Here is a 57671-nt window from a genome sequence, read left to right on the forward strand (position 1 = left end):
ATTATTAAAGTTTTGTCTATATATCACCTGCCTGCATTGCAATCTCTAACGTAAGATAAATTCTTTCTATTTACTTCTGTACGTTCTCTTAATCCAAAGCCTTTCAGATATATTTGTGTGGTTTTAATAGATTTGTGCCCCAACGATTCACTTATCATTTCAATAGAAACTCCGCGGTATTTGGCAGTAGTGGCCCAAGAATGTCGGAAAGTATATGAAGTGACAGGCGAATTTAAGCGCAACGCTCTCGCCAAATCCTTCAAACAATTATTAAATCTACGAAGAGCAGACTGATATTCCTTATATGCTTTTTCATCTTTTCGCTTCTTATCACTATGTAAAATATCGAATAAATAGTCGGGACAATCAGGAAGAGCAGGTTTATTGCTTCGAAGCTGATTCATCATCTCCTTTGCACTTTCGAGAATTTCCAGGCTCATTGGTGTTTTAGTCTTGATACGATTATATTGAAGCACATTCCGGTCTAAAGCCGACTTCTCTAAATGCGCCAAATCTGCGAATGACATTCCACAAAACTGAAACATTAAAGCGGCAATCGTCTGCGTACGACGCAAACGTTCGGATTTCGGATCCTCATATAGAAGTTTGTGTAACTCGGTCACAGACAATGCTTTCTTTTGCCGGATATCCACGCCTGTATAAACATCATGAAACAACCGGGGAACATAAGGGGCACTTCCCGCTTCTACTCCCCGATTGTAGATACTACGAAGCATACGCATATAAGTAGAAATCGTATTGAGCTTTAATCCGGACTCGTAAAGATGCTGTCCATAGCAACGTAAACATTCTCGCGTGACTTGCCTGAACGATATGTTCAATGTTCCACAAAACTTACTAAAAGAAAAAAGAGCATTCTTATAAACATGAGCGGTAGAATATCGCCCTTCTTTCCGCAAACGCTCAATGTACGCTCCGGCACATTGGCTAAATCCATTTTTATTAATTTTTTGCATCATTAGTTATTTTAGATTATACAATAAATTAAGAGAAAGAACAAAAATAACCTACTTTATGATTGCAGCTATTATAAAAAAGAAAAATAAGAGAAACACCGTCATTCACGTGAAAGTTATTCTTGTACTTCGGTGAGAAAACAAGTGAAACCGATACAAAAACGAGGGTATCCAAAGAGGGCTGTACAAAGCGCTGAAACGCCTGCCAGTAAAGGGGGAAAAGCCAACGAAAACCAGTAGAGTAAAGTAGAGAAGAGAAAAGTATTATTTCTGTTATAAATAATAGCAATAATATAGGGCAGAGAAAATGGCTTTGGTTGCTACCGCTGTCGGTCCGGATCACTTTGTCGGTGCCGTTTCTATTCCCGTGTCCCTCATGAGTTGTTCGTCCGGCAGATGACCGACTCTCGTCCGGCAGGTTGTTGATGCTCGTCCGGTGGGTAACGGATATTCACACGGTAGATAACGTACGTTTGTCCGTTAGGTAAATTCTATATTATTTCTCGGGCTACCGCTTCACTAAAAATAACATTTGGCCCATACATAACCAACATTGGTTAAGTAAGTGACTTACCCTATCAACTGTTGAACTAAATAAATTACTCATTAGTGATCCGAAATGAACTAAATAGGAATTTATTGAAACGCAGATTAACAAGTAAATCATATAAATACTATTCAGGATCACAATCAAACCGTTATTCCATCAATAATAGCCTGTGAAATTATTTAAATGAAGAGATAGAGTTAAGAAGATGAAGGCCTGAATAATGTTTTTCCCTATATTATTCGCTAGAATCAAAGAAAGTGCCTATCTTTACCGCAAGTATTTTTATTATTCACCATTAAATGTAAAGATTATGGCAAGTAGAAGAGAACTCAAAAAGAACGTAAACTATATCGCAGGAGAATTATTCACCGAGTGTTTAATCAACAGTATGTTTATCCCTGGCACAGACAAGGTAAAAGCAGATGAACTGATGGCAGAGGTACTGAAGATGCAGGATGAGTTTGTCACTCGCATCAGCCACACAGAACCGGGCAACGTGAAAGGTTTTTATAAGAAATTCCGTGCTGATTTTAATGCAAAGGTAAACGAGATTATTGAAGCTATAGGGAAATTGAACTAACAACAGAATGAAAAAAGCAATTTATAGCTTTATCTATTACCGCCTGTTAGGATGGAAGACAAACGTTACGGTGCCTAATTATGATAAATGCGTGATATGTGCCGCTCCACACACAACAAACCTTGATTTATTTATTGGAAAACTATTTTATGGTGCTATAGGCCGTAAGACAAGTTTCATGATGAAAAAAGAATGGTTTTTCTTTCCACTTGGAGTTTTTTTCAAAGCAGTTGGCGGAATTCCCGTCGACCGTAGCCGAAAAACTTCGCTAGTAGATCAGATGGTTCATAATTTTGCTAAATATAAAAAGTTTAATTTGGCTATCACTCCCGAAGGAACCCGCAAAGCGAATCCAAACTGGAAAAAAGGTTTTTATTTTATAGCTTTGAAAGCACAGGTTCCTATCGTCCTGATTGGTATTGATTACAGCAAGAAAACGATTTCGGCAACGAAAGCTATCATGCCGTCAGGAGATATTAATAAGGACATGAGAGAAATCAAACTTTATTTCAAGGATTTCAAAGGAAAACATCCGGAGAATTTTGCTCTTGGAGAAATATGATTTAAGTATTAGGTATTAAGTATTAATCGTAGCTTTTGATATACTTATCCGCACGGCTTAATACTTAATACTTATTACTTAATACTTAGTTATCATGGAGTCTATCCGTATTTCTATCATACAAACCGATATTGTTTGGGAAAATAAACAAGAAAATCTCCGTTTGCTCCACGAAAAGCTGCAAAGTCTTCGTGGAATAACGGAGATTGTTGTTTTACCGGAGATGTTTTCCACCGGATTCAGCATGCAGAGTAAAATGCTGGCAGAGCCGAACTCCGGAGCAACCATTACAATACTCAAACAATGGGCTGCCCAATTTCAGCTAGCCATTTGTGGAAGTTATATAGCAACTGAAAACGACCAGTTCTATAATCGGGCCTTCTTCCTGACACCGGAAGGAGAAGAATTCTATTATGACAAACGTCACCTGTTTCGTATGGGAAGGGAAGCCGAACATTTTTCGGTCGGTGACAAACGACTTATCATCCCCTATCGTGGATGGAATATCTGCCTGTTGGTTTGCTATGATCTCCGTTTTCCTGTATGGAGCCGGAACGTAAACAACGAGTACGACCTTTTAATATATGTAGCCAACTGGCCTATCCCCCGCCGTCTGGTTTGGGACACTCTGCTCCGGGCGCGTGCTTTGGAAAATCAATGCTATGTATGCGGTGTCAACAGGGTGGGTATAGACGGATATCAGCTTACATATAATGGAGGAAGTAGAGTTTATTCTGCTTTCGGAGAAGAAATCGGCTCATTTCCAGATGAAAAGGAAGGAATAGCTACTGTGAGTCTTAATCTGAACACTCTCAACCAATTCAGAGAGAAGTTCCCGGTATGGAAAGATGCAGACGAATTCCATCTGTAACATTGGCAAAATAACAAATGTTAAAAACAGATTCTTGCAGCAACAATACCTAGAACTCGGTAGTTAATTATATAGACTTCTTTTGTATCTTTGTCGTGAAAATACAGTCGTAAGGACGCTAATCTTACATAACTTAATTAACAACTTTATGAAAACAAATCTTAGTTCTCAAATCAGTCTCCACCGGGTCTCCCCCAGATACTACAGACCGGAGAATGCATTTGAAAAATCAGTCTTGACAAGACTCGAAAAAATCCCTACGGACATCTACGAATCCGTAGAAGAAGGTGCTAACTATATTGCGCGCGAAATAGCACAAACCATCCGCGAGAAACAAAAGGCAGGACGTTTCTGTGTATTGGCTCTTCCCGGAGGAGATTCACCCAGCCACGTATATACCGAGCTTATCCGTATGCATAAGGAAGAGGGACTTAGCTTCCGCAATGTGATCGTATTTAATATGTATGAGTATTATCCGTTGTCTCCCGATGCAATCAACAGTAACTTCAATGCTTTGAAGAGTATGCTGCTGGATCACATCGACATTGACAAGCAGAATATATTCACTCCCGATGGAAGCATTGCCAAAGATACCATCTTCGAATATTGCCGTCTGTATGAACAACGCATTGAAAGCTTCGGAGGTATTGATATTGCTTTGTTAGGGATTGGTCGTGTAGGTAACATTGCGTTCAACGAACCGGGTTCCCGACTGAATTCTACCACTCGTCTGATTTTGTTAGATAATGCATCACGAAACGAGGCATCCAAGATTTTCGGAACGCTGGATAATACGCCGATCAGCTCCATTACAATGGGAGTAGCTACTATTCTTGGCGCAAAGAAAGTTTATCTGCTTGCATGGGGTGAAAACAAAGCAGCTATGATTAAAGAGTGTGTGGAAGGTCCGATCACTGACACAATTCCTGCTTCTTATCTGCAAACTCACAATAATGCACATGTAGCTCTTGATCTTTCAGCCGCTATGAACCTGACACGTATCCAACGTCCATGGTTAGTCACTTCTTGCGAATGGAATGATAAATTAATCCGCAGTGCAATCGTTTGGTTGTGTCAGTTGACCGGCAAACCGATTTTGAAGTTGACAAATAAAGACTATAACGAAAACGGTTTGAGTGAACTTCTGGCACTTTACGGTTCTGCGTACAATGTAAATATCAAAATCTTCAATGATTTGCAGCACACCATTACCGGATGGCCGGGCGGTAAGCCTAATGCTGATGATACCTATCGTCCGGAACGCGCAAAACCGTATCCGAAACGTGTGGTCATCTTCTCTCCGCATCCGGATGATGATGTTATTTCAATGGGTGGTACGCTTCGCCGTTTGGTAGAACAAAAGCACGAAGTACACGTAGCTTACGAAACTTCCGGTAATATCGCCGTAGGTGACGAAGAAGTAGTTCGTTTCATGCATTTTATCAATGGATTCAATCAGCTCTTCAATAATAGCGAAGATTTGGTTATCAATGAAAAATATATAGAAATACGCAATTTCCTGAAGGAGAAGAAAGACGGTGATATGGACAGTCGTGATATTCTGACTATCAAAGGTCTGATTCGTCGTGGTGAAGCCCGTACAGCTTGTACTTATAATAATATACCGCTGGAACGTTGCCACTTCCTCGATCTGCCATTCTATGAAACAGGTAAGATTCAGAAAAACCCAATCAGTGAAGCAGACGTAGAAATTGTACGCAACTTGCTCCGTGAAATAAAACCTCACCAGATTTTTGTTGCTGGTGATTTAGCCGACCCACATGGAACTCACCGTGTATGTACAGACGCTGTATTTGCTGCTGTCGATCTTGAAAAAGAAGAAGGTGCCAAATGGCTAAAAGACTGTCGTATCTGGATGTACCGTGGTGCGTGGGCTGAATGGGAAATCGAGAATATTGAAATGGCAGTGCCTATCAGTCCGGAAGAACTTCGTGCAAAACGTAACTCTATCCTGAAACATCAGTCGCAAATGGAAAGTGCTCCGTTCCTGGGTAACGACGAACGTTTGTTCTGGCAACGTAGCGAAGATCGTAACCGTGGTACAGCTACTTTGTACGATCAATTGGGATTGGCTTCTTACGAAGCAATGGAAGCATTTGTAGAATATGTTCCATTATAAGAGTAATCATTCTTAATTAAGAGAATATAAAACAATGAAAGAAGAGTGGGAAGTTTCGATACTTCTCGCTCTTTTTTGTTTATTTTTGCGGGGAGAATTAAACGCGGATTAACGCAGATTTTCGCAAAGAAAAATAGAATAAAACAATCTGCGATAATCCGTGATAATCTGCATTTAGCAAAAAAGCAACAAGTATGAAGAAAATAATAGTATTTTTTCTAGGCCTTACATTCTGTGCAACTTTTCTTTTTGCGCAGGATATTGAAAGAAATGTAAAAGAGCGGCTGACGGATTACTTCAACCAATATACCGCAACAGCCAAAATCAGCACTCCTAAACTGAATAGCTTCGATATTAATTACGACCGTAAGACGATTGCAATCTATGCATCGGAGAGTTTCGCCTACCAGCCTTTCCGTCCGGAAACTGTAGAAAACATTTATAATCAAGTTAAAGAATTGCTTCCGGGTCCCGTTCATTATTACCAACTCACCATTTATGCGGATGGGAAACCCATTGAAGATTTGGTACCTAATTTCTACCGGAATAAGAAAAAGGATAAGGAGCGGTTATCCTTAAATGTAGATTATAAAGGAGCTCCCTGGGTGAAAAACACTTCACGTCCTAATGAAATCTCACGCGGACTACAAGACCGCCACATTGCAATCTGGCAAAGCCACGGCAACTATTTCAAAAATGATAAAAACGAATGGGGATGGCAACGTCCCCGATTATTCTGCACCACAGAAGACATGTTCACTCAATCTTTTGTCCTTCCTTATGTAATTCCAATGCTGGAAAATGCAGGAGCGATTGTCTATACTCCCCGCGAACGAGATACACAAAAGAATGAAATCATTGTAGATAATGATACCCCCAATGCTTCCCTTTATTTGGAAATGGGGGGTAAAAAGATTAATTGGGCAAATGCTCCGGTAAAAGGATTTGCTCAGAAGAAAACAATCTATAAAGATGGAGAAAATCCTTTCACTGACGGAACCTGTCGTTTTATTCCGACAGAGAGAAAGAAAAAGAAGAATAAAGACCAGGTATTTGCCGAATGGGTGCCTACTCTGCCGGCAACAGGCAAGTATGCTGTTTATGTTTCCTACCAGACATTACCCAACAGTGTAAGCGACGCCAAATATCTGGTATTTCATAACGGTGGAGTTACCGAATTCAAAGTAAACCAAAAGATAGGTGGAGGCACATGGGTTTATCTCGGCACTTTTGAATTCGACAAAGGGAACAATGACTACGGTATGGTGGTTCTTAGTAACGAGAGCAGCGAACATGGAGTTGTATGTGCCGATGCAGTACGTTTTGGAGGAGGAATGGGTAACATTGCCCGCGGAGGAAGAATCAGTGGGCTACCGCGTTACTTGGAAGGAGCACGCTATTCTGCTCAATGGGCGGGAATGCCATACGAAGTATATGCCGGACGAAAAGGTGAAAACGACTATACAGACGATATTAACACACGCTCTAACGTTATCAATTATTTATCGGGCAGTTCCGTCTATAACCCACAACAGTCGGGTCTGGGCATACCTTTGGAAATGACGATGGCATTACACAGTGACGCCGGATGCAGCAAAACAGACGAACTGATCGGATCACTCGGCATTTACACCACCGATTTCAATAATGGCAAACTGAATGCAGGAACAGACCGGTATGCCTCACGTGATCTGGCAGACATTCTGCTGACACAGATTCAGAAAGATATTTATTCAAGCTACAGCTTGCCGTGGACACGCCGCAGCATGTGGAACCGGAATTATAGCGAAACACGTCTTCCGGCTACACCTTCCACGATTATTGAATTACTCTCCCACCAGAACTTCGCAGATATGCAGTTAGGACATGATCCGAACTTCAAGTTTACAGTGGGGCGTGCCATTTACAAAGGTATTTTGCAGTTCATTACCAACCAGCACGATAAAGAATACATTGTTCAGCCTCTGCCTGTGAGCAATTTCGCCATTCAATTTGGAAAGAAAAAGAATACATTAGAACTTTCATGGAAAGGCGAAGACGATCCGCAAGAACCGACTGCACGACCACGGGAATACATTGTATATACCCGCATCGGTTATGGAGGTTTTGACAATGGCACTTTAGTCAGCAAAACGTCCCACACCGTTAAGATAGAACCGGGACTTGTTTATTCATTCAAAGTAACTGCTGTAAACCGGGGTGGGGAAAGTTTTCCTTCTGAAATCCTTTCTGTCTATAAAGCCAAACGTGAACAGGGAAAAGTAATCATCATCAATGGCTTTGACAGAATCAGCGGTCCGGCGGTCGTTAACACTTCTGATAAAGCTGGATTCGATCTAATGCAAGATCCCGGCGTTCCGTATATATCGAATATTTCATTTTGCGGAGCACAAACCGGCTTCGACCGTACACAAGCCGGTAAAGAAGGAAAAGGAAGTCTGGGACATAGCGGAAACGAATTAGAAGGAATGAAAATTGCAGGAAACACGTTCGACTATCCTTTTATTCACGGAAAAGCAATTCAGGCAGCCGGAAAATATAGTTTCGTATCATGCAGCGACGAAGCAGTAGAGAACGGATTGGTTACATTAGAAGATTATCCAGTAGTAGATTATATTTTGGGACTGGAAAAAGAAGATCCTGCAAGTAAAGCATATTACAAGACATTCTCTTCGGCTATGCAACGGATTATGACCAGTTATTGCCAAGCGGGAGGTAACCTGTTTGTCAGTGGTGCTTATGTAGGAAGTGATATGAGTGGAACACAAGGAAACCGGGAGTTTACGGAGAAAATACTGAAATATGGTTATCAAGGTAGCCTGACGGATAAGAGTTCGAATCAGATTAAAGGATTGGGCCGTACTATTACAATCCCACGTCTGCCTAATGAAAGCAGTTATGCTGTACCTGCTGCCGATTGTATTGTTCCCGTAGATACTGCCTTCCCCGTATTTACGTATGCACCCGGCAATCAGAGTGCAGGTATTGCCTACAAAGGGAACTACCGCACTTTTGTATTGGGCTTTCCTTTTGAAAGCATCCAGTCGGAAGCGGATCGGGCAACCATTATGGCAGGCATCTTGGGATTCTTTACTCAAAAATAAAAAATATCCTTTTTTTAATCCGTTTCTCATTTTAAATTCTATCTTTGCTACTATAATAACCTTTAAAACTAAAAAACAATGTATACTATACAAGCAAATCCCAGCGGTACACGCAGCATAGAAGTATCTAATGAAAACTTGAGAACGATTGAAAAATATGCCCTGTTCCGTCATCTTATCGACAGTACCGGTATTGTAGATGAAGCAGTTCTGGATAAGTTGAAACTAAATATCCGCTCCCTTATCGCCAGTCAGGAGGAAGACAGTAAAGACTTGCTGGACCTTTGTATTGACGTGATTTATCACAATAATATGAAGGCATTCGGCTTGCAACAGCTCATCAAACTTTATCTTACCTGGCTCTCCAGTCCGGAAGCGGAAGAAGAGGAGGAATAATGATTACGGTAGATACCTGCGGAATAACAGCATACAGTCCGCTGATTCCTGCAATAAAAGCGATGTGCACTGCCTCTCCGGGTGAAACAATAGAGATTATCATGAACCATGCTGATGCGTTTCAGGATCTAAAGGAATATCTGTCCGAGCAAGGTATCGGCTTCCGTGAAATCTATGACGGAGAACAAATGACATTACAGTTCACAATCAACGGGAAGTTTTAAGAAAACACTCCAATGATTGGAAGAAAACATCCTGATGATTGAAGTTAAACATCTCAATGAATAAAAAAATCATTGGGATGTTTTTTATTATCCGTATCTTTGCAGCATGAAAGAATATCGATTGACCGACTGGTTACCCACTACCAAAAAAGAAGTTGAACTTCGCGGATGGAATGAATTGGATGTCGTTCTATTCAGTGCTGATGCTTATGTGGATCATCCTTCTTTTGGTGCTGCCGTTATCGGACGCATTCTCGAAGCGGAAGGTTTGAAAATAGCCATCGTTCCCCAACCTAACTGGCGTGACGACCTGCGCGACTTCAAGAAGTTGGGACGTCCACGGCTATTCTTCGGTATCTCCGGCGGATGCATGGACTCAATGGTTAATAAATATACCGCCAACAAACGCCTACGCAGTGAAGATGCTTATACTCCGGACGGCCGACCGGATATGCGCCCGGACTATCCTTCTACAGTTTACAGCCAGATACTAAAGAAACTTTTTCCGGATGTTCCGGTAGTCATTGGAGGAATCGAAGCTAGTTTAAGGCGATTGAGTCATTACGATTATTGGCAGGACAAAGTACAAAAGAGTATTTTGTGCGACAGCGGAGCAGATCTGCTCATCTACGGAATGGGAGAAAAGCCTCTTGCAGACCTGGTGAAAAATATGAAAAGCCTGCTCACCACTGAAGAACCTGTACTGACAAGTAGCAAATTTAGAACAATTATCGGATCTGTGCCCCAGACAGCCTATCTTTGTCGTGCAACAGAATGGACATCTGCCGAAGATGACCTTCAACTTTATTCACACGAAGAATGTTTGGCAGATAAAAAGAAACAGGCTAGTAACTTCCGACATATCGAAGAAGAATCCAACAAATATTCGGCTTCACGAATCACACAAGCAGTAGGGAATAAGATAGTCGTAGTCAATCCTCCCTATCCTCCGATGAGCCAGAAAGACCTCGATCATTCGTTTGATTTACCATATACCCGTCTGCCTCACCCCAAATATAAAGGAAAACGGATTCCGGCATACGATATGATTAAATTTTCCATCAACATTCATCGGGGATGTTTTGGTGGTTGTGCATTCTGTACCATTTCCGCCCATCAGGGAAAGTTTATTGTCAGTCGAAGCAAAGAGTCTATACTGAAAGAGGTAAAAGAGGTTATTCAATTACCCGATTTCAAAGGATATTTAAGTGATTTGGGCGGTCCTTCCGCTAATATGTATCAGATGAAAGGGAAAGATGAAGCTATTTGCAAGAAGTGCAAACGACCGTCATGTATTCACCCGAAAGTTTGCCCGAATCTAAATACAGATCATCGTCCCCTACTGGATATTTACCGTGCAGTAGATGCCTTGTCCGGAATCAAAAAATCGTTTATCGGTAGCGGTGTACGCTATGACCTGTTACTTCATCAAAGCAAAGATGAAACTACCAACCGTAGCACTGCCGAATATACCCGTGAATTGATAGTCAATCATGTGAGTGGCCGGTTAAAAGTGGCTCCGGAGCATACCAGTGACCGGGTATTATCTATAATGCGCAAACCTTCTTTTGAGCAATTTGAAACATTCAAAAAGATATTCGACCGCATTAACCGGGAAGAAAATCTGCGTCAACAACTGATTCCGTATTTTATCTCTTCGCATCCCGGATGCAATGAAGAAGACATGGCGGAACTTGCCGTTATCACCAAACGTCTGGACTTCCACCTGGAACAAGTGCAGGACTTCACTCCTACTCCGATGACAGTGGCTACCGAAGCCTGGTATAGCGGATTCCATCCATACACGCTAGAACCGATATTCAGTGCCAAAACCCAACGGGAGAAACTTGCACAACGCCAATTCTTTTTCTGGTACAAACCGGAAGAACGAAAAAACATCATCAATGAGTTGAGACGTATCGGACGTTCAGATTTGATAGACAAGTTATACGGAAAAAGAAAGGACATGGAAAGAGGGAAAGGAAAAAGATAGAATGAAATAAATTATAAATCAAGCATAAGGCATGATTATGAATCAATTATAACTTGTGATCTTATTGGCTACTTTTAAGTTAGCGCTCTCCAATTGATATGTATTTGATTACCTAGTAAGTTTTCGTTTGACAATAGTCAAACGATAGTTCAACAACTGTCAAACGAAAACTCATTAGTCAATCGAAAAAATAATATAGGTAAGAGAAAGAAATAAAAGCTACATAGTAATGAGTTGTTGCCAATGATAGCATCTTCAACTCATTTATGCTTCCTTTACCGGCAAAGCCACAATCTCCTGCAACACACTGACCGCCGTTTCCACATTAGTAACATCCTTAATCAGCATACTCCGTCTGCCGTTCTGTTCACGCAAATCACAACGACGAGTATATTTCATCATATAGTCTATCACTTTACCAAAAGCCTTACTTTGATAGAACGGACTATCCGGATTGGAAACAAAAAACAAGGTCATCCGCCCACCTTTCAGGAAGATTTTCTCTGCACCCAAACGGGCTGCAAGACGGCGTAGAGGCACAATACGGAGTAGTTCTTCCGTTTCCCGGGGAACCGGTCCGAAGCGGTCTTCCAGACGAGCACGGAAAGCTTCCACATCTTTGTCCAATGTCAGTCCATCCAGTTCGCGATAGAGCAACATACGTTCGCTGCTGCCTGTTACGTAGTTGGCAGGCAACAATAGTTCGAGGTCGCTTTCTACCTGACACTCGTCTACAAACTCTTCTCCACTAATTTGTCCTTCGCCCTTGATTTCATCCGCATACAGTTCTGCAAACTCGTCTGTCTTTAACTCATGGACAGCTTCAGTAAGAATTTTCTGATATGTCTCATATCCCAAATCGGCAACAAATCCGCTTTGTTCGGCTCCAAGCAGATTTCCGGCTCCACGAATATCCAAATCCTGCATGGCGATATGAATGCCACTTCCCAAATCACTAAAGTTTTCAATTGCTTGAAGACGTCGCCTTCCTTCGGCTGTCAAACTACCTAACGGAGGAGCCAGCAGATAACAAAAAGCTTTTTTATTACTACGTCCTACCCGTCCACGCATCTGATGGAGATCACTCAATCCAAAGTTTTGCGCCTGATTGATAATGATAGTGTTGGCATTCGGAATATCAATACCACTTTCGATGATTGTAGTTGCCAAGAGTACATCATAGTCGTAGTTGACAAAATCCAGAATAATCTTCTCCAGCTCTGTCGGTTCCATCTGTCCATGTCCAATCGCTACACGGCAATCCGGGATATGACGTTCGATCATCGCTTTCAATTCCGGCAAGTTCGCAATCCGGTTATTGACAAAGAAGACTTGACCGTTGCGGCTCATCTCAAAATTGATGGCATCCGTTATCACTTCTTCATTAAAAGTATGCACTTCGGTCTGAATCGGATAGCGGTTGGGTGGCGGAGTAGAAATCACACTCAAGTCGCGTGCACCCATCAATGAAAATTGAAGGGTACGGGGAATTGGAGTAGCAGTCATAGTCAGTGTATCCACATTCACTTTCAACTGGCGCAGCTTTTCTTTGACAGAGACACCGAATTTCTGTTCTTCGTCCACAATCAACAATCCCAAGTCTTTAAACTGGACATCTTTTCCCAAGATACGGTGGGTACCTATCAGAATACCGACATCTCCATCTTTCAATCCCTTCAATACAGCTTTGGTCTGTGCGGCAGTACGTGCGCGGCTTAAATATTCCACCCGACACGGCAAGCCTTTCAGACGTTCACGGAAAGTCTGAAAATGCTGGTAAGCAAGTACTGTTGTCGGAACCAGAACGGCTACTTGTTTATTATCGGCAACAGCTTTGAAAGCCGCACGAATCGCAACTTCTGTTTTTCCAAATCCTACATCGCCACAGACTAGACGGTCCATCGGGCGGTCACTTTCCATATCTGCCTTGACATCAATCGTCGCCTTACTCTGATCCGGTGTATCTTCATAAATAAAGGATGCTTCCAGCTCACGCTGCAAGAAACTATCGGGACTGTAAGAGAAACCTTTTTCCTGACGACGCTGCGAATACAATTTTATCAAATCGCGGGCAATGTCCTTGATTTTACTCTTCGTACGTTCTTTCAGTTTCTCCCATGCACCTGTACCTAATTTGTTAAGCCGGGGAGCCTCTCCTTCTTTACCTTTATATTTGGAAACCTTATGCAGGGAATGAATAGAGACGAACACCACATCTTCATTTTGAAACACCAGTTTCAAAACCTCTTGCGTAGTGTCACCATTCGGAATACGTACCAAGCCGGAAAAACGTCCGATACCATGATCCGTATGCACCACATAGTCTCCCGGAGTGAACTGATTCAGTTCTTTCAAGGATAGTGCCACTTTTCCCGAACGGGCTTTATCACTTTTCAGATTATATTTATGAAAACGATCAAACAACTGATGGTCTGTGAAGATACAGAGCCGCAGTGTGTTATCTACAAAACCTTCGTGAATGGTACGTTCTACGGGAGTAAAATTAATCTTATCACCCCGATCTTCAAAAATAGCTTTGATACGATCTGTTTGCTTCATGCTGTCACTGCAGATATAAAGCGAATAGCCTTTTTCCAGATAATCCTTAAAAGAAGAAGCTACCAGATCGAAATTCTTATGAAAGATAGGCTGGGCAGATGTATTGAAAGTAACGCTGGCATTGGGCGTTCCGGTCGGTTTATTACCAAATTCCAACCGGCGGAAATCGAGTGCCCGTACAGTAAACTCGCTGCCGTCTATCAATTTCCCTTCCAATGTAATGCCACCATTCTCTTCGGCCTCCTGAACGGCTATTGCCTGTGGAGTCAGCGCCTCATCGTGTACCACCTGGATTCGCTCGCGCAACCAAAGAAAATCGCGCATCGCCAAGGTAGTCTCTTTCGGGATAAAAATCCAGAAAAGAAGTCGTTACATCTCCTGTCACCGCCAAATCGGGAACGATAGACACTCCATCTTTCTTCTCACGGGATAATTGAGACTCCACTTCAAAGGTACGAACACTTTCCACTTCATCACCAAAGAAATCGATGCGATAAGGATATTCCGAAGCAAAAGAGAAAACGTCGATAATACTACCGCGAACAGCATATTGTCCCGGCTCATATACGTAGTCTACATATTCAAAACCATAACTATGCAACACATCGGTGATGAAAGTGGTATCCACTTTCTCTCCTACATTCAGCTTCAGCGTTTTATTACTCAATTCCTTGCGCGACACCACTTTCTCCGCCAATGCATCCGGGTACGTAACGATACATAATCCCTCTTCCCCCTTTTGCAAGCGGCTAAGTACTTCTGTACGCAAAATCTCATTGGCCGCATCTTTTTGTCCATACTTGATGGAGCGACGGAATGAAGATGGAAAGAACAATACTCTTTCCGTACCCAATATCTGCGTCAAGTCGTGATAGAAATATCCGGCTTCTTCAAGATCACCTAAAATAAATACAAACGGGCAACCACCCTCTTGCACCAGTACAGAAGAAAAAAGAGAAGCGGCGGATGCACACAGTCCTCCGCAAAAAACAGTCTGAACGGAAGTGTCCTTCAACAAGCGCTTCATTACTGCCATATTGGGATGGGCAGCATATTGTTGTTGCAACTCAGTTATTGTCATACCTATAAAATTTCCCCGCAAAATTACAAAAAAGATTGGGAGTATGCACCCAAAGAACAGAAGTATTATAATAAGGTATCTGCCGTCTTATTCCGCATGGGGCATGAAACACGTTAAATTTTCCTTAGTTCAGCTATAACTAAAGGAAAAAGAACTACTTTTGTTTCTAAATTTTATAGTATCTATATGCAGACATCGGATAGCATTGTAATTATCCCCACCTATAATGAACGGGAGAACATAGAAAATATCATCCGTGCCGTTTTCGGCCTTCCCCAAGTATTCCATATTCTGGTCATAGAAGACGGCTCTCCGGACGGAACGGCAGCCATCGTAAGAAAACTGCAACAAGAATTTCCCGAACAGCTTTTCATGATAGAACGTAAAGGAAAACTGGGACTGGGTACTGCCTACATTACTGGATTTAAATGGGCACTGGAACACGCATACGAGTATATTTTTGAAATGGATGCAGACTTCAGTCATAATCCGAATGATTTACCCCGTTTGTATCAGGCTTGTTCGGAACAAGGAGGAGATGTATCCATCGGTTCCCGTTATGTCAGCGGAGTGAATGTAGTGAATTGGCCGATGGGACGGGTATTGATGTCATACTTTGCCTCTAAATATGTGCGGTTTATCACCGGAATACCTGTACATGACACCACTGCCGGATTTGTTTGCTACCGCCGCCAGGTGTTGGAAACAATCGATTTAGATCATATTCGCTTCAAAGGATATGCCTTTCAGATTGAAATGAAATTCACTGCTTACAAGTGTGGTTTCAAAATTATCGAGGTTCCCGTTATCTTCATTAATCGTGAATTAGGGACTTCTAAAATGAATAGCAGCATCTTTGGAGAAGCCATATTTGGTGTGATAAAATTAAAAGTAAATAGTTGGTTCCATAAATTCCCACAAAAGAAATGAAACGTACACTGATTCAAAACGCCGTTGTTGTCAACGAAGGAAGAAAAGTTCTGGGTTCAGTAGTAATCGAGAATGAAAAGATAGCCGAAATATTGGTTGGCGGAGAAAACGCAACTGCCCCCTGCGACGAGATAATAGACGCAACCGGGTGTTATCTTTTGCCGGGTGCCATCGACGAACATGTGCATTTCCGCGATCCCGGACTGACTCATAAGGCAGATATCACCACAGAAAGTCGTGCTGCGGCAGCAGGAGGTGTCACCTCTATCATGGATATGCCCAATACCAATCCGCAAACTACCACATTGGAGGCTTTGGAGGAAAAATTTGTTCTGTTGGGTGAAAAGTCAGCAGTCAACTATTCCTGCTATTTCGGAGCAACGAATAATAACTATACCCAGTTTGCACAACTGGATAAACACCGGGTTTGTGGAGTGAAGTTATTTATGGGTTCAAGCACCGGCAATATGCTGGTAGACCGGATGGCCAGTCTGCGTAATATATTCGGTGGAACCGATCTGCTCATCGCTGCTCATTGCGAAGATCAGGGAATTATCAAAGAAAACACGGATAAATATAAGAAAGAATACGGAGACGACGTACCTTTGGCTCTTCATCCGCTCCTTCGTTCGGAAGAAGCTTGCTATCGTTCATCCGAACTGGCAGTGCAGTTGGCACGTGAGACAAACGCCCGCCTGCACATCATGCATATTTCCACAGCTAAAGAGTTGAGCCTGTTTTCTAATGTACCTTTGGTACAAAAAAAGATCACGGCAGAAGCCTGTGTTTCTCATCTGCTCTTTACGGAAGAGGACTATCAGACACTGGGTGCCCGCATCAAATGCAACCCTGCCATTAAGACAGCGCAAGACCGGAAAGCTTTGCGAGAGGCTGTCAATAGCGGTTTGATTGATGCTATTGCCACAGATCATGCCCCACATTTACTTAGCGAAAAAGAAGGCGGTGCCTTAAAAGCAATGTCCGGAATGCCGATGATTCAGTTCTCACTCGTCAGCATGTTGGAGTTGACAGAAAAAGGAGTGTTTACTATCGAAAAAGTAGTAGAAAAGATGGCTCATGCTCCTGCGCAGATGTATGAGATACAAAACAGAGGATTCATTCGCAAAGGCTATCAGGCTGACCTGGTATTAGTCCGTCCCGGAAGCGAATGGACTGTAACAACCGATTGTATTCTAAGCAAATGTAAATGGAGCCCATTAGAGGGACACACATTCGACTGGAAAGTAGAGAAAACATTTGTAAACGGACATCTGTTATATAACAACGGAGAAATAGACGAGACTTATCGCGGACAGGAATTAAGATTCAGATAAACAGCAGCTCGCCTTCAACAAGCCTATGAGTACCATTTTATCTTATAAAATACATACAGTCACTCCCTACATCAACTGGATTTACTTTTTCCATGCATGGGGGTTCCAGCCACGTTTTGCAGCCATCACCAACATTCACGGATGTGATGCCTGCCGTGCTTCGTGGCTGACAACTTTCCCGGAAGAAGAACGTAATAAAGCTTCCGAAGCAATGCAGCTATTCAAAGAGGCCAACCGGATGCTCGATCTGCTTGACCGGGATTATGAAGTAAAGACCATCTTCAAGCTTTGCAAGGCAAACTCTGACGGGGATAACCTGATTATTGAGAAAGAAAAAGACCGGTTCATCACTTTTCCTTTACTGCGCCAGCAAACGCCGAAAAGAGACGGTAGTCCTTTTCTTTGTCTAAGTGACTTTATCCGCCCGATCTCTTCCGGCATCCCGGATACCATCGGTGCTTTTGCCTCTTCCATTGATGCGGACATGGAAGGATTGTACGAACAGGACCCTTATAAACACCTGCTTGTCCAAACCCTCTCCGACCGTCTGGCAGAAGCAGCAACAGAAAAGATGCATGAATATGTGCGCAAAGAAGCGTGGGGATATGCCAAAGACGAGAATTTAGGCATAGCGGACTTACTGGTCGAAAAGTATCAGGGCATTCGTCCTGCTGTCGGCTACCCGTCTTTACCGGATCAATCTGTCAACTTCCTGCTGGATGAACTGTTGGACATGAAGCAGATAGGCATTTCGCTGACCGAAAACGGAGCTATGTACCCGCACGCTTCTGTTTGCGGGCTTATGTTCTCACACCCGGCTTCCGAATACTTCTCCGTCGGAAAGATTGGAGAAGACCAATTGGAAGATTATGCCCGCCGTCGGGGAAAAAGTATCGAAGAAATGTGTAAGTTTCTGGCAGCTAATCTCCAATAGTCCTTATTCCCCTGTGATTTTTCTCCTTTTCTCACGACTAACTAACCAGAAAAGTAATCATAGATTCCATGAGAGAACAAACAGCAGAGGTTAGCGCCCCTATTGAACAAGAGTTTTTGTCGGTGATCCGCGAATATGAACGGGTGATCTACAAGGTATGCTATCTGTATGCCAATCCCAATGCTCCTCTCAATGATCTGTATCAGGATGTGGTATTGAACCTTTGGAAAGCCTATCCCAAATTCAGAAAAGAATGTAAGGTTTCCACCTGGATTTACCGTATTGCCCTCAACACCTGTATCAGCTTCTATCGTAAAGAAAAGAATGTGCCGGAAATAGTCAGCCTCACCAGAGATACCGACTGGGCCATAGAAGCACACGACCCGATCAACGAAATGTTGAAACAGCTTTATCAGATGATTAACCAACTGGGACAACTCGACAAATCAATTATCCTGCTTTATCTCGAAGACAAAAGTTACGAGGAAATAGCAGAAATCACCGGACTGACGGTTACCAATGTAGCGACCAAACTAAGTCGCATCAAAGACAAACTTAAAAGAATGAAAAAGGAGGAATAAGATATATGGAACTGGAAGAACTTAAAAAATCTTGGAATGCCCTGGATGAACACTTGAAAGACAAAGAGTTCATCAAAGAAGAAGAGCTTGAAAAGCTGATAAGGCATGCGGACAAAGGTATCCATGCCATTGCCAGACTGAACATCAAGCTTATTCTGATTTCTCTGCCGATACTGATCTTATTTTTAGCGGAGGTACTGTTGCACAACAGATTGAACCCGATCTATATCATTATCATTTTCGCATGGATTCCTGCCCTTTGCTGGGATATCGTCACCACCCGTTTCCTCCAACGGACACAAATAGACGAGATGCCTTTGGTAGAAGTAATCAGCCGCGTGAACCGTATCCATCGATGGACCATCAGGGAACGATTGATTGCTATTGCCTTTCTCCTGGTCCTGGCTATACTTTCATTTATCTACTGGCAAGTGTGGCAATATGGAATGGGGATGATCGCTTTCTTCATCCTGTTATGGGGCGGAGGACTGGGATTGATCTTATGGATTTACCGCAAGAAGTTCTTAAATCGTATCCACGAAATCAAAAAGAATTTAAGCGAACTGAACGAATTAATGTAAAAGAATCCAACCTGAATAATTCATACTAAGTAGTAAGGAGTGTGCTTACCCCACCACGGTAAGCACACTTTTTCCATTCACTTTCTTATGTACCTGCACCTGAACAGAAATCCGTTCACTCATCTCCTGCACATGAGAGATTACTCCTATTTTCCGCCCCTGCATCTGTAATTGTTCCAATGCTTCCATCGCTGTACGCAAACTTTCCGCATCCAAAGAGCCGAAACCTTCATCAATAAAAAGAGATTCAACTTTCAGATTATTACTTGACAAGGAAGACAAACCTAAAGCCAGTGCCAAAGAAATCAGGAACGATTCACCTCCTGAAAGAGAGTACACGGTCCGTATTTCATCACACATATCGCAATCTATTACCTGAAGTGCCAACGTATCGGGTACCTGTTGCAGCTTATAGCGTTTAGAGAGATAGGATAAATGTTGATTGGCATGAAGCAGCAACAAATTCAAAGTATAACTTTGAGCAATCACTTTAAATTTCGCTCCATCCGCACTGCCAATCAGTTTATTCAATTTTGCCCAACGTTCGGCAACAGTTTGTTTCTCTGCCAGTTCCTTCGCAATCTGTTCCACAGTCAGTTTATTCTTTGCTTGTTGTAGCAGGCGGGCTTCCATAGTAGAAAGGGCACGTTCTATATTCAGGTTTTCTTCCTGTTGCTTCTTTATTATTTCGGGAAGCAGTTCGGGAGACTCTATCTTTTTATACTGTTCCTGCAACTCTCCTATAGCTAGTGCAATTTGCTTCATCTCTCCTTGCAAACCGGAAAGCCGGTTGTGTACCGCCTCTACTTCTTTACGTGCTTTCTCCAAAGCGAGATTCAGTTCTTTCTCTCTTTTTGCTACGGCAGCTTCCGCTTCATCCGCACTTTTTCCTTTCAATAGCTGCGAACGTTCCTGACGAAGCACATTCAGCGCTTTCTCTATCACTTCAAATCTCTTTAGTTCGGCCGAAGCAGCATTCTGTAAGATTACCAGCTGTTCTTTGGCAGACGATACTTTCTGCATAGCCAAACGACAGAGAGAAACATTCTCACGGAGGGCTTCACAATGTGCACGCATCTTTTTAATTTCTTCATCGCTGCGCTGCCATTCTGCATAAAGATTGCGATATTCCAAAATACGTATTGCCAGTTCCGCCAAACGGTGTTGTATTTGCTCTTCGTTTCCGGCTTCAATCCCTGCTTTATATAATGCTGCCAACTGTTCCGCGATCTGTCCGTCCACCGTTTTTTGATGCGCCAAATCACGTTGCAGAGCAATGCTCCGGTTATTCATCTGCTGATAGTTGGTTGATGCTACATTATACTCCTGCTCTATACTCCGGAAAAGAGTATCTACCACCTCCTGTTCCTGATGATAAGGATGCGCTGTGCTACCGCAAACCGGACAAGCCTCCCCTTCCTGTAATTGCCGGCGCAATGCTTTCACGTCTTTTCCCACTGCCATACGTGCATTTTCGTAAAGACGTTGAGTAACTTTCAATGCGGTTTCTTGCTCCGTCAATTGTTTCAGACAATTGGCCACTTCTTTCTCCAGTCTTTCTATTTCCGTCTTTGCTTTCGTCTGCGTTTCCGTTAATTGCCGGATATTCTGCTGACGAGTCAACTCTTTTTGCAACTTCACCTGTTCTTCGGCCAATAACGGATATCCGAAAGAATTTAAGCGCAACAAACGTTCCTCATTCGTACTGGTAGCGGCAACCAGTTTACTTTCTTCTTGCCGTAGAATCTCTTCCACCTGTTCAAGTTGCAGTGCTTCTTCTATCCCTACATGGCTTAATAAGCGGTTCAGAGAAGAATAAGACACCTGTAATTGTTCCGCAGCCACTCGCATTTTTTGTTCCTGCTCCGCCACCTGCCTGTTAGCCGCTTGTAAAATCTGCTGCGACTGTATATAGCTGCTTTGTTGAGACTGTATCTGTACATCCAATTGACGTGCTTTCTTCAAGTCCGGCTGTATGGCCTCCCATTGTGCCTTAAAATGCACCAATCCTTCCTCTTGGGAAGCCAATGCACCCTGCAGAACTTTCTCCCTAGCCTGTTCCTCCTGTTCTTCCTGCTGCTTTTTCTTACAAAGTTCTTCCTGTATTTTTAATGAACGAACCACATTCAGTTGTTCATTCTGTTCTGCCAGCAGTTTAATCCCTGCCGCACGCTTTTCAGTCGATAGTTCTTTCTCTTTTTGCAGAGCAAGCAGCTCTTCTTCCGGCATCAATTCGATCACATTCATCCGATTCTGAATCAAGGTCACCTCTTCTTGTGCCGCCTTATTCCGGGCATAGACCTCTTGAGAAATCCGGGAATACACACCGGTTCCTGTCAACTTCTCCAGTAATTCTGCTTTTGCCGCCCCTTTTGATTTCAGAAATGTAGCAAAATCATTTTGTGCCAATAATACTGTACGGGTGAACTGTTCATACGTCAGGCCAACCAACTCCACCAACTGAATCAACAACTCTTTCTTGGTACCTTGAAATTCTTTCTCCGTATCCAGTTCTTTCACTTCCAGCGTTTGTGGCTGCAAAGAACCGTTTATCTTGTTTCTTGTCCGCCTCACCGACCAACGAGAACGGTAACGCCGTCCGTCAATACCTAAAAAATCGACTTCCGCATAACCATCACTTGTCCCCCGGCGCAGCAAATTTCTAACATCAGACTGATTAATCTGATTGTCTCCCACATCTGCCAGGTTCACATTTTCCACTGAAGTAGCAAAGCGGGGAGCCTTATCATACAATGCCAGGCATAAGGCATCTAATAAAGTAGACTTACCTGCACCGGTAGGTCCTGAAATGGCAAAGATACCTGCAGAATGTAATGGTTCTGCCATAAAATCCACTTCTACCGTTCCTTCTATCGAGGTCAGATTCTTCAATCGTATAGCTAGTATTTTCATTCTTCTTCCTCCTCTTCTTTACGGGTAGCAGCCAAATAGGCCTCTTCAAACAAACCTGTCAGTTCTACAGGCATTTCCACCTGATAAATCTTCTCAAAGGCAGACTGTGCAATCTGCAAGGGAGACATTTCCTGCAACCCCCTCTTCCAGTTTTCATTTTCTTTCGTCGTATTTCCAGTTTCAGTGCGATAGGTAGAAACAATACGCGCCAACCGATAGTTTTTATCTGCCAGTGCATCTTCAATCTCCTGCCGAAGCATGGGTTCCGGTTCCTCCAACAATACCTTTACTTCCAGATATGGGGCTACGGCTTCTGTCTCGGGTAGTTCCTTCAAGGCTTCCAAGACGGCTTCCGGTGAAACAGGTTCTCCGTTCGGGACACTCAACAAAGGTATTAATTTCGGGCATTCCAACCGTTCAATGTCCACCGCACAACCTCCGTCGAAAGTCACCATCACGACTCCATGATGATAATGTTTCTCGGCAAAAGACATCGGAATGGGACTTCCGGCATACCGCACATTCTCTCTTCCGGACACTCGCTGCGCTTTATGTATATGTCCCAATGCCGTATAAGCTATCTGTTCGGAAAAAGTTTCCGGAGATACGCACTCCAGCCCACCAATCACGGTACGCTCGCTATAATCCTTCTCTGCAATTTCCGATCCTGTAGCCTGCAAATGACCGATGGCAAGAATCGCCTGATTCTCCGTCCTTCGCTTCCATAGCCTTTGCAAAAGTTGTGCATAAAGTTCGCGAACTCCCTCCGCATACGGATTGCCTTCCGTTTGCACGGCCGGATAATCTCCCTGACGCAGAAAAGGAACTGCCATGCAAAGCAATTCCACTTCCCCTTTCCGGTTCTTCAGTTCCACAGTCAAATGGTCATAATCGATTTCTCCGCCTTCGAGCTTGCGAACTACCCCTCTGACTTCCGTCCGCATAGCTTGCAACAGAGGCAAAGGAGCCTCCAGGCGTGCTGCCGAATCATGATTGCCGGCAACAATGACAATCTGCAAATACGGATTCTCTGCTGTCACCCGATAAATAAACTGATAATACATGCTTTGGGATGCTGCGGAAGGGTTGGAAACATCAAAAACATCTCCGGCTATAATCAATGCATCAATCTCTTTCTGACGAATTTCTTCTGCCAGCCAATTCAGGAATACTCCATGTTCTTCCGTGCGATCATAACCAAAAAAGGTTTGTCCCAGATGCCAGTCGGCAGTATGTAATATACGTATCATAATTTTGTAACTATCTCTAATAACAAGAGGCAAAAATAACACAATCAAAAAGATTATATCACATCTGCCTCTCTTTTTTACCAATAATCATGTATATTTGCAGGATAAAAATCCAACCCTATGAAGATACTGTATTATATTTATCAGATTTGCATCGCTTTGCCTATTTTATTAGTGTTGACCATCCTCACGGCAATCGTCACTATTGTAGGTTCTCTCTTGGGAGGAGCCCACATCTGGGGATATTATCCGGGGAAGATTTGGTCACAATTAATTTGTCTGTTTCTATTGATTCCCGTGAAGATTGAGGGACGTGAAAAGTTGCATGACAAGACTTCCTATATTTTCGTACCTAACCATCAGGGTTCATTTGATATTTTCCTTATTTACGGCTTCATCGGAAGAAACTTTAAGTGGATGATGAAAAAAAGCCTGCGCAAACTGCCGTTTGTAGGAAAAGCCTGTGAAAGTGCAGGACATATCTTTGTAGACAGATCTGGTCCTAAAAAAGTATTGGAAACAATCCGGCAGGCAAAAGACTCATTGAAAGACGGGGTTTCTCTCGTAGTCTTTCCTGAAGGAGCGCGTACATTTACAGGACACATGGGATACTTTAAGAAAGGCGCTTTCCAGTTGGCTGATGATTTACAGTTGGCGGTTGTACCCGTCACCATTGACGGCTCATTCGAGATTCTGCCACGCACAGGCAAATGGATACACCGTCATCGCATGATTCTGACTATTCACGAGCCTATTCCTCCCAAAGGGAAAGGAATGGAAAATATCAAGGCAACCATGGCAGAGGCCTACGCTGCGGTTGAAAGCGCCCTGCCGGAACAATACAAGGGAATGGTGAAAAACGAAGATCAAGACCGATAGTCAGTACATAATCTTATATAAATATGGGGATGCTCACGCACCCCCATATTCCTAACCAGTTTTATGCATCAAACTATTAAATTAAGAAATTCAGATATTTAGATGTTTTGCAAGGTTATGGTTTGGTTTGACATCATTTGTAATTCTTGAAAAGTCAAATTAAAACTTTTATAAATTTCCTTTTCTAAATTCTCTAATGAGAAAGATTCATTTCTGACACCATTAATCTTCCCTCTAAACCGATTGTTATAATGCTTGCGGAATGTATCCGGAGTAACCAGACCTCCCAAGCCATAATCACCCACTACAATCACCGGCTTTCGGCGCAATACCCCTTCGTAAGCGGTAATCCCCGCACCAATAATCAAGTCGGCTTCTTCAATCAGTTTACCGATCTCACTCTCGGAGGATATATAATCCACCTGATACTCTGAATATTTACTTAATAGAATTCCTATCCGTAACCTGGTGCGAGAATTTGCTATTCCGACAACAATGCTGGCTTTTTGTTCTATTAACTGCAATTCGTCACCTCTCAAAGAAGAGGCGGCAGATAATTCATTAGGATTTTTCATATAGCTATTTGGTTTTTGTTGTGTCAAAAGTACAGCATGCATCCGAAAACACAAAAAAAGTCACCCGGACAAAATCAGTGCGCCTGATTTTTCGTAAGCACTTACATTTCAATCAAATACAGATTAGCGTTCTATTAATGACCCGGACAATTCATTTTTTATTTATCAAAAATCCCTTAAAAACACATTCAAATCTTCTTGTGGAGAAATGCCTAATCGACCTTTCAGCCTTCCTTTTGCTTTGGTAACAGAATCGGAAGAGGTCTGAAAAATACGCGCCAGTTCTTCATTGGTCAGTCCAAATTTAAGAAAGCAACAGATCTCAAGATCATGTTTAGTTAATAAAGGAGTTTTGTCAAGCAACCGGGTAACGTAATTAGAATAGAGAAAATCAAACAGGCTAAACAATTTATAGCGTTCTCCATTAGACAATTTACCTCTTAATGTTCCCTCTTTGATAGCAAGCAGCAGACGAAAAGCGGATATGTACTGTTCAGAAGAGGGTCCGACAGTTAATTCTCCTCCCAGTTCTTTCAACAGTCCCGATAAGGTTTTGTTCTGCATACTTAGAAGTACAATCTTTCCATTCAACTCGCCTACCTTCATTCGATTTTCTTCCAGTATGCGGTTCTCTTCCAGTACTTGATCTTTCAACTCCTGGATTTCTTCCATCTCCTGCTGGTATCGCTTTATCTCCTCTTCATTATCTCTAATCTGGGATTCGATTTCGGCAATCTTCTTCCTGTGATTTTTACTTTTGTAGTAGTAATAACACATATAGAAGGCCACAATCAGGAAAATAACCGTACCGCAAAATATAAAAACTGTACGGTCCACTTTCAGTTGTAGATTATCATTCCGGAGTTTCTCGTTCTCGTACTGCTTTTGCAGTTCTGTTATCAACTCCTGCGAATCGACTTCATCCAATACATTCACGATAGAGTCCGCTTTTTCATGGTAGATAATCGCTTCTTCAAAATTATCAATATCTTTTTCAAGAAAGTATAAATTGTTATATGCGTCAATACGGGTATATTCTTTAGAAGAATTGATACTCATCTTAAAATATTTCCGGGCATTCTCTGCATCGCCCATCTGTATATACAAATAGCCGAGAGACATACACTCCACGTATTTCCTTTCTTCATCCGTTTCTTTTTCATAAGCTGCAAGAAAATAGCGTTCTGACTTTTTCAGTTCTCCCATGGAACGGTACAGTATCCCCAACTCATGTAAAATGGAAACTTCAGACGGATATTGCTTTTCCCTGGCTAGTTCTAAAGCGTAAGTATAATAGAAATAGCAGCTATCCCATTTATTCTGAAACAAATAAGCCCGGCCTATATTTTGCCCGGCTCTGACAAGACTCAAAGAATCTTTCAACTCTTCATAGATCGTATATGACTCCCGAAAATTCTTCAACGACTCCTGATACAATTTCTTTTTCCGGTTAATCATCCCTATCTCATCAGTAGCCATTGCAAACATCTTACAACATTGAATATTCCCGAACATTTCCTTTTGCCGAAGATAAAAACGTCAAAGCCTCTTCATCTTTGCCCAATTCACGCAGCACTCTTCCATAATAATACTGCGCTTTAGCACGCGTAACAGAGTCACCACGCTCTACAGTATAGTAATTCAGCGCCAGTGCAATCAATGAGTCAGAAGTAAACTTCACATAGTTCTGATCCATCGCCTGCGTCAATAAAAGTGCATAATCCGCCTGCAACTTTCCACGCAATTTTTCAGTATGAGGTATTGACTTTAATAGATACAGAGCTGTATCCGGAAGAGATTCCATGCACATTTCAATCCTCTGGAATGCCGCATCAGGGGCCTCCGAATCTCTATGACAAGAAACTGATAAGACTAAAATAAAAAAGAAAGCGGCGTATACCGAAACAGTAGTCGTTTTCACTTTACTTGAGTTTTGTGCAAAAATACACAAAAAACTCAAGTATTACTTATTTGTTGAAGCATTTTGTTCCAATCGTTGATGTTCTTCTATCAACTTCATGTTTTCTCTTGCTTTAGACAGGAACTCTCTAACCAGCTTATTGTCTTTAAAAGAATAAGGAGCATCCTTGATTATATCATCAATCTGCGGAGTCATAATGGGATAGGGCAAAGAGCTGCAGAGCATCATAAACACACTGGGTCCCAGCACATTTTCGTAATTATCGGAGATGAACGTTTTCACATACTGATTCATCGCTTTCATCAGTGAGTCTCCTTCCACCACCAACTGACCGTGAATCTCATCCAGATCGCCTCCATCCAGTACCATACGGGTTTCCTTCTGCTCCAGTTCACCAATGCTTTCTTCCAATTGGTTTCTTTTGCTGATAAACTCGTACAGTGCATTATTTAAAGATGTTCCGACTGCCTTGAGGTCCGTATTGCTAATGGTAACAGTTATCTTCCCACTTTCCAACACAATCGGCATAATGCTTTCTTCATCCATATAAAGTGTCACCATCTGTACGGAATCTATTTTCCCTTTCATTGAGAACAGACCATGCACTACTTCAGCTGAATCCAGCTTCACCCACTCTCCATCACGAAGGGACTTAAGATACAACATCTTTCCATCCAGACTATTCACTGAAGAGGTTCCTTCAATCTTGTACTTACTGGTGCAGGAAGCCAAAAACGGAAGCAAAAGCAAAAAAGGCAAAATTTTATTCACGTTCATCTATTCATTAAATTCTGGGTACAAAGGTACAACTGATTCAGAATTCAAAGAAACATTTTATCAATATTTAAATCTTGTAAGACTCTTTTCTTTAATAATCCTTATAAACATAGGTATAAGGCTATTTTTTTCATTTAGTTTATCTAATTTTGCGGTCATGAAAACATCAACATTTGCCCCTTTTGCCAAACCGCTTTATGTAATGGTAAAGCCTGTAGGTGCCGTATGTAATCTAGCATGCGATTATTGCTACTATTTGGAAAAGGCCAACCTATACAAAGACAATCTGAAACACGTAATGAGCGATGAACTTCTGGAAAAGTTTATCGACGAGTACATTAACTCACAAACCATGCCGCAGGTGCTTTTCACCTGGCACGGAGGAGAAACGCTGATGCGACCGCTCTCCTTCTATAAAAAGGCGATGGAACTACAAAAAAAGTATGCCCGCGGACGAACGATCGACAACTGCATCCAAACCAACGGAACCATGCTCACCGACGAATGGTGCGAGTTCTTCCGTGAAAATAATTGGCTGGTAGGAGTCTCTATCGATGGTCCCCAGGAGTTTCATGACGAGTATCGCAAAAATAAAATGGGAAAACCCTCTTTTGTGAAAGTGATGCAAGGCATCAATCTTTTGAAAAAACATGGGGTGGAATGGAATGCGATGGCAGTTATTAATGACTTCAATGCCGACTATCCACTAGACTTTTATCGTTTCTTCAAAGAAATCGGTTGTCAGTATATCCAGTTCGCTCCTATCGTTGAACGTATTCTCTCACATGAGGACGGTCGTCACCTCGCTTCTCTTGCAGAAAATAAAGCCGGAACTCTTGCCGATTTTTCGATCACTCCGGAGCAATGGGGCAACTTCCTTTGTGCTCTTTTCGACGAATGGGTGAAAGAAGATGTAGGCAAGTACTATGTACAAATATTCGATTCGACTCTGGCGAACTGGATGGGCGAACAGCCTGGTATATGCACAATGGCAAAGACCTGCGGTCATGCCGGTGTGATGGAATTCAACGGAGATGTTTATTCGTGCGACCATTTTGTATTTCCCGAATATAAATTAGGTAACATTTATAGTAAAACTCTGGTGGAAATGATGCATAGCGAGCGTCAGCACAATTTCGGGAACATGAAATATCAGTCTCTCCCTACTCAATGCAAGGAATGTGAGTTCCTGTTTGCCTGCAACGGAGAATGCCCGAAAAATCGTTTCAGCCAAACGGCAGAAGGCGAACCGGGATTGAATTACTTATGCAAAGGCTATTACCAGTTCTTTAAGCATGTAGCTCCTTATATGGACTTTATGAAAAACGAACTGATGAATCAACGTCCGCCTGCTAATATCATGGAAGCACTGAAGAACGGAGATTTGAAAATTGAATACTAACCAATCATATATTTTAATTTTATCATTAAATAATGAACAGACTAAGACTTTATCTATTAGCGCTGGCTGCGCTTTTTGTATGTTCCGTTAAAGCGGATGAGGGTATGTGGCTATTGCAACTGATGCAACAGCAACACTCCATAGACATGATGAAAAAACAAGGATTAAAACTGGAAGCACAGGACCTATATAATCCGAATGGAATTTCTCTTAAAGATGCCGTAGGTATATTCGGAGGCGGATGTACCGGAGAAATTATCTCACCCGAAGGTTTGATTCTGACCAATCACCATTGTGGCTACGCCTCCATCCAGCAACATAGTAGTGTTGAGCACGATTATCTGACTGATGGTTTCTGGGCTACTTCCAAAGACAAAGAACTCCCTACTCCGGGATTGCAATTCACATTTATCGAACGTATCGAAGATATTACGGATATTGTCAATGCCAAGATCGCGGCGAAAGAAATCACCGAATCCGAATCATTCAGCAATATATTCCTTCAAAAGCTGGCTCATGATCTTTATTTTAAAAGTGACCTGGCAGACAAAAAGGGAATTGTTCCGCAAGCTCTTCCGTTCTATGCCGGAAATAAATTCTATCTTTTCTATAAGAAAATATATCCGGATGTACGTATGGTAGCCGCTCCACCCTCTTCTATCGGTAAGTTTGGTGGTGAAACAGACAACTGGATGTGGCCGCGTCATACCGGTGACTTTTCCATGTTCCGTATTTATGCAGATGCAAATGGTGAACCTGCAGAATACAGCGAGAGTAACGTCCCACTGAAAACCAAGAAACATTTGTCTATCTCTATCAAAGGATTGAAAGAAGGAGATTATGCAATGATTATGGGATTCCCCGGAAGTACGAGCCGCTACCTGACCGTATCAGAAGTAAAAGAACGTATGGAATCGGAAAACGATCCACGTATCCGTATTCGTGGTGCACGTTTGGCTGTCCTGAAAGAGGTAATGAATGCCAGTGACAAAATCCGTATTCAATATGCTAACAAGTATGCGGGTTCCAGCAACTATTGGAAAAACTCCATCGGCATGAATAAGGCCATCATCGATAATGATGTATTGGGAACAAAAGCTGCACAAGAAGCCAAATTCGCAGAGTTTGCAAAAGCACAAAACAATGCTGAATATGCAGCGGTAGTGAAGAACATTGATGACCTGGTAGCTAAGACAACTCCTCTCAACTATCAGTACACCTGTTTGAGAGAGACTTTCTTCGGAGCTATCGAATTTGGCAATGTGATGTTGACTAAAACACGCGAAGCATTGCTTGAGAAAAACGATTCTGTAATCGAAGCACGCATGAAAGCCTTGGAAAGCACTTACGAAAGCATCCATAACAAAGATTACGATCATGAAGTAGACCGCAAGGTAGCGAAAGCCTTGTTCCCCTTATATGCTGAAATGATTCCGGCAAACCAACGTCCTTCTATTTATAAGGTTATTGAGCAGAAATATAAAGGCGATTATAACAAATTCGTTGATGATATGTATGACAACTCTATTTTTGCCAACCGGGCAAACTTCGAGAAGTTTACAAAGAAGCCTTCAGTGAAAGCGATTGACAATGATCTGGCACTGCAATACTGCCAGTCTAAATACGACTTAATGGATACACTGGCTTCCCAACTCAAGGATATGGATCGGGAACTAGCTTTGCTGCACAAAACTTATATCCGTGGTCTAGGTGAAATGAAGTTGCCTGTACCTTCTTATCCGGATGCAAACTTCACCATTCGTCTGACCTATGGTAACGTGAAACCTTATGATCCGAAAGACGGCGTACACTACAACTACTATACGACCACTAAAGGTATTCTTGAAAAAGAAAATCCGGAAGACCGTGAATTCGTTGTACCTGCCAAACTGAAAGAACTGATTGAAAAGAAAGATTATGGCCGTTATGCTTTGCCAAATGGTGATATGCCTGTCTGCTTCCTGTCGACCAACGACATCACCGGTGGTAACTCCGGCAGCCCGGTATTGAATGAAAACGGAGAACTGATCGGTTGTGCTTTTGATGGCAACTGGGAATCATTAAGCGGTGACATCAATTTCGACAACAACCTACAACGTTGTATTAACCTGGATATCCGTTATGTCCTGTTCATTCTGGAAAAGTTAGGAAACTGCGGACACCTAATCAATGAAATGACAATCGTAGAATAAATGAGAAAACAAATCCTATTTGTCCTATTTTCACTGGCCACTCTTAGCATCCACGCCGACGAAGGCATGTGGATGCTAACCGATCTGAAAACCCAGAACGCAGTTTCCATGCGCGAACTTGGCCTCGAAATTCCGATAGAGGAAGTATACAACGCAAATGGTCTTTCTCTAAAAGACGCTGTTGTACACTTCGGAGGAGGATGTACGGGAGAAGTTATCTCTTCCGAAGGACTGGTACTGACTAACCATCACTGTGGTTATGGAGCTATCCAGCAACATAGTAATGTAGAACATGACTATCTGACAGATGGTTTCTGGGCTATGAACCGTGATGCGGAACTCCCTACTCCGGGATTAACCGTCACTTTTATCGACCGGATTCTCGATGTGACGGATTACGTCAACGAACAACTGAAAAAAGATCCGGACCCGGATGGTGTTAATTATCTATCTCCAAGTTATCTTGGCAACGTAGCAGAACGTTTTGCCAAAGCCGAGAATATAGAAATAACTCCTGCAACAAAGTTGGAGCTCAAGGCTTTTTATGGAGGAAACAAATATTATCTGTTCATCAAAACAGTATACAGTGATATTCGTATGGTAGGGGCTCCTCCTTCTTCCATCGGTAAATTCGGAGCTGATACCGACAACTGGATGTGGCCTCGTCACACAGGCGACTTTTCTCTCTTCCGTATTTACGCGGACAAGAATGGAAAACCGGCAGAATATTCTAAAGACAACGTTCCTCTGCAAGTGAAAAAACATCTGAAGATCAGCCTCGCCGGAGTTCAGGAAGGAGATTTCACCTTTGTCATGGGATTCCCCGGACGTAACTGGCGGTATATGATTGCCGACGAAGTGGAAGAACGGATGCAAACGACCAATTTCATGCGCCAGCATGTACGCGGAGCCCGTCAGAAAGTACTTATGGAGCAAATGCTGAAAGATCCGGCAGTGCGTATTCATTATGCAAGCAAATATGCTTCTTCGGCCAATTATTGGAAAAATGCAATCGGCATGAATGAAGGACTGATACGCCTCAATGTACTGGATACCAAACGTGCACAGCAAGAAGAACTATTAGCCCGCGGCCGTGAAAAGGGAGATGATTCGTATCAGAAAGCCTTTGATGAGATTCGCTCTATTGTATCTCACCGACGCGATGCGCTATATCATCAGCAGGCTATCAATGAAGCATTGGTCACCGCCCTTGATTTTATGCGTATCCCTTCCACGACAGAATTGGTTACCGCTCTGAAATCGAAAGATAAAGAACAGATAAAAGAAGCAAAACTAAAACTGAAGAAAGAAGGTGATAAGTATTTTGCTTCTGTCCCTTTCCCCGACGTGGAACGGATGGTAGCGAAAGAAATGCTGAAGACTTATGCCAACTACATTCCTGCAGAACAACGAATCAACATCTTCGAAATCATCAATTCTCGTTTCAAGGGAAGTATTGACGCCTTCGTTGATGCCTGTTTCGAACAGTCCATTTTCGGCAATCCTAAAAACTTTGAGAAGTTTATCAAGAAACCAAGTTTGTATAAAATAGGATATGACTGGATGGTATTATTCAAATATTCTGTTACCGACGGAATTCTGAAAACAGCCATTGCCATGAAAGAAGCCAATCAGAACTATGACGCAGCTCATAAAGTATGGGTGAAAGGCATGATGGACATGAGACAGGAAAAAGGAACGCCGATTTATCCGGATGCGAACTCTACTTTACGATTGACATACGGCCAGGTGCTTTCTTATGAACCGGCTGACGGTGTGGTATATGATGCTCATACCACCCTCAAAGGTGTGATGGAAAAAGAAGATCAGGGAAACTGGGAATTCGTAGTGCCTCAAAAGCTAAAAGAGTTATATAAATCCCAGGATTATGGACGTTATGGCAAAAACGGTGAAATGCCTGTCTGCTTTATCGTAAACACCGATAATACAGGAGGAAACTCCGGCAGCCCAGTATTTAACAGCAAAGGTCAGCTGGTTGGAACTGCTTTCGACCGCAACTTTGAAGGCTTAACAGGAGACATTGCTTTCCGTCCTTCATCGCAGCGAGCCGCTTGTGTTGACATCCGCTATACCTTGTTTATCATCGATAAATACGCAGGAGCCTCTCATATCATCGACGAACTTAGCATTGAGTAAATTGAGAGTTGAGAATTAAAAATTGAGAAATAAAAGTTATGCCATCTGGCATTATATTTCTCAATTTTTAATTCTCTATTTTCAATTTATATAAACTCTTCCACCATATACATCTCGTCAATCATCTCATTCATTATATTCTGTAAATTCTGAACTGCTTCTTCAGGAGATTCCCCATAAGCATTACATTGCATATTTACAGTCAACCAGGCATAGTAGCCACCATCTGATGCGCGTTCAAGCACATAATCCGTTCTGTTTAGTTTCATATTGGTAAATAATTAGTGAATGTTGGTATTGAAGTTATTTCTGAATGTGAAGCTGCCAGTTTCTCCAGTTCACGGATCATCCGACGTTCACAGCTACGAACCCAATAAACGAAATGACGGTTCGGAGTATATTCTCCTGCAAAACGAAGCAACGGCTGCAAATCAAAGGAATCACTGATTATTCCTGCCCCCGCTTTCATTGCATCATAGGCATTGCAGTCTTGTTCAATATGTGCTGGAACCATTAATACAGGTTTTCCAAGATACATTGCTTCGCAAATAGACTCGAAGCCTGCCGTACTGGCATAAGCCTTACAACCCGCCATAGCATTAAGAAACTTCACATCATCTATTTGATGGAAACTCAATGTTTCGTCAATCCGTGTCACCTCTTCAGCATCCGATCTATCCCAGAAAAAAGTTAAAGGAACTTCCGGATGTTTCGCATGAAAACTCTCCACGCTATCAGCAAACCCGGAATTAACCATATATCCATGAATATAATCACCCTTTTCCGGACGGATAGCGGTCACTTCCTGACGAATCAATGGAGGAACGGTCACTATTTGATTCATATCATCCTGTTCCATTTCCAGGAAAGACAAAGCCAGTTTCTTCGAAGATCTTAGAGCGGTCATCCGGGTAAAGAAACGCAGCATCCATAACTGGCACGAATTTTTATCCGGAGACTCGAAATCACGATGTAAAAACAGATACTGATGCCCAACACAAATATACGGAACGGAGGGACGGAAGAGTGCATAGGTAAGTCCGGTTAAAAGCTCGTAGAAGTTGATGACAACTTCCGCCCCTGTCTCCCTGATCCGCTGATTTATATAATACATGCTACGAAGATACTCCGGTAATCTTAATAAATTGTATGCAAAGCTTTTCGTCAGGTTCGCCCGTTTATTATCTGCCGTAGGCAGAAAGTTCGGACTAATGAATCGCTTCACCGGTGCATGAATACTCCGATTGAAAAATCCCGGCAAAGTACGTGTCGAGCTTTTCCCGACTAAGACTTCCACTACTTCATGCCCATTGCGCAATAACATTTCTTCGAGAGTGATTGCCTGTGTAAAATGCCCTCTCCCCTCACCTTGAACAATAAATAAAAATTTCATAGTTCCATTATTTTTAGATACGCAAAGTTCCCTCTTTCACATTACAAGATGATGACTCTATGATTACTATTTCATGAACAAAATCAGCTTTTTCTCGTTATATAATAAAATAGAAATTATATTTGCGGTCTTCAAAGACTGCTTTTTAACTCTAAGAAAGAAAAGATTATGGAAAAATTTGAAGATTTAATACAGTCACCAGTGCCCGTTTTAGTTGATTTCTTTGCAGAATGGTGTGGACCTTGCAAAGCAATGAAACCGGTTTTAGAAGAACTAAAACTTATTGTGGGAGATAAAGCACGTATTGCAAAGATAGACGTTGACCAGCATGAAGACCTGGCTACTAAATATCGCATACAAGCTGTACCAACCTTTATACTGTTCAAGAATGGAGAGGCTGTCTGGAGACATTCCGGCGTAATCCATAGTAGCGAACTACAAGGGGTTATCGAGAAGCATTATACATAAAAAGATAATAATAACGAATGAAGAAAGTATTAGTAATGGTAGCCCTCGTCATGGCAAGTGTAATTGTATACGCATTCAATGACAGTAGGGAAACTAATCAAGGTAAAAAAGAGGTAACAGGTAACGGTGAAGTCGTCGTAATGGACAAAGATATGTTTCTGAAAGACGTCTTCGATTATGAGAAATCAAAGGAGTGGAATTATAAAGGTAATAAGCCCGCCATCATCGACTTATATGCAGATTGGTGCGGACCATGTCGCCAAACAGCTCCTATCATGAAAGAATTGGCAAAGGAATATGCCGGAAAAATTGTCATCTACAAAGTCAATGTAGATAAACAAAAAGAACTGGCAGCTTTATTTAATGCAACAAGTATTCCATTGTTTGTATTCATTCCCATGAAAGGAGATCCACAGCTTTTCCGTGGAGCTGCTGACAAGGCAACTTACAAAAAAGCGATTGATGAATTTCTCTTGAAGTAAAGAAGAAAATATAGTGACGCTATCCGGTCGGGATAGTAACGCTATAATAGGAAAAGAGTGACGGTATCCTTGCGGGATACCGTCACTCTTTTGTATATCTTGCCAATCCTTATTTGAAGTATCCCACAGGATGATTCATCATTGGCATTTGGCTATCTTTCAATTTCAAAACTTTCTTCAATTGTTCATTGTCCATCGAAGCGCGTGGCACTGTTGCTATGTTAGCAGCGGAACAGAATATTGAAATATTTTGAGAAACGATGCCGGAATCCATAGCCCCCATCAACTGGCTGCGTGCACTCTTCGCATCTCCAAATCTGGAAAGATCACTGATTAACACCAAAGACACCGGAGCTGTTTTCACAAATGCCTGTCCACCGGCTACTGCTCCACGATGATCTCCTTCAGCAACCAGAGTCAACTGATGATTTTTAGCATCATACAGATAACTTCCTTCAGGTAATACTACATATACATCCACATCCTGCTTATTCAACGCCGACGGAGCTGTTCTCATTCCGGATTCCTTACGGTTTATCCCATTAGCAGCCCATAACAAATCAGACAGATCCGACAGACTCAATGATTTAGAAGCATACTCGCGAGTTGAATGTCGTTCAGACAATGCCTTCATCACCGCACTGGTACGGTTTAAATTAGGCTTCGGCAATTTAATCACTTTATCAGCAGCAAAAGCAGCCACCGAAAGCATTAAACAAACTAACAATAGTTGTATTTTCCTCATAACTGTGGTATTTAAAAATTGATAGACAAATATAAATAAAAAAGGTCTGTATTCGTTGCAGAATACAGACCTTTTAAGAGTTTATTAGGCTTAATTATTTCTTATCGCCGAAATAACGGTTGTACAATCCTTCAAAACCTTTGCCGTGACGAGCTTCGTCTTTGCACATTTCGTGTACAGTGTCATGGATAGCATCCAGATTCAGAGCTTTAGCACGAGTTGCGATACGTTTTTTGTCCTCGCATGCACCTTGTTCAGCATCTTTACGTTTCTGCAGGTTCGTTTTAGTATCCCATACGCAGTCGCCCAACAATTCTGCAAACTTAGCAGCATGTTCAGCTTCTTCCCAAGCGTAACGTTTGAAAGCTTCAGCTACTTCAGGATAACCTTCACGGTCTGCCTGACGGCTCATTGCCAAATACATACCAACTTCAGTACATTCTCCCATGAAGTGATTGTTCAGGTCCTTAATCATTTCTTCGTCACAACCTTTTGCCACACCAATAACGTGTTCGTCAGCAAAAGACAATGCGCCACCTTCTACCTCAACAACTTCTACGAATTTGCTGGCAGGAGCTTTACACAATGGGCATTTTTCAGGAGCTGCGTCACCTTCATGAACGTAACCGCATACAGTACATCTAAATTTTTTCATTTTCTTCTCAATTTTAAATTAATTAGTCAATACGTGTTTCTTTATCTTTACTTAAGCAATTCTTGCAAATACCTTTATAATAATAATGAACTTCTGATACCTGGTGACCATCCATGTCTATATTCTCCACTTTCTTTATGGCTTCCGGGCATTTCAGATCATAAATGTGTCCACAACGCTTGCACAAAAAATGAGAATGTACGGAAGTATCTGCGTCAAAGTTCGTATTCTTCTCATCAATTGTAAGCATCAAGGCTGCTCCTTGCTCCGAAAACAATTTCAATGTATTATAAACCGTAGTTTTTGAAAGTGTCGGCATCGAGGGAGATAGTGCAGTATATATATCATCAGCTGATGGATGAATCGGATTATCCATCAGATATTCCATGATAGCGATACGCTGCATGGACGGCTTGATATTATGTTCTAATAATCGATCGTATGGCTTCATTATCTTCCCTTTCTTTCAAAGTTGTATTCATTACAATTATAAATTCAATGCAAAGATAAAGAGTTTCAATATTATTTCCAAATAAATCTTCGTTTTTTTATATATAATCTATACTACTGAAGATTAATACAAAAACAAAACCGTTTAAGTGCAAGAAACTGACTTAAACGGTTTTATTATAAAAGATACTAAAAGTATCAAGATTAGAATGAAGTTCGTGTTCCGGTTAAGATATCTGATGGTATATCCTCACATCGAGTATAAACTTTTATTTCCCCCATATCCTCTTTAGCAGTCCATACCATTGAAATATCAGTTAACCCCGAAACGATATATGAATATTCCCATTCATCGTCCGTATCAAGCTGGTAATAATAAGTACCGCTAATAACATCTCCGTAATCCTCCTCTTTATTCAGAGTAAAGGAGCCGGGAATTTGCTGGGACGTAGCACTGTTGAGGTTTGTATAAATGGTATAAGAACGTTTTCCGTCTTTCTCTTTCCGGTCAAACTTGATATAATAGTATCGTGTATCACCGTCTATCTTTTCTCCATTCCATTCACTCAATCGCCAAGTCCCTGCAATATTCGCATAATTTACATCCTTCGTATCAGGAAGCTTCACTTCATCGTCGTCTCCACATGACATAAATAATGCCATAGTGACCAGTAACATCATTTTGAATATATTTTTCATATACATATTTTATAATAATTATTATTGTAACAATAGTTTCACCTGTATTCTCCTTTCGCAAGGCCGGACAGGAATACCATCCAACATAAAATGAAATGTAATTTCATTCTTTTGAGGTAGTAAGCCCTTATCAATAGAAAGAACCATATCAGCTTCTATTCCCGGAGAAATAATTTCCGGTTCTGTATGGAAGTGAATGTATTCCGGTAACAACAAGGCTGATAACCTCAAAGGCTGTTTCCCTGTATTAACGCATACAAATCTTTCCACTTGCCTCCCTTCTCGGGAAAGTATCCTGACTTGCCAATCCTTTCTTTTCAGCCGTAATGTGTTCCCTATATATACAGGATAGTCCCTCCATCGGTCAGCGGTAGGCAATACCTTACCGACGAGTGCCAACTTAGCTGTAGGATGCTCCTTCGAAAGATCGGTATAAACAAACGCTTCCCTATACAAATCACCAGCCTGATCCATTGGATGAAAGACCAATATGATTTCTCCCTGCTCTCCCGGTTGCACTACCTTTTTATCATATTTGGCTACCGTACAACCACAGGAAGTAGTTAACTTGGAAAGGTATATAGGCTTCTTGCTTACATTATGATATTTAAAATGATACATTGCCGGATCATCGTCTTCTGATAAAGTTCCTATATTCATTACTGTATGTTCAAACTGCAAGACTTGTTCGACTGTTTCCTGCGCAAAGCTATGCACAGGAAACAGGTAAATAAGAAGGAACAGCCCAAGTTCGATGGTTTCGGCAAGATATCGTTTCATAATAGAGTTTACATCCAACTATCGTTCTTACGAACAGTGATGAAAAAATCTTGCTTGGTGCCGTCACTCGCCTTGACTGTAGCTTTTGTAGAACCAACTTTCAAGCCTTTCAAAGTGAAAGTAATGTTGTTCTCTGTCGTAAGGGTAGCAATTGAGTTATCATCAACTGTACAGGTAAAGGTCATATTCTCTCCATTTTTGAAATAACGGGAATAATTGATTTTACTTGTAGCTTCGACGGCCACATACATATTAGGTACAGTCATCTCCACACCACCTCCTTCAACTGCTTTCAACAGCTTATAGGCATCAATCAACCCTGTTCCCATATTGCCCGCATAAGCGGCAGGCTCCATTTGTCCGGCAGCTATTTGTCCGAACGAAGCATTTGTGTACCAATAAACTTTCGTTTCTTTAAAATAGGGTTCCACCGGATTGACAGACTCCAATATCATTTTACGGAATTCATCTGCACGGAAATGACGATGTAATTCAGCTGCATAAGAAAGTCCCAATGCCGCTACTCCCGAAATATGTGGACAAGCCTGCGATGTTCCTTCCATATATCCGTAATGAGAATTTTCCCCACCATCTTCATTGGCAGAAGGAGGTAATGTGGAATATATTTTTCCTTTCGAGCTCTGATGATAATCACTGTCACCACCCGGAGCTGCAATAGAAACGCCCATCGCATAGTTGGAGTAACAGGAAGGAGTCCCGTCGGCAGCCAAAGCGGCTACAGATATATAATCAGGATAAGCTCCCGGATATCCGGCCATAGCTGCATATTCATTACCTGCGGCAAATACAATGATACCTCCGTCTATGACATCGTTTGGCGAACCGGCATTATGAAGAAAATAATCGAAGGCTTCTTTTTCCAACGGAGCAGCATCGACCCAATCTTTATCAGAAGTAAACCCCGGGGTATACCCACTAATAGGATTGGAAAGCCCCGAATTATATCCCCAACTACACTGCAAAATAACGGCACCGTTATCTGCTGCATATTTCACAGCTTTCGCTTCCTGATACAAGTCACATCCTTTAGAACCGGAAAAGACCTGACAACTCATGATTTTTACACCACCTCTATTATTGGCTTTATCCCCTCCTGCAATGCCACTAATACCTTCACCATTATTCCTCACTGCACTGATAATCCCGGCCACATGAGTCCCATGTCCGGTATCATTCGGGTCGTCATAAGAGATATAGCCTTTATCATCTGTGAAGTTGTAGCCATAGCGGTCACCGGCATAACCATTTCCATCAGCATCTTCCTTTGAAGCAAATGTTTCATCCTCATTCACCCATATATTTCCTTCCAAGTCAGGATGGTCGTACATCACACCTTCATCAAGCACAGCAACAACAATGGAAGGATTACCCGTACAAAGCTTCCAGGCTTCCCCACAATTTACATCAACACCCATTACAGCAGGTACTACATTATCTCCTTTATCATTTTTTTCTCCATTCTGAAGAATAGAACCATCATTCTTACATCCCCATTGTAGATTAAAAAAAGGATCGTTCGCATCGGTATTCACAGCACGAGTTGTATGCACCACACGGGTCATTGCCTGCTTGGTGAGCACAGTTGCCCGTACATTCGGATCATAAGAACGCTGAATAGCACGAGTGAACTGGACTTTTGCTACATCCGCCACTTGTGACAAGTCCTTGGCTACCTGCTCCAAATCCGTATCTTCAGCAAAATGGATAATATACCAAAGATTCAATCCCGCTTTGCGAGTACGTTCTTCCGTACGACTGTCCACCGGAAAAATACGTTCCAGTTCAGAAATACCGATTCGCTGCAGAACTGCATCCATATCCGAAATTCCCGAACGGGTCAAAGCACCTCCGATAGAGCGGGTAGTAGCAGCATCCAAAAAGGATGCCGCTTCCGGTTTAAATTTTACCAAAATTTTACCCTGAGTAGCTCCTTCGGGTAAATCTATGATAGGAGCTCCCTGTCCTGTATCAGGTTTCACAGCATCCATATCCTGATCGGAACAAGATGCAAAAGTGATCGCTACAGCGGCTATTAGAATTAAATATATTCTTTTCATAATCAAAAAATCAATTATCTGTTAATGTAGGTCTGGCTTTCGGATAACGTTCATAGAACCATTCCAAATTTGACGGTTCATTCTTAAAACCAGGAATATTGCCACTCTTATCTTTACCTGAATCTTGCGTATAAATCAAGGTAAACGGATCAAAACGCGCAAAACGTGGATGATAGAGTAACCAATCCGGCAAATCATCACCAGTCAAGAAATTCAAGTTAATAGAGAAATGTTCGGCATTAGGCAGAATATTCGGAATTGTTTTTAGTTTTGCTTTCACCTCCTCGCTGGCACTCATTAATGTATCGTTTTGCTGGATATCCTCATCTGTGTAAGTAGATACACCATATTCAGGACTACCATTATAGCTATTAATAAATGTTGGGAGTTTACCATAAATCAAATTATAAGATAATGATAAAGATTTCAGATTTTTCCACTTCAATAAATTTTTTAATGTAGAAGAAGAAGCATCTATACATAACCCTGGATTGTCACGCGTTTCAGTACTTAAATCTGTAATTGTACTATAACGGCGATTACCTGTTAAACTTAAATTGAGCAGTCCCGGGAAATTAGCAGGAGTCAAATCATACGGAATAGTCGTGAAATTATTTCCACTCAAATCCAAGGTGATCAAGTCTTTACGCGAGCTTTCCAATTCTGTTTTCGAGATTGTTGTAATACCTAGTGCACTTATTGTCAGATTCCTTAGATATTTTAATCCTGCCAATGCATTTCCAATCCGATAAGGAGAAGGGAGCAACATAGTGTTCGTGTTACCATAAACAACCAACGTTTCCAGATATTTAATTTTACCGATTTCAGCAGGTAACTCTTCTTTTGTATTCAGCATCCTGAATTCAACGGAACGTACACGTCCCAGCTGCTCGGGTGTTACACCTTTATCTGTCTTTTCCCAAACGGTTACCCCCAACCAATAGTCAAGACGTTCACTAGCATCCCAGTTAGTCATTGAGCGCAATTTTGTACTTGCAATAACAATAGCAATAGAATCTCCTCTTCTATCATCCGTTATTTCCGGTGCGGCTTCCTGCTTTACCGTCAAGGTCACTTCTTTCTCCAATTCATCAGCTTCGTTCACTGGAAGAAATTTTATAGAAGCAATTCTTTCTTGGGGGTCTGTATTCATCTCCCACTTGAATCGCATCTTGATAGTACGGGGACGAGCTCCATAATCCAATGAAATATCAGGATTTCTTTTAGTAGTAGTTACCCAAGAGCCTATCAAAGGATAATCAACCTTAAACTCGACATTTGTAGTCACTGATATATCAAAATATCTTTTATCTGCATTCCCCATATTGGGCACTTCCACTTCATATTTATCCAGTCCAATCATCTTTCCATATCCGGTCTGATGTATTTTCAATTCCTGTTTCGGTTGTCCTTCCGGTACAAATGTCACGACAGCATGTCGCACGTCATTAGAAAGCGTAGAGTCTACTACAATTTCACAATTAGTACTTCCTACACCATTAGCGGGCATCACCTTCACCCAAGGTTTGTCTACCTTTGCCACCCATTTGGTACCTGAAGCCACTTTTACCGGCTCCATTCCTCCAGTAGCACCTAATGTAACTTCTTGAGTGTCAATGGTGAAACCAGTAATCCCCTCTTCATCCGAATCATTACAAGCTGCAATAAAAAGCAAACTTGCAAAGAGGCATAAATATATATTAAACAATGGTTTCATATAGATTCTTTTTTATTATTTATCCATTTAATTTTTCAAATAATCACATCCGCGAATATCCTGTTCCGGATCATAGATAAGGAGATACGCTCCTGCCTTAATCATATTGCAGACATTGGAAAGATTAAGAGAGATATTTGGATTATCCTTTATCTCAAAAACGATAACATACGGGGAAATCGTATCAGTAATCTTTCGCAAATCATTTCCACCAATGCAGAACTGCCGCAAACTCGGACATAAAGATATATTAGACGGCCATTTTCTCAACAAACGATTACCGTTCTCATCGCGCTGGCTACGGACAGCGTAAACAGTCAATGTAGCTGCATCCATCGGACCTGTAGGAACTTCCGTAAAACGGTTGTTACTTATATCTACTCCATAAAGGAAAGGCATGTTCTTTCCGTTGAAATCATCCGGCAACTTCGACAACTTATTATAAGTCAGGTCCAGCGTTTTCATCATATAAGAATATTTTGAAGCACTAAACGTACCTTTCGGAATCTCCTCTATACCGTTACCGTTCAATCCTAAAACAGACACTTGAGAATTTGTTTTGAATAGTATATCCGGGAATTTTTTCAGTTTATTACCACCTAAGGCAATCGTATTAGCATTCACGCCCTTAAATGTACCGTCTTCCTCACCTTCAAATCCATCTATCTCATTGAATGAGAAATTAACCGAAGACATTACATATATAGATTGTGAACTAAATATATTCGGGAATTTTTTCAATTTATTATGTGCAAAAGAGAAAGACTCCACATCTGCATATCCGCAGAAGCTTCCACTTCCATCACGCGGCAATTCTTCTATTTGATTATAATCCATTGACAATTGCACTAAGACCACATCGCTACCGAAAGCTTTCTCAATCTTTTTAATCTTATTGTATGCACAATCCAGTTTACCCAGTTTTTTCACCATCGACATATCCGGTAAGACAGTCAGATTATTGTAGGTCAAATAAAATATTTGTAATGTCTTACTTATATTTTCACTAGCTACAAACTCGCCCAAATCCTCATGAAAATCTCCCAAATTCGGATTGCTCGCCAAATTGAATGATTGAAGGTTAGGTAATTGTTGCAATTCCTCTGGAAGTTTTTTCATTGACGGACAATTGTAAATTTCGAGGTCTGTCAGATTTTCTAATTTGCTAAGATTAGTACCCGGTTCAAATCCCTCAAATTTGCCATTGGCAATGTATAAGTATTGCAAATTTACCAGATTTCCTATAGAAGCAGGAATTCTATGTATTCCATTTGTCAACCGATTAACCGGCACATCCTTCAAAGAAGGACGACTGGCTTCGCTCTTTACATCAGCCTGTGAAAAACGACTAGGTATCCCCTCTTTCTGCCATTTCAGCGCAGCTTGTATAGGTTCAGAGAAATATGATGCCATATCCTTTTTTACGAACTTATTATAAAAATCATTTCGTACAGAGTTCTTCTGTACTTCAGTCAGTTCAGTTCCTATTGTTTTCTCAATAATATTATCACCCACTTGTTCGGAGTGATTACCTAATGACAATGTTCTAAGTTCCGTCAATTCTCCTAAGGATGCTGGAATATCGCCTTCAGGACCGAACGCACCAATAGTAAGACCTATGACACGTCCTTTCTCATCCAATCCTACGCCAGGTTGCTCTCCCCATAAATCAATATCTTTATTAAAATCCCAGTTAGTTCCTAAAGGATATGTAACACCGGAATAACTCCATCCCTTTTGATTCTTTTCAGGAATAGCCGGACCTTTCAGGGCTTCCCAAATTTCTTTCAGAATCAGATAATCTTTAATACTGCCAGTAGTTTTACTGAAATTAACTGGAATTTTAACTTCAGTAGTCACATTATCCGAAACTTCAAAATCAGCCCCATTCACCTCTCCATACTCCAAAGAACTTTTGTTTTTCTTAATGGTCGTATAATTCTTGACTTTATACTTACCTGCAGGAAGTCGGAAAAGTGAATCACTGACGGCCACGGATATTTTTGTTCCATTGCCGTCCAGTTTCTCCGTATATTCTACACTAACATTACTAAAAGTCGTATCCTTTTTTGTAAATTGCTCCTGTACTGTTACATTAATATATTTAATATCAGAGAACAGATAATCCTCTCCCAATGTCGCACGAGTAGATGGTAGAAAATTCTTAGTCACGGTAAATTTCACTATACCTCGATTCACGACTTTCACATGTATATCTTGTACAGCCAATCCACCATTGATCACCGTGATAATCGTCTTTTCATACGGTTCTCCGGAAAGAATTTGTTTCAATTCCTGTGCTGTTCCATCTGCTTTAAATAGGTAGAAACCAACAATCTGGTAGGTTCCGGCCATCAACTGAAGTTTTTCACTTCGCAGGCCAAATTCACTATCATCTCCCATCGCCTCCAGACCCACAGTCTGCACAACTTCAGTACCATCGTCCTGATTGATGAGTACAATCTTCATTTTTTGCGCATCGCGCAAATAGTTCAGTTCATTCGTACTGGCACGCGTTTTTTTCGTTTCTGCCAACCCACTCTTATAGAGTTTGAACTGAGCATATCCATATCCTGCCTGAAGCACAGCATCATCGTCGTCAGAGCAACTTCCTACTGTAAACCCTAGAATAAACAGTATACAGGAAAGGACAAACATTCTTATAAATAATATCTTTGTTTTCATAAAATCATTCTATTAATCTTCATATCGTTTGGATATTATTAATACAGCATAAACTTCTCCACTAGAATCCATAAATGACAATTCCATATCCTTTTCACCATTTACATCGGGACCAATTCCATGAATAGTCACATCCACAAAAGGTTCTTCTTTTTCTATGCCATTCCATTTATAGCCATCTATGAAATTGACAGCCATTAAATAATGTGTCATTGTGATTCCTTTTGGAGCAATTATTAAAGGATCAAAACTAATTCCCAACGGCAATGATGCAATCCATACATTCTTCGTACCATATTTCTCCATCGCTTGCTCTTCTCCAACATTATCTGCATAAGAAGTTAATGTCACATTGGTCAATGCTCCACCATCACCATTCTTCAACACAAATCCCATAGAAGCACTCGCATCTTCCGCTTGCAGCACATTAGCTATAATATTTTCATCATAGGCTTGCGGAATACCCGTTTTAAGCAAAACAAGATCGGACAATTGGTCCTTAATTTCAGCATATACACTATTAGGAAATGCTAAGACATAGGCATTTCTTTTTTCCGAAGAATTCCGGCTTACGGCTATTTTGAGACTCCCTTTTTTATCATTATCTACCCAAAGCCAACGATCAGAACCACCTTCTATTATTTTATAGGTGTATTCATACTCCCACATCATATTCCGTTCTTCCAGATATTCTACACAAACCAAAGTATATTCATCATTCTTAGCCATTACCGTCACAGGAACTCCTTCCGAATCATAGCTATCATTCCCTACAGTATAACTTTCTCCATCAGCCGAAGCCTCTATATTACCTGTCAGAGTACCAATAATCCTATCAGCAGGGATGCCTTCATACTTCACAGGAACTTTTGCAATGGCTCCACTTCTACTTTCAGTTGTCAAAAAGCCGGTAATTTCATTCTTTTTATATTGCGTTATCATCTGCGGGGTCATCTTGACATTATCTCCTGCCCTACCGGATATAACTTCGCTACTGCGATTGAACTCCATCCATTCAGGTTTATCTTTCAACACCCAATCTTCATTGGCATCCAACACTAATATGTCAGTTCCATCGAAATTGATCACAAAGGGATTTTCCTCTGTATACATTACAGATTTATCCGCATTGAAAGCCCGAACTTCATAACCAATAGACAGACGCGTTACTTCTGCTATTACCTGCCGACTTCCCGCCATCGTCATTGTCAGTTCCGCCTTATAGGATTTCATCAGTTCCGTAGCATCATCACTAATATGAATGGTGACAGTCTGTTCGCCAGCACCACCTGAACAAGTGAAGGTCTGTTCACCCTCCTGTTCAAAATAGCACCACAACGACGAAGAAGTCAATATCCAGTTATCAATAGCTTTAAAAGTCAGCGTCTTGACATCCCCGACTTCACATTCTATTTTCTGTAAATCCGGGAACACAGGTGTTGCAGTCTCATCATCATCACTACAAGCAGACGTGAAGAGACAGAACGCCAACACAATCAATTGCAAATAATATTTTATTATATCTTTCATATTTATTTCCGATTATAGTTTAGAGTCCTTCCTCTTTTTTATACTGCTCCGCTTCTTCATCACTAATCCACTCCAAAATATTCACATAAGTACCTACCGTACCTTTACCCACCACATAAATAGTTGTATATAGGATTACAAATTTCTGGCATACATTGTAATAAGAATCGTATGCTACAGGCTGATCACACATTAGTTTTCCATTGCCATAAATAGTTCCGAAAGCTTCTGCTGTACTACCTATAATTTGTTCATCAAACTCTACAAATGGTTTTAACGGATCGGAAGGATCATACTTAATTTTAAGATCATAATTCTTATAGAAGAAATCATGTAATATGATAGTATTATCTTCAGCCTTGTCTCTTTCCGCTTGTAATAATCGATGTTCTGTATTCGTCATATATGCACTAAAGAAAGAAGAAGTCAATAGACAATAGCCTTCAAATGTACTAAGTTCGAAAGGACATGCTTTTTGCATTTGAACACGAGTACGTGTACCGTACAAATCCCATATATTTTCATCTTTCGCAAGCAAATTGAACGTAACCGATAAAGAGTCGGTTTTACCTATATTCTCATAAACACCTTTCATCCGGAACTTTGCTACCCGTTCCCCTGCTTTAATGGTTACCGTATTTGATTCAACCACATATTGCTTTTTTTCAATTGCATTACTAGCCTTATCGTCTACTTCTACGCCAAAAGAACGGTCATAATCGCATATATTTGTAGCTACTACCGGAATTTCAAACCATTTCTCGCTGTCCTGCACCGGATACATAGATAATGTATCGGAGAACATCACGTAGTCGGAACCGCTGTAAGTCGTTCGGGAGAGATCATTACATCCCCAGAATCCGACAGCCAGCGTTATCAGTGCTACTATTCCTGTTATTAATAGTTTCATTGTTTCTCTATATTATCTTTATACATTATTTATTGCTTTCATTAGGCATTAAATCCACACCTGGAGCATCCAACTCATGTTGCGGGATAGGCCATACAAAACGCGGATCGTCTTTCTCCAACTTCAGCGTATTGCCCGGAGAGACAGTCGAGGTTTGTTCTTTACGTTCAAATCCCTCATGCCAACGTTTCAAGTCATTAAGGCGGAAACCTTCCATAAAGAGTTCTTTCATACGTTCTTCACTGACAGTCTTAAACCAGTTCTCTTCTGTTAGTGTGGTAGAACCACCGTAGGAAGAATAACGAGCCATACGTAAAGTAGAAATATCAATTCCGGCTTTTCCATAATAAGCTGTTCCCATCCGGCAATAAGCCTCTGCACGAATTAAATATTGCTCTGCCAACCGAAACGGCTTCGGCATGGAAACACATAATACTCTTTGGCTTATAAAATCCTGATTACCCATATATTTGATCAAAAGCGGCCAGGTTAACGCATGGGAGAAGCCGGTTGTTACCGAACCAAAATAGGCATTGTAGCGTAAATCAGCATTAGCATAGGCATCCAATACCCATTTAGCCGGTACATAATCCGGTTTATAAGATGTATAATCATAATTGAGGAATACGGTACCCAATGCGCCTCCATAGGAATTTACCTCAAACATTACTTTCCAGATGATTTCAGTAGAATTATCATACTGCCACATATACGCAAAATCATTGTAAGTAACCGAATAACTGTTCTTTGTAGCATCAGCTAATGCATACTTCTTACTATCTATCACTTTAGTGGCATACTCAACGGCCTTCTCCCACTTCTGCATATACAGGTACATACGAGCATACAAAGCATTGACTGTACCAACCGTGAAATATGCAGAATTATAGATAACCGCAGTATCATCATCATCCGCAGCCAGATATTCGGCAGCTTTAGCCAAATCATCCAAAACAAACTGATAGGAATCTTTTAAAGAAGCACGTTTTACAGGTCCCGGATTAACGTAACTGGACTGTAATACAACTCCCAGTTCATTGGCAGCCTCTTCATCACTGTCATAAGCTTTACAGAAACACTTCAGCAGTTCCGAATAAGCCAGCGCACGGGCAAAATAAATATGTCCCTTGTAGTTATCCAACTTATCCAGTTGTTCGTCATCGGAAGTAGCCGCTTCTACGGCAGCCATGTTATCAAGAACGAAATTACAACGTCCGATAACGGCATACAAACCACCATACACATATTCCACCTGTTTATTGATAGCTAATATCTCATTACGCCATACATCACCATAGACATTTGTATATCCTTTAACAGCGTACACCTGATCTGCCTGAATATCAGGCAACAAGGTCAAGTAACCGCTATATAGGCTGCTGTTTTTAAACTGCGCATAAATACCGATCAAAGCTTGACGCACATCGCTCACTGTTTTAATAGCATCATCTTGCGGAATAGCATCTTGCGGATATTTGTCAAGACAGGAAGATGCCGAAAGCAATACCGCAACCAAAGCTATATATAATTTTATTTTTCTTATCATCACTGATTTATTTTAGAATGAAACTTCCAGTCCGAATGTGAACTGACGTGACATCGGATATTGGGCCTTATACACATTGGACGTAGACTCCGGATCCATACCCGTGAAATTTGTAAATGTCAACAAATTCTGTCCCTGCGCATAAATACGGGCACTATTCAAAAAGCTAGTCCGCTTCAACCATTTCTGTGGGAACGTATAGCTGAGCATCAAATTCTTTAGACGCAGGAAAGATGCATCTTCAAGGAATCGTGAATCCAGTTGGGGAGTTACTCCATAACGGGGAATATCAGTCACATCTCCCGGTTTTTTCCATCGGTCGTAAAGCATACGTTTTGACTGGTTATAGGCACTGAACAGTCCGTTACTCTCCTGAAAGACTCTGTCGTTGTTAAGCATCCAGCGATCAGCCACCCATGTGAACTGTGCGGAAAGTGAAAATCCCTTCCAGGAAAGTGTAGTACCAAAACCACCTTGCCAGGGAGCTTCATGTGTTTTGCCCAGCATCACCTTGTCGCTTTCATTATATTCCGTAGTAATTTCACCGTCTTTGGTATACCATAAAGCATCTCCATTAATCGGATTAACTCCCGCATAACGGTTCAGATAAAATTCTCCTAACGGATGACCTACCGCAACCATTCTACCGGTATCGGAAGCTACATATTCTGTCACCCCATTATAGAGCTCGGTTATTTCATTTTTATTATAGGATACATTGGCATTCACATTCCATTTAAAGTCTTTGATGCGGAGTACATCTGCGCCGACATTAATTTCTACACCACGATTCCGCATGGCTCCCACATTATCCCAACGAGTCCCAAAACCGGTAGATGTATAAGAAATAGGAACCGCCATCAACATATTGGTCGTTTTCTTATTATAAAACTCCACATCCAAATTGATACGATCAATAAAACCTAAATGCAACGCCACATTAGTAGCCCATGTAGACTCCCAACTCAATTCTTCATTTCCTAACTGGGAAATTGCAATACCTGATTCGTTATCATACTTATATCCACCGGAAACTAAAGCCAGATGCTCATAGTTATTAATAGAAGAATTACCGGATGTACCTGTATTAACCGCAATTTGCGCATTAGTAAGCCAATCATATTTTTGCATGAACTTCTCCTTACGAAGGTTCCACATAAAACCGACTGACCAGAAAGCTCCCCAATGGTTATCGGTACCAAAACGTGAAGATCCATCCCCACGAATCGAGAAATCAGCATAGTAACGGTCATCATAATTGTATTCGCCCCGGGCAAAGAAAGAGAGAAAAGAATATTCTGTGACAGGATCTGACCATGATGAAGCAGTTGAGCCTGAAGCTAAGTTTGTCAAAATATCATTTGTCTGTCCCCGAGTAGTTAACTGGAAACCTTCATAATGATAGTTTTCACCTTCCTGACCAACCATAAAATTGAATGAATGAACATCATTCAACATAAAACGGTAGTTTGCCGTATTTGTAATCATCAGGTTAAGCATATCAAACGAGCTACGCTGCGCACCTCCATAATTATTATTTGGCTTGTAACTGGGGAAACTTTGATAAAAAGAGGTAGTATGACCATAATCAGCACTTAGCTGTGAACGGATTGTCAGATTCTTTACCGGAGTAACCTCGGCATAAAAAGTGGATAAAAGTTTGTATTTCTTATTCGACAACGGATTATTTGCCATCCATGCCAACGGATTTTCTGTCGTTCCCTTCCAACTCCCGTCATCCTGAAGTGCCAGACTTCCATCTTCCTTATAAGGGTTCCAGTAAGGCAACATAAAAAAAGACGCGGAAATAGGAGCCCATAACGCATACTCTCCATCATCACTCTGTTCAACTTCCTGATAGGCAAACATTGAATTTGTTCCTATCTTCAACCATTTATTAGCTTTTGCCTCTACATTGGCGCGAAAACCGACACGTTCGAATGTAGACCCTACTGCAATGCCATCTTGATCGTAATAACTTCCTGAAACATAATAATTCAATTTCTCCGTGCCTCCGTTTACAGATAACTCGTAATTCTGCAAAGGGGCAGTATCATTGTACACTTTATCCAGCCAGTTGATATTTGTCTTACTCAACTTTTCATAATCTTGTCCTTTATCCAGTCCAACTTCTTTCTCAAATTGAATGCGTTCATCCGTATTCATCTGATCCCAATCTTTTGAGGCTAGTTGAGAAAATCCGAGCTGTGTACGGAAAGTAACCTTAGCCGCTTCCCCCATACGCCCGCGCTTGGATGTAATAACGACCACACCATTGGAAGCACGTGCCCCATAAATAGAAGTAGAAGAAGCATCTTTTAATACTGAAATACTTTCAATATCATTAGGACTAATTGTATTGAAATCCGAACTTGAAATAGCTACTCCATCCAATATAAAAAGAGGATCTTTTCCCGAATTAATTGAATTTGTTCCGCGAATACGAAAAGTGGCTGCCTTACTGGGTTCACCAGAATCAGAAAGCACCATTAATCCTGGCGCCTGTCCTTGCAGTGCCTGGTCGAAACTCGGAGCAGGAACATCTTCCATCTTTTCAGCTTTTACCGTAGATACAGAACCTGCGATTGTTCCTTTCTTACGTACACCATACGCGACAACTACCACTTCTTCCACCATCTGTGCATCGTTTTCCATTGTCAAATTTATACGAGTAGAAGCAGTCACCTGCTTATCTATCGTTTTCATACCGACATAAGAGAACTGCAAAGTAGCAGGAGACTTCGTCACTGTGATACTGTAATTACCATTGATATCGGTAATTACTCCGTTTGTTGTACCCTTCTCCAGAACAGACACACCAATCATCGGCTGATTATCTTCCGCCGAGATAATATGTCCGGTTACCTGATATCCACCCTGCGCAAAAAGCAACAGGGGGATACTTGTCAGAGTAAAGAGTACAAACAAGAGAATTGATTTTCTCATCTTTGATACTTGAATTAAAATTAATGAAATTGATTTATTTTTATAGATTTATCTACAATGAGGAATACGCTTATCTTTGCGTAGGAAATAACAATACACCCCTTCCCCCAAAATCGGTTTTAAGCATATTCTGCACCGACCCGGGATAGGCTATTATTATCTATAAATATAGAATAGGAATAGACTAACTTGGCAAATTCTTAATATTGCGCCAAATATCCAAATAGACTTTTCGTGTTGTTGCTGTGTGAATTAAAGGTTTGACCATCTGCTCTCTTAAGTTATAAATTAAACACTAATATCACTTGTTCTGTTTAGGTGTACTTCAATATCGTTTTATTTTGCCTACAAAGATATATATTATATTTAAATAAATGAAACTATATGTCGCATATTTTATACCATATTTCCACTAATGTCTTTTTGCTACATATTTAAGTACATATAGTCCATTAAAGAAGTAAATCCATAGTATATTTCAAGGATAATTAAATATTAACGTTCATTTTAATAGCTGTTTTAATTGTTTAAACAACAATATCGTAACTCATACCAAATAGCTTATTGAGAGGATTCAACACAGAAAAGATAATTATTCAAAACTATTTCCTATTTTTGCACCCATTATATATAAATAAGGTATAAGATGAACTACGGATTTGTAAAAGTAGCCGCAGCTGTGCCACACGTAAAAGTGGCCGACTGCAAATTCAATGTAGAGAAGATAGAAAGTCTGATTGCAGTGGCTGAAGGAAAAGGAGTGCAGATCATTATTTTCCCGGAAATGAGTATCACAGGATATACGTGTGGCGACCTGTTCGGACAACAACTTTTGCTGGAAGAAGCAGAAATGGGGCTGATTCAAATTCTGAATAACACTCGCCAATTAGACATCATTTCTATTGTTGGTATGCCTGTCGGTGTCAATTCGACAGTAATCAATGCAGCCGTAGTGATTCAGAAAGGGAAAGTGTTGGGAGTTGCCGCCAAGACCTATCTGCCGAATTATAAAGAATTCTACGAACAGCGCTGGTTTACTTCGGCGCTTCAGTTGACAACAAATAGTGTACGTCTCTGTGGACAAATCGTTCCGATAGGTTCTAATCTGCTTTTTGAGACTTCAGATACGACTTTTGGCATCGAGATATGCGAGGACCTTTGGTCTACTATACCTCCGAGTTCTTCATTAGCACTGCAAGGTGCAGAAATTCTTTTCAATATGTCTGCTGATAATGAAGGTATTGGAAAGAATAATTATCTTTGTTCTCTCATCAGCCAACAATCTGCACGTTGTATTGCCGGATATGTATTCTCGTCTTGTGGCTTTGGAGAATCTACTACCGATGTAGTTTTTGCCGGTAACGGGTTCATTTATGAAAACGGTTCACTGCTTGCACACAGCGAACGTTTCAGCATGAAAGAACAGCTGATTATCAGCGAAATTGATGTGGAACGTATCCGGGCAGAACGCAGGATAAATACAACCTTTGCAGCTAATCAAGCAAACTTAGGGGATAAAAAGGCGGTTTCTATTGCGACTGAATTTGTCAACAGCAAAGAGCTAACCTTAACCCGGAAGTTTAATTCTCATCCTTTTGTACCGCAAGGAATAGAGCTAAATGAACATTGTGAAGAAGTGTTCTCCATACAGGTAGCGGGATTGGCACAAAGGCTTGTCCATACAGGAGCTAAAACTGCTGTAATCGGTATCTCTGGCGGGTTGGATTCAACATTGGCATTACTTGTATGTGTGAAGACTTTTGATAAGTTGGGATTGTCCAGAAAGGATATTCTCGGCATTACGATGCCAGGATTCGGAACGACCGACCGTACTTATCATAATGCCATCGATCTAATGAAATCGCTGGGTATCTCTATTCGTGAAATCAGTATCAAAGATGCTTGCATTCAACATTTTAAGGATATAGACCATAATATTAATGTACACGATGTCACATACGAAAATTCTCAAGCACGCGAACGTACACAAATATTGATGGATGTGGCGAACCAGACTTGGGGAATGGTTATTGGTACAGGAGATTTATCAGAACTTGCACTAGGATGGGCAACATATAATGGCGATCATATGTCCATGTATGGAGTGAATGCGAGTGTCCCTAAAACTCTCGTAAAATACTTGGTACAATGGGTGGCAGTAAATGGCATGGATGAAAATTCGAAAGCGACTTTACTCGATATTGTAGATACTCCCATCAGTCCGGAACTGATTCCGGCAGATGAAAACGGAGAAATTAAACAGAAAACAGAAGATTTGGTGGGTCCTTATGAACTACATGACTTCTTCCTATATTATTTCTTACGTTTCGGTTTCCGGCCTTCCAAGATATTCTATCTGGCAAATATTGCATTCAAAGATATGTATGATGAAAAAACCATCAAGAAATGGCTTTCTACCTTCTTCCGTCGTTTCTTTAATCAACAGTTCAAGCGTTCTTGCTTGCCGGACGGTCCTAAAGTAGGAAGTATTTCTATCAGCCCGAGAGGAGATTGGAGAATGCCGAGCGATGCCAGTTCAGCCATGTGGCTTAAAGAAATAGAGGCTTTGTAAGGACGTCCTATCAATAGGCTTGTGCCACCGCATTGGCACAACTGTGCCAGCATGATGGCATGGTTGTGCCAATACGGTGGCACAGCTGTGACAGAGCGATGGTAAAGATATGGCATATTATAACTCTCCACCTTCCATTACTTCTTTTCTTATTTGCTCCACATTTGCTTCCTTGATTCTTCTAATAATATTCTTATAAATTCGATGAAAGCCATAGCCTCCTTCAGTCATTTCATGGATTGCATCTTCTTTTGAAACATTCTGAAAAATGATACGATAAAACGCACAAACAACCCCTGTACGGTCAGAGCCGTGGTGACAATGGAAAACAATAGGCGCTTTACGATTTTTAATAATGCGTAATGCCTGTATCAATTGCTTTTCACTAATCGAATGTGCTTTAGTTTTTACCCGGTGAAGTTTTATACTTGTTCCTTTTGCTTCGTCATCATCACTATGTCTGTTTCGTAGATTAAGTACTTCTCCAATACCATACTTTTCTAAAGCTTTAAAGCCCTCTTTTGAAGGTTGCTCCGAACGATATACGCCCGAATCTATTTGATACAAATTTGTCAAATCACTATCAAACAGAATAATCTTATCCGCTTTCAGATTTTGACCGAAAAGAGAGACGGATAAGACTATCGCCAATAAGCATAGTGGGATTTGCTTTTGCATAAGCAATATGGATATGATTCTAAAAAACATTAAAGCACACCCTTACTAGATGGAAGTTCAAAATGATAGATATCTCTTTTAATTGCCATTTTCAAAGCACGGGCAAGGGCTTTAAAAATTCCTTCTATCTTATGATGTTCATTCTGTCCTTCCGCTTTGATGTTCAAATTCATCTTTGCCGCGTCACTTAGTGACTTAAAGAAATGAAGGAACATTTCCGTCGGCATCTCTCCTATCTTCTCACGCTTGAATTCAGCATCCCAAACTAACCAGGGACGACCACCGAAGTCCAGACAAACCTGACAAAGACAATCATCCATCGGTAAGGCATAGCCATAACGTTCAATCCCTCGTTTGCTACCTAAAGCCTGATAGATACATTCGCCCAGTGCGATAGCAGTGTCTTCGATCGTATGATGTTCATCTACTTCCAAATCTCCTTTAACACGGATGGTTAAGTCCATGCCAGAATGTTTTCCAATCTGCTCAAGCATGTGATCGAAAAAGCCAAGACCGGTAAAAATGTCACAAGTTCCATTTCCATCAAGATTCAAAGCAACATAAATATCTGTTTCTTTTGTAGTACGACGTACTTCCGCTTTCCGTTCTCCGGCAAAAAGGAATTCGGCTATCCGATCCCAATCAGTAGTTGCAAGAACACAGACTTCTTCTAATCCTTTTTCTTTCAGAGCTTCGGTCGAGTCTTGCAAATAAATTGCCCGGCAACCGATATTTTTGGCAAGTTCCACATCTGTGGGACGATCGCCTATTACAAAACTTCCGGCAAGATCGTATTCCGGATTATCCAGATACTTCGTCAACATTCCGGTACGCGGTTTGCGGGTGGGCGCATTATCTTCAGGAAAACTACGGTCTATCAGAATCTCATCAAAAGTAATCCCCTCCCCTTCCAATGTTTTAAGCATCAAGTTATGGGCAGGCCAGAATGTTTCTTCCGGAAAAGAAGGTGTACCCAATCCATCCTGGTTAGTGACCATCACAAATTCAAAATCGAGCTTACTGCGGATAAAGCCCAAATTACGGAATACTTTCGGATAGAATTCCAGTTTTTCCAATGAGTCGAGTTGGTAATCTACAGGAGGTTCGATCACCAACGTGCCATCTCTATCGATAAATAATACTTTCTTCTTCATAAATTATCCTTGATAGTTTTTAAGAGCTGCCAATAGGGTATTATTTTCGACACGAGTACCGACAGTCACACGCAAACAGTTGCAGCAAAGTGAAATGTTATGGCGATTACGCACTATTATTCCTTCCCCTACCAAATAATTATAGATTTTCACGGCATCCGTCACTTTTGCCAAAAAGAAATTCGCATCGGACGGGAACAGTTTAATGGTACATGGAAGTTTTTCAAATTCCGCTTCCAGATAATCACGCTCTTCCTTCAACGTTTTCACCCAACGTTCTATCTCATAGTGCTTATGCAACATAGAAATAGCTTGTTGTTGAGTCAACTGATTGACATTATAGGGATATTTGATTTTACTAAGAATGTCTATAATTTCTTTGGAAGCAAAAGCCATTCCCAAGCGAATTGCAGCACATCCCCAAGCCTTGGAGAATGTTTGGAATACGACAAGGTTGGGATATTTATCCAGCTCTTCGAGGAAAGACGGAGCCTGGGAAAAATCATTGTAAGCCTCATCCAACATCACCAATCCTTCGAACTGACAAAGTACCTTTACAATTTCAGAACGAAGCAAATCATTACCTGTCGGGTTATTAGGCGAGCAAAGGAAAATCAATTTGGTGTGTTCGTCGGTAGCCGCCAGCAGTTTATTGGCAGAGAACTGGAAGTCATCATCCAGTAATACTTTCCGATATTCCACATTGTTCACATCGGCACA

Annotated in this window: 43 protein-coding genes and 2 pseudogenes (1 of these 45 only partly in view); 19 read left to right on the forward strand and 26 right to left on the reverse strand. The window is 41.3% G+C overall.

Annotation, left to right across the window (positions count from 1 at the left end; translation table 11 throughout):
• Positions 1-23 precede the first annotated feature (23 nt).
• Positions 24-977 carry a tyrosine-type DNA invertase cluster 3b gene (locus HMPREF9010_RS15475; protein WP_004312018.1) on the reverse strand — a complete coding sequence of 318 codons (954 nt, stop codon included), beginning with the start codon at positions 975-977 and terminating at the stop codon, positions 24-26.
• A gap of 860 nt (positions 978-1837) precedes the next feature.
• Here HMPREF9010_RS15475 and HMPREF9010_RS0124310 point away from each other — a divergent pair.
• The 8 genes from HMPREF9010_RS0124310 (at position 1838) to HMPREF9010_RS15440 (ending at position 11397) form a co-directional block, all read left to right on the forward strand.
• Positions 1838-2107 (forward strand): hypothetical protein, encoded by a 270-nt coding sequence (locus HMPREF9010_RS0124310; RefSeq protein WP_004306027.1) that lies wholly within the window; start codon positions 1838-1840, stop codon positions 2105-2107.
• 7 nt (positions 2108-2114) lie between these two features.
• A complete protein-coding gene (locus tag HMPREF9010_RS15470) occupies positions 2115-2669 on the forward strand; it encodes a 1-acyl-sn-glycerol-3-phosphate acyltransferase (RefSeq protein ID WP_004312020.1) in 555 nt (184 codons plus the stop codon).
• Between the two features lie 94 nt (positions 2670-2763).
• Complete coding sequence (locus HMPREF9010_RS15465) at positions 2764-3540, forward strand: amidohydrolase (RefSeq protein ID WP_004297370.1); 777 nt, start codon at positions 2764-2766, stop codon at positions 3538-3540.
• Between the two features lie 148 nt (positions 3541-3688).
• The gene (locus HMPREF9010_RS15460) at positions 3689-5680 is read left to right on the forward strand and encodes a glucosamine-6-phosphate deaminase (protein WP_004297369.1); all 1992 of its coding nucleotides are present in this window, start codon (positions 3689-3691) and stop codon (positions 5678-5680) included.
• A 194-nt stretch (positions 5681-5874) separates the two neighbouring features.
• Positions 5875-8784 (forward strand): xanthan lyase, encoded by a 2910-nt coding sequence (locus tag HMPREF9010_RS15455; protein ID WP_004312021.1) that lies wholly within the window; start codon positions 5875-5877, stop codon positions 8782-8784.
• 78 nt (positions 8785-8862) lie between these two features.
• Positions 8863-9180, forward strand: coding sequence for a hypothetical protein (locus HMPREF9010_RS15450; protein WP_004297365.1), 318 nt, complete (start codon positions 8863-8865; stop codon positions 9178-9180).
• Positions 9180-9404, forward strand: a complete 225-nt coding sequence (locus HMPREF9010_RS15445; protein ID WP_004306023.1) for a sulfurtransferase TusA family protein — start codon at positions 9180-9182, stop codon at positions 9402-9404. Before HMPREF9010_RS15450 ends, HMPREF9010_RS15445 begins: the two co-directional genes overlap by 1 nt.
• Positions 9405-9510: 106 nt before the next feature.
• Positions 9511-11397, forward strand: coding sequence for a YgiQ family radical SAM protein (locus tag HMPREF9010_RS15440; RefSeq protein ID WP_004312022.1), 1887 nt, complete (start codon positions 9511-9513; stop codon positions 11395-11397).
• Positions 11398-11661: 264 nt separating this feature from the next.
• Here HMPREF9010_RS15440 and mfd read toward each other — a convergent pair.
• Positions 11662-15037 (reverse strand): annotated as a pseudogene (gene mfd / locus HMPREF9010_RS15435) (transcription-repair coupling factor).
• Between the two features lie 186 nt (positions 15038-15223).
• Here mfd and HMPREF9010_RS15430 point away from each other — a divergent pair.
• The 4 genes from HMPREF9010_RS15430 (at position 15224) to HMPREF9010_RS15415 (ending at position 18816) form a co-directional block, all read left to right on the forward strand.
• Positions 15224-15967 carry a polyprenol monophosphomannose synthase gene (locus HMPREF9010_RS15430; protein WP_004306020.1) on the forward strand — a complete coding sequence of 248 codons (744 nt, stop codon included), beginning with the start codon at positions 15224-15226 and terminating at the stop codon, positions 15965-15967.
• A complete protein-coding gene (locus HMPREF9010_RS15425) occupies positions 15964-17301 on the forward strand; it encodes a dihydroorotase (protein ID WP_004312024.1) in 1338 nt (445 codons plus the stop codon). The genes HMPREF9010_RS15430 and HMPREF9010_RS15425 overlap by 4 nt, the downstream gene beginning before the upstream one ends.
• A gap of 25 nt (positions 17302-17326) precedes the next feature.
• On the forward strand, positions 17327-18235 hold the full coding sequence (locus HMPREF9010_RS15420; RefSeq protein WP_008648312.1) for a vitamin B12 dependent-methionine synthase activation domain-containing protein: 909 nt from the start codon (positions 17327-17329) through the stop codon (positions 18233-18235).
• A 68-nt stretch (positions 18236-18303) separates the two neighbouring features.
• Complete coding sequence (locus HMPREF9010_RS15415) at positions 18304-18816, forward strand: RNA polymerase sigma factor (RefSeq protein ID WP_004297355.1); 513 nt, start codon at positions 18304-18306, stop codon at positions 18814-18816.
• 72 nt (positions 18817-18888) lie between these two features.
• Here the strand turns inward: HMPREF9010_RS15415 and HMPREF9010_RS26745 are convergent.
• The 3 genes and pseudogenes from HMPREF9010_RS26745 to HMPREF9010_RS15400 all read right to left on the reverse strand — a co-directional run.
• Positions 18889-18933, reverse strand: a pseudogene (locus HMPREF9010_RS26745) (hypothetical protein); the annotation flags it as partial.
• 509 nt (positions 18934-19442) lie between these two features.
• Positions 19443-22310, reverse strand: a complete 2868-nt coding sequence (locus HMPREF9010_RS15405; protein ID WP_008648314.1) for an AAA family ATPase — start codon at positions 22308-22310, stop codon at positions 19443-19445.
• Positions 22307-23560, reverse strand: coding sequence for an exonuclease SbcCD subunit D (locus HMPREF9010_RS15400; protein WP_004297351.1), 1254 nt, complete (start codon positions 23558-23560; stop codon positions 22307-22309). Before HMPREF9010_RS15400 ends, HMPREF9010_RS15405 begins: the two co-directional genes overlap by 4 nt.
• A gap of 120 nt (positions 23561-23680) precedes the next feature.
• Here HMPREF9010_RS15400 and HMPREF9010_RS15395 point away from each other — a divergent pair, with 120 nt between their 5' ends.
• Positions 23681-24439, forward strand: coding sequence for a lysophospholipid acyltransferase family protein (locus tag HMPREF9010_RS15395; protein WP_004297350.1), 759 nt, complete (start codon positions 23681-23683; stop codon positions 24437-24439).
• Between the two features lie 98 nt (positions 24440-24537).
• Here HMPREF9010_RS15395 and HMPREF9010_RS15390 read toward each other — a convergent pair whose 3' ends face one another.
• The 4 genes from HMPREF9010_RS15390 to HMPREF9010_RS15380 all read right to left on the reverse strand — a co-directional run bounded on the left by HMPREF9010_RS15390 (position 24538) and on the right by HMPREF9010_RS15380 (position 27712).
• On the reverse strand, positions 24538-25014 hold the full coding sequence (locus HMPREF9010_RS15390; protein ID WP_004306016.1) for a hypothetical protein: 477 nt from the start codon (positions 25012-25014) through the stop codon (positions 24538-24540).
• A gap of 165 nt (positions 25015-25179) precedes the next feature.
• A complete protein-coding gene (locus HMPREF9010_RS15385; RefSeq protein WP_004312027.1) occupies positions 25180-26529 on the reverse strand; it encodes a hypothetical protein in 1350 nt (449 codons plus the stop codon).
• On the reverse strand, positions 26504-26935 hold the full coding sequence (locus HMPREF9010_RS0124315) for a hypothetical protein (protein ID WP_004297346.1): 432 nt from the start codon (positions 26933-26935) through the stop codon (positions 26504-26506). The genes HMPREF9010_RS15385 and HMPREF9010_RS0124315 overlap by 26 nt, the downstream gene beginning before the upstream one ends.
• A gap of 42 nt (positions 26936-26977) precedes the next feature.
• Positions 26978-27712, reverse strand: coding sequence for a DUF4369 domain-containing protein (locus tag HMPREF9010_RS15380; protein WP_004306014.1), 735 nt, complete (start codon positions 27710-27712; stop codon positions 26978-26980).
• 157 nt (positions 27713-27869) lie between these two features.
• On the opposite strand from HMPREF9010_RS15380, the gene HMPREF9010_RS15375 reads away from it, so the two are divergent.
• From HMPREF9010_RS15375 to HMPREF9010_RS15365, 3 genes are read left to right on the forward strand one after another with little or no spacing between them, the layout of a single operon-like run.
• Entirely contained in the window at positions 27870-29114 is a 1245-nt protein-coding gene (locus HMPREF9010_RS15375; RefSeq protein WP_004297342.1) for an anaerobic sulfatase-maturation protein, read from the forward strand.
• A gap of 32 nt (positions 29115-29146) precedes the next feature.
• The gene (locus HMPREF9010_RS15370; protein WP_032852525.1) at positions 29147-31306 is read left to right on the forward strand and encodes a S46 family peptidase; all 2160 of its coding nucleotides are present in this window, start codon (positions 29147-29149) and stop codon (positions 31304-31306) included.
• Positions 31307-33463, forward strand: coding sequence for a S46 family peptidase (locus tag HMPREF9010_RS15365; protein ID WP_004297340.1), 2157 nt, complete (start codon positions 31307-31309; stop codon positions 33461-33463).
• Between the two features lie 86 nt (positions 33464-33549).
• Here the strand turns inward: HMPREF9010_RS15365 and HMPREF9010_RS15360 are convergent, their stop codons facing one another.
• Positions 33550-33732: a type II toxin-antitoxin system HicB family antitoxin gene (locus HMPREF9010_RS15360; RefSeq protein ID WP_004297339.1), complete on the reverse strand. Its 183-nt coding sequence runs from the start codon at positions 33730-33732 to the stop codon at positions 33550-33552.
• On the reverse strand, positions 33729-34856 hold the full coding sequence (locus HMPREF9010_RS15355; protein ID WP_008648324.1) for a glycosyltransferase family protein: 1128 nt from the start codon (positions 34854-34856) through the stop codon (positions 33729-33731). Before HMPREF9010_RS15355 ends, HMPREF9010_RS15360 begins: the two co-directional genes overlap by 4 nt.
• Before the next feature lie 168 nt (positions 34857-35024).
• On the opposite strand from HMPREF9010_RS15355, the gene trxA reads away from it, so the two are divergent.
• Positions 35025-35324, forward strand: a complete 300-nt coding sequence (trxA, locus tag HMPREF9010_RS15350) for a thioredoxin (protein WP_004306008.1) — start codon at positions 35025-35027, stop codon at positions 35322-35324.
• 17 nt (positions 35325-35341) lie between these two features.
• Positions 35342-35806 carry a thioredoxin domain-containing protein gene (locus HMPREF9010_RS15345; RefSeq protein ID WP_004297335.1) on the forward strand — a complete coding sequence of 155 codons (465 nt, stop codon included), beginning with the start codon at positions 35342-35344 and terminating at the stop codon, positions 35804-35806.
• A 109-nt stretch (positions 35807-35915) separates the two neighbouring features.
• On the opposite strand, the gene HMPREF9010_RS15340 is transcribed toward HMPREF9010_RS15345, so the two are convergent.
• The 12 genes from HMPREF9010_RS15340 to HMPREF9010_RS15285 form a co-directional block, all read right to left on the reverse strand.
• On the reverse strand, positions 35916-36551 hold the full coding sequence (locus HMPREF9010_RS15340) for a SagB/ThcOx family dehydrogenase (RefSeq protein WP_032852526.1): 636 nt from the start codon (positions 36549-36551) through the stop codon (positions 35916-35918).
• A gap of 94 nt (positions 36552-36645) precedes the next feature.
• Complete coding sequence (locus tag HMPREF9010_RS15335) at positions 36646-37206, reverse strand: NADH peroxidase (protein ID WP_004297333.1); 561 nt, start codon at positions 37204-37206, stop codon at positions 36646-36648.
• A gap of 22 nt (positions 37207-37228) precedes the next feature.
• Positions 37229-37657 carry a Fur family transcriptional regulator gene (locus tag HMPREF9010_RS15330; protein ID WP_004297332.1) on the reverse strand — a complete coding sequence of 143 codons (429 nt, stop codon included), beginning with the start codon at positions 37655-37657 and terminating at the stop codon, positions 37229-37231.
• A 203-nt stretch (positions 37658-37860) separates the two neighbouring features.
• On the reverse strand, positions 37861-38355 hold the full coding sequence (locus HMPREF9010_RS15325; RefSeq protein ID WP_232284331.1) for a lipocalin family protein: 495 nt from the start codon (positions 38353-38355) through the stop codon (positions 37861-37863).
• Positions 38356-38376: 21 nt separating this feature from the next.
• The gene (locus HMPREF9010_RS15320; protein ID WP_004297329.1) at positions 38377-39135 is read right to left on the reverse strand and encodes a DUF1573 domain-containing protein; all 759 of its coding nucleotides are present in this window, start codon (positions 39133-39135) and stop codon (positions 38377-38379) included.
• Between the two features lie 8 nt (positions 39136-39143).
• Positions 39144-41213, reverse strand: coding sequence for a S8 family peptidase (locus HMPREF9010_RS15315; protein ID WP_008648327.1), 2070 nt, complete (start codon positions 41211-41213; stop codon positions 39144-39146).
• 10 nt (positions 41214-41223) lie between these two features.
• Positions 41224-42930, reverse strand: a complete 1707-nt coding sequence (locus HMPREF9010_RS15310; protein WP_008648328.1) for a BACON domain-containing protein — start codon at positions 42928-42930, stop codon at positions 41224-41226.
• Positions 42931-42957: 27 nt separating this feature from the next.
• Positions 42958-45615, reverse strand: a complete 2658-nt coding sequence (locus HMPREF9010_RS15305; protein WP_008648329.1) for a DUF4458 domain-containing protein — start codon at positions 45613-45615, stop codon at positions 42958-42960.
• A 12-nt stretch (positions 45616-45627) separates the two neighbouring features.
• Positions 45628-47145 (reverse strand): DUF5003 domain-containing protein, encoded by a 1518-nt coding sequence (locus HMPREF9010_RS15300; RefSeq protein ID WP_008648330.1) that lies wholly within the window; start codon positions 47143-47145, stop codon positions 45628-45630.
• 19 nt (positions 47146-47164) lie between these two features.
• Complete coding sequence (locus HMPREF9010_RS15295; RefSeq protein WP_004305993.1) at positions 47165-48055, reverse strand: DUF4984 domain-containing protein; 891 nt, start codon at positions 48053-48055, stop codon at positions 47165-47167.
• Positions 48056-48080: 25 nt separating this feature from the next.
• Complete coding sequence (locus HMPREF9010_RS15290) at positions 48081-49601, reverse strand: RagB/SusD family nutrient uptake outer membrane protein (protein ID WP_004305990.1); 1521 nt, start codon at positions 49599-49601, stop codon at positions 48081-48083.
• 12 nt (positions 49602-49613) lie between these two features.
• Positions 49614-52547 (reverse strand): SusC/RagA family TonB-linked outer membrane protein, encoded by a 2934-nt coding sequence (locus HMPREF9010_RS15285; protein WP_004305989.1) that lies wholly within the window; start codon positions 52545-52547, stop codon positions 49614-49616.
• Between the two features lie 646 nt (positions 52548-53193).
• Here HMPREF9010_RS15285 and HMPREF9010_RS15280 point away from each other — a divergent pair.
• The gene (locus tag HMPREF9010_RS15280; protein ID WP_008648332.1) at positions 53194-55119 is read left to right on the forward strand and encodes an NAD(+) synthase; all 1926 of its coding nucleotides are present in this window, start codon (positions 53194-53196) and stop codon (positions 55117-55119) included.
• Between the two features lie 117 nt (positions 55120-55236).
• Here HMPREF9010_RS15280 and HMPREF9010_RS15275 read toward each other — a convergent pair whose 3' ends face one another.
• The 3 genes in view from HMPREF9010_RS15275 to hisC are tightly spaced (at most 29 nt apart) and all read right to left on the reverse strand, a layout consistent with a single transcriptional unit that may run on beyond the window.
• Positions 55237-55797 (reverse strand): dual specificity protein phosphatase family protein, encoded by a 561-nt coding sequence (locus HMPREF9010_RS15275; protein ID WP_032852633.1) that lies wholly within the window; start codon positions 55795-55797, stop codon positions 55237-55239.
• A gap of 29 nt (positions 55798-55826) precedes the next feature.
• Positions 55827-56951: a bifunctional histidinol-phosphatase/imidazoleglycerol-phosphate dehydratase HisB gene (gene hisB / locus HMPREF9010_RS15270; RefSeq protein ID WP_004296905.1), complete on the reverse strand. Its 1125-nt coding sequence runs from the start codon at positions 56949-56951 to the stop codon at positions 55827-55829.
• Positions 56952-56954: 3 nt separating this feature from the next.
• On the reverse strand, positions 56955-57671 hold the 3' portion of the coding sequence (gene hisC / locus HMPREF9010_RS15265) for a histidinol-phosphate transaminase (protein ID WP_008648343.1). 381 nt of this gene lie beyond the right edge of the window; only the last 717 of its 1098 coding nucleotides appear in the window; the start codon falls outside the window, past its right edge; it ends in the stop codon at positions 56955-56957.

Source organism: Bacteroides sp. 3_1_23 (assembly GCF_000162555.1).
Classification (GTDB): domain Bacteria; phylum Bacteroidota; class Bacteroidia; order Bacteroidales; family Bacteroidaceae; genus Bacteroides; species Bacteroides ovatus.

Bases quoted from the DNA above. Each gene is read 5' to 3' on its own strand.
- HMPREF9010_RS15335 (WP_004297333.1), bottom strand. From the start codon at position 37,206: ATGAAAAAATTTAGATGTACTGTATGCGGTTACGTTCATGAAGGTGAC.
- HMPREF9010_RS15275 (WP_032852633.1), bottom strand. From the start codon at position 55,797: ATGCAAAAGCAAATCCCACTATGCTTATTGGCGATAGTCTTATCCGTC.
- HMPREF9010_RS15425 (WP_004312024.1), top strand. From the start codon at position 15,964: ATGAAACGTACACTGATTCAAAACGCCGTTGTTGTCAACGAAGGAAGA.
- HMPREF9010_RS15465 (WP_004297370.1), top strand. From the start codon at position 2,764: ATGGAGTCTATCCGTATTTCTATCATACAAACCGATATTGTTTGGGAA.
- HMPREF9010_RS15405 (WP_008648314.1), bottom strand. From the start codon at position 22,310: ATGAAAATACTAGCTATACGATTGAAGAATCTGACCTCGATAGAAGGA.
- HMPREF9010_RS15415 (WP_004297355.1), top strand. From the start codon at position 18,304: ATGAGAGAACAAACAGCAGAGGTTAGCGCCCCTATTGAACAAGAGTTT.
- HMPREF9010_RS15290 (WP_004305990.1), bottom strand. From the start codon at position 49,601: ATGATAAGAAAAATAAAATTATATATAGCTTTGGTTGCGGTATTGCTT.
- HMPREF9010_RS15355 (WP_008648324.1), bottom strand. From the start codon at position 34,856: ATGAAATTTTTATTTATTGTTCAAGGTGAGGGGAGAGGGCATTTTACA.
- HMPREF9010_RS0124310 (WP_004306027.1), top strand. From the start codon at position 1,838: ATGGCAAGTAGAAGAGAACTCAAAAAGAACGTAAACTATATCGCAGGA.
- HMPREF9010_RS15440 (WP_004312022.1), top strand. From the start codon at position 9,511: ATGAAAGAATATCGATTGACCGACTGGTTACCCACTACCAAAAAAGAA.
- HMPREF9010_RS15305 (WP_008648329.1), bottom strand. From the start codon at position 45,615: ATGAAAACAAAGATATTATTTATAAGAATGTTTGTCCTTTCCTGTATA.
- HMPREF9010_RS15395 (WP_004297350.1), top strand. From the start codon at position 23,681: ATGAAGATACTGTATTATATTTATCAGATTTGCATCGCTTTGCCTATT.
- HMPREF9010_RS15370 (WP_032852525.1), top strand. From the start codon at position 29,147: ATGAACAGACTAAGACTTTATCTATTAGCGCTGGCTGCGCTTTTTGTA.
- HMPREF9010_RS15345 (WP_004297335.1), top strand. From the start codon at position 35,342: ATGAAGAAAGTATTAGTAATGGTAGCCCTCGTCATGGCAAGTGTAATT.
- trxA (WP_004306008.1), top strand. From the start codon at position 35,025: ATGGAAAAATTTGAAGATTTAATACAGTCACCAGTGCCCGTTTTAGTT.
- HMPREF9010_RS15285 (WP_004305989.1), bottom strand. From the start codon at position 52,547: ATGAGAAAATCAATTCTCTTGTTTGTACTCTTTACTCTGACAAGTATC.
- HMPREF9010_RS15315 (WP_008648327.1), bottom strand. From the start codon at position 41,213: ATGAAAAGAATATATTTAATTCTAATAGCCGCTGTAGCGATCACTTTT.
- HMPREF9010_RS15420 (WP_008648312.1), top strand. From the start codon at position 17,327: ATGAGTACCATTTTATCTTATAAAATACATACAGTCACTCCCTACATC.
- HMPREF9010_RS15340 (WP_032852526.1), bottom strand. From the start codon at position 36,551: ATGAGGAAAATACAACTATTGTTAGTTTGTTTAATGCTTTCGGTGGCT.
- HMPREF9010_RS15460 (WP_004297369.1), top strand. From the start codon at position 3,689: ATGAAAACAAATCTTAGTTCTCAAATCAGTCTCCACCGGGTCTCCCCC.
- HMPREF9010_RS15280 (WP_008648332.1), top strand. From the start codon at position 53,194: ATGAACTACGGATTTGTAAAAGTAGCCGCAGCTGTGCCACACGTAAAA.
- HMPREF9010_RS15330 (WP_004297332.1), bottom strand. From the start codon at position 37,657: ATGAAGCCATACGATCGATTATTAGAACATAATATCAAGCCGTCCATG.
- HMPREF9010_RS15470 (WP_004312020.1), top strand. From the start codon at position 2,115: ATGAAAAAAGCAATTTATAGCTTTATCTATTACCGCCTGTTAGGATGG.
- HMPREF9010_RS15375 (WP_004297342.1), top strand. From the start codon at position 27,870: ATGAAAACATCAACATTTGCCCCTTTTGCCAAACCGCTTTATGTAATG.
- HMPREF9010_RS15300 (WP_008648330.1), bottom strand. From the start codon at position 47,145: ATGAAAGATATAATAAAATATTATTTGCAATTGATTGTGTTGGCGTTC.
- HMPREF9010_RS15455 (WP_004312021.1), top strand. From the start codon at position 5,875: ATGAAGAAAATAATAGTATTTTTTCTAGGCCTTACATTCTGTGCAACT.
- HMPREF9010_RS15450 (WP_004297365.1), top strand. From the start codon at position 8,863: ATGTATACTATACAAGCAAATCCCAGCGGTACACGCAGCATAGAAGTA.
- HMPREF9010_RS15430 (WP_004306020.1), top strand. From the start codon at position 15,224: ATGCAGACATCGGATAGCATTGTAATTATCCCCACCTATAATGAACGG.
- HMPREF9010_RS15400 (WP_004297351.1), bottom strand. From the start codon at position 23,560: ATGATACGTATATTACATACTGCCGACTGGCATCTGGGACAAACCTTT.
- HMPREF9010_RS15295 (WP_004305993.1), bottom strand. From the start codon at position 48,055: ATGAAACTATTAATAACAGGAATAGTAGCACTGATAACGCTGGCTGTC.
- HMPREF9010_RS15320 (WP_004297329.1), bottom strand. From the start codon at position 39,135: ATGAAACGATATCTTGCCGAAACCATCGAACTTGGGCTGTTCCTTCTT.
- HMPREF9010_RS15475 (WP_004312018.1), bottom strand. From the start codon at position 977: ATGCAAAAAATTAATAAAAATGGATTTAGCCAATGTGCCGGAGCGTAC.
- HMPREF9010_RS15360 (WP_004297339.1), bottom strand. From the start codon at position 33,732: ATGAAACTAAACAGAACGGATTATGTGCTTGAACGCGCATCAGATGGT.
- HMPREF9010_RS15325 (WP_232284331.1), bottom strand. From the start codon at position 38,355: ATGAAAAATATATTCAAAATGATGTTACTGGTCACTATGGCATTATTT.
- HMPREF9010_RS15445 (WP_004306023.1), top strand. From the start codon at position 9,180: ATGATTACGGTAGATACCTGCGGAATAACAGCATACAGTCCGCTGATT.
- HMPREF9010_RS15310 (WP_008648328.1), bottom strand. From the start codon at position 42,930: ATGAAACCATTGTTTAATATATATTTATGCCTCTTTGCAAGTTTGCTT.
- hisB (WP_004296905.1), bottom strand. From the start codon at position 56,951: ATGAAGAAGAAAGTATTATTTATCGATAGAGATGGCACGTTGGTGATC.
- HMPREF9010_RS15390 (WP_004306016.1), bottom strand. From the start codon at position 25,014: ATGAAAAATCCTAATGAATTATCTGCCGCCTCTTCTTTGAGAGGTGAC.
- HMPREF9010_RS15385 (WP_004312027.1), bottom strand. From the start codon at position 26,529: ATGTTCGGGAATATTCAATGTTGTAAGATGTTTGCAATGGCTACTGAT.
- HMPREF9010_RS15365 (WP_004297340.1), top strand. From the start codon at position 31,307: ATGAGAAAACAAATCCTATTTGTCCTATTTTCACTGGCCACTCTTAGC.
- HMPREF9010_RS15380 (WP_004306014.1), bottom strand. From the start codon at position 27,712: ATGAACGTGAATAAAATTTTGCCTTTTTTGCTTTTGCTTCCGTTTTTG.